Origin of the sequence: Lysinibacillus sp. NPDC048646, from assembly GCF_050272295.1 — a bacterium.
Lineage (GTDB): Bacteria > Bacillota > Bacilli > Bacillales_A > Planococcaceae > Lysinibacillus.
In genome coordinates, this window is record NZ_JBNNLZ010000027.1 from 1 (window position 1) to 57,671 (window position 57,671).

50 protein-coding genes, 10 tRNA genes, 1 pseudogene and 3 riboswitches (1 of these 64 running past the window's edge) are annotated in these 57,671 nt (G+C 37.9%); of the genes and pseudogenes, 42 read left to right on the forward strand and 19 right to left on the reverse strand.

All coding sequences use genetic code 11. From position 1 onward, the window contains the following. Positions 1 to 19 precede the first annotated feature (19 nt). The 11 genes from ACQKII_RS20675 to ACQKII_RS20725 all read left to right on the forward strand — a co-directional run bounded on the left by ACQKII_RS20675 (position 20) and on the right by ACQKII_RS20725 (position 2,364). A tRNA-Trp gene (locus ACQKII_RS20675) sits at positions 20 to 93 on the forward strand. Positions 94 to 105: 12 nt separating this feature from the next. Further along, positions 106 to 181 (forward strand) — tRNA-His (locus ACQKII_RS20680). Between the two features lie 91 nt (positions 182 to 272). Then, a tRNA-Ser gene (locus ACQKII_RS20685) sits at positions 273 to 365 on the forward strand. A gap of 135 nt (positions 366 to 500) precedes the next feature. Beyond that, positions 501 to 575 (forward strand) — tRNA-Met (locus ACQKII_RS20690). Between the two features lie 3 nt (positions 576 to 578). After that, a tRNA-Asp gene (locus ACQKII_RS20695) sits at positions 579 to 654 on the forward strand. A gap of 31 nt (positions 655 to 685) precedes the next feature. After that, positions 686 to 761 (forward strand) — tRNA-Phe (locus ACQKII_RS20700). A 5-nt stretch (positions 762 to 766) separates the two neighbouring features. Then, positions 767 to 840, forward strand: a tRNA-Gly gene (locus ACQKII_RS20705). 7 nt (positions 841 to 847) lie between these two features. Next, a tRNA-Ile gene (locus ACQKII_RS20710) sits at positions 848 to 924 on the forward strand. A 4-nt stretch (positions 925 to 928) separates the two neighbouring features. After that, positions 929 to 1,005, forward strand: a tRNA-Asn gene (locus tag ACQKII_RS20715). A 1-nt stretch (position 1,006) separates the two neighbouring features. After that, positions 1,007 to 1,078, forward strand: a tRNA-Glu gene (locus tag ACQKII_RS20720). Between the two features lie 239 nt (positions 1,079 to 1,317). Continuing rightward, the gene (locus ACQKII_RS20725; RefSeq protein WP_427462357.1) at positions 1,318 to 2,364 is read left to right on the forward strand and encodes a nitric oxide synthase oxygenase; all 1,047 of its coding nucleotides are present in this window, start codon (positions 1,318 to 1,320) and stop codon (positions 2,362 to 2,364) included. Positions 2,365 to 2,404: 40 nt separating this feature from the next. Here ACQKII_RS20725 and ACQKII_RS20730 read toward each other — a convergent pair whose 3' ends face one another. Then, positions 2,405 to 3,610 (reverse strand): CynX/NimT family MFS transporter, encoded by a 1,206-nt coding sequence (locus ACQKII_RS20730; RefSeq protein WP_427462358.1) that lies wholly within the window; start codon positions 3,608 to 3,610, stop codon positions 2,405 to 2,407. A 179-nt stretch (positions 3,611 to 3,789) separates the two neighbouring features. Further along, a riboswitch (Lysine riboswitch) is annotated at positions 3,790 to 3,966 on the forward strand. A gap of 203 nt (positions 3,967 to 4,169) precedes the next feature. Between ACQKII_RS20730 and ACQKII_RS20735 the strand changes: the two genes are divergently transcribed. Continuing rightward, positions 4,170 to 5,633, forward strand: a complete 1,464-nt coding sequence (locus tag ACQKII_RS20735) for an amino acid permease (protein WP_427462359.1) — start codon at positions 4,170 to 4,172, stop codon at positions 5,631 to 5,633. A gap of 380 nt (positions 5,634 to 6,013) precedes the next feature. On the opposite strand, the gene ACQKII_RS20740 is transcribed toward ACQKII_RS20735, so the two are convergent. After that, positions 6,014 to 7,279, reverse strand: coding sequence for an Nramp family divalent metal transporter (locus ACQKII_RS20740; RefSeq protein WP_427462360.1), 1,266 nt, complete (start codon positions 7,277 to 7,279; stop codon positions 6,014 to 6,016). A 93-nt stretch (positions 7,280 to 7,372) separates the two neighbouring features. Here ACQKII_RS20740 and ACQKII_RS20745 point away from each other — a divergent pair, with 93 nt between their 5' ends. From ACQKII_RS20745 to ACQKII_RS20785, 9 genes are all read left to right on the forward strand, one after another. After that, complete coding sequence (locus tag ACQKII_RS20745) at positions 7,373 to 7,498, forward strand: hypothetical protein (protein WP_427462361.1); 126 nt, start codon at positions 7,373 to 7,375, stop codon at positions 7,496 to 7,498. Positions 7,499 to 7,609: 111 nt separating this feature from the next. Next, positions 7,610 to 8,305, forward strand: coding sequence for a response regulator transcription factor (locus ACQKII_RS20750; protein WP_427462362.1), 696 nt, complete (start codon positions 7,610 to 7,612; stop codon positions 8,303 to 8,305). Further along, a complete protein-coding gene (locus ACQKII_RS20755; RefSeq protein ID WP_427462363.1) occupies positions 8,295 to 9,590 on the forward strand; it encodes an ATP-binding protein in 1,296 nt (431 codons plus the stop codon). Before ACQKII_RS20750 ends, ACQKII_RS20755 begins: the two co-directional genes overlap by 11 nt. After that, complete coding sequence (locus ACQKII_RS20760; RefSeq protein ID WP_427462364.1) at positions 9,587 to 10,261, forward strand: PepSY domain-containing protein; 675 nt, start codon at positions 9,587 to 9,589, stop codon at positions 10,259 to 10,261. Before ACQKII_RS20755 ends, ACQKII_RS20760 begins: the two co-directional genes overlap by 4 nt. Positions 10,262 to 10,365: 104 nt before the next feature. Then, positions 10,366 to 10,896, forward strand: coding sequence for a PepSY domain-containing protein (locus tag ACQKII_RS20765; RefSeq protein ID WP_427462365.1), 531 nt, complete (start codon positions 10,366 to 10,368; stop codon positions 10,894 to 10,896). Between the two features lie 190 nt (positions 10,897 to 11,086). After that, positions 11,087 to 11,238, forward strand: a riboswitch (cyclic di-AMP (ydaO/yuaA leader). Positions 11,239 to 11,411: 173 nt separating this feature from the next. Further along, positions 11,412 to 13,235 (forward strand): APC family permease, encoded by a 1,824-nt coding sequence (locus tag ACQKII_RS20770; protein ID WP_427462366.1) that lies wholly within the window; start codon positions 11,412 to 11,414, stop codon positions 13,233 to 13,235. A gap of 172 nt (positions 13,236 to 13,407) precedes the next feature. Next, positions 13,408 to 13,509: riboswitch (purine riboswitch) on the forward strand. Between the two features lie 141 nt (positions 13,510 to 13,650). Then, positions 13,651 to 14,232, forward strand: a complete 582-nt coding sequence (locus ACQKII_RS20775) for a xanthine phosphoribosyltransferase (RefSeq protein WP_427462367.1) — start codon at positions 13,651 to 13,653, stop codon at positions 14,230 to 14,232. Further along, positions 14,232 to 15,524, forward strand: a complete 1,293-nt coding sequence (locus tag ACQKII_RS20780) for a nucleobase:cation symporter-2 family protein (RefSeq protein WP_427462368.1) — start codon at positions 14,232 to 14,234, stop codon at positions 15,522 to 15,524. The genes ACQKII_RS20775 and ACQKII_RS20780 overlap by 1 nt, the downstream gene beginning before the upstream one ends. A 654-nt stretch (positions 15,525 to 16,178) precedes the next feature. Then, complete coding sequence (locus tag ACQKII_RS20785; protein ID WP_427462369.1) at positions 16,179 to 16,700, forward strand: DUF2179 domain-containing protein; 522 nt, start codon at positions 16,179 to 16,181, stop codon at positions 16,698 to 16,700. A gap of 626 nt (positions 16,701 to 17,326) precedes the next feature. On the opposite strand, the gene ACQKII_RS20790 is transcribed toward ACQKII_RS20785, so the two are convergent. Then, the gene (locus ACQKII_RS20790) at positions 17,327 to 18,637 is read right to left on the reverse strand and encodes a DUF2252 domain-containing protein (protein WP_427462370.1); all 1,311 of its coding nucleotides are present in this window, start codon (positions 18,635 to 18,637) and stop codon (positions 17,327 to 17,329) included. A 161-nt stretch (positions 18,638 to 18,798) separates the two neighbouring features. Between ACQKII_RS20790 and ACQKII_RS20795 the strand changes: the two genes are divergently transcribed. Continuing rightward, positions 18,799 to 19,374, forward strand: coding sequence for a YitT family protein (locus tag ACQKII_RS20795; RefSeq protein ID WP_427462371.1), 576 nt, complete (start codon positions 18,799 to 18,801; stop codon positions 19,372 to 19,374). A 62-nt stretch (positions 19,375 to 19,436) separates the two neighbouring features. Here ACQKII_RS20795 and ACQKII_RS20800 read toward each other — a convergent pair whose 3' ends face one another. Together ACQKII_RS20800 and ACQKII_RS20805 are read right to left on the reverse strand one after the other, a co-directional pair. Continuing rightward, positions 19,437 to 20,327, reverse strand: a complete 891-nt coding sequence (locus ACQKII_RS20800) for a DMT family transporter (RefSeq protein ID WP_427462372.1) — start codon at positions 20,325 to 20,327, stop codon at positions 19,437 to 19,439. A 107-nt stretch (positions 20,328 to 20,434) separates the two neighbouring features. Then, positions 20,435 to 21,592: a PucR family transcriptional regulator ligand-binding domain-containing protein gene (locus tag ACQKII_RS20805; protein ID WP_427462373.1), complete on the reverse strand. Its 1,158-nt coding sequence runs from the start codon at positions 21,590 to 21,592 to the stop codon at positions 20,435 to 20,437. A 293-nt stretch (positions 21,593 to 21,885) separates the two neighbouring features. Here ACQKII_RS20805 and ACQKII_RS20810 point away from each other — a divergent pair, with 293 nt between their 5' ends. Both ACQKII_RS20810 and ACQKII_RS20815 read left to right on the forward strand, forming a co-directional pair. Further along, positions 21,886 to 22,785 (forward strand): EAL domain-containing protein, encoded by a 900-nt coding sequence (locus ACQKII_RS20810; RefSeq protein ID WP_427462374.1) that lies wholly within the window; start codon positions 21,886 to 21,888, stop codon positions 22,783 to 22,785. Then, the gene (locus ACQKII_RS20815) at positions 22,745 to 23,695 is read left to right on the forward strand and encodes a GGDEF domain-containing protein (RefSeq protein WP_427462375.1); all 951 of its coding nucleotides are present in this window, start codon (positions 22,745 to 22,747) and stop codon (positions 23,693 to 23,695) included. The genes ACQKII_RS20810 and ACQKII_RS20815 overlap by 41 nt, the downstream gene beginning before the upstream one ends. A 68-nt stretch (positions 23,696 to 23,763) precedes the next feature. Here the strand turns inward: ACQKII_RS20815 and ACQKII_RS20820 are convergent, their stop codons facing one another. From ACQKII_RS20820 to ACQKII_RS20830, 3 genes are read right to left on the reverse strand one after another with little or no spacing between them, the layout of a single operon-like run. Beyond that, positions 23,764 to 23,937: an SDR family oxidoreductase gene (locus tag ACQKII_RS20820; RefSeq protein WP_427462376.1), complete on the reverse strand. Its 174-nt coding sequence runs from the start codon at positions 23,935 to 23,937 to the stop codon at positions 23,764 to 23,766. Then, complete coding sequence (locus ACQKII_RS20825; RefSeq protein ID WP_427462406.1) at positions 23,934 to 24,422, reverse strand: SDR family NAD(P)-dependent oxidoreductase; 489 nt, start codon at positions 24,420 to 24,422, stop codon at positions 23,934 to 23,936. Before ACQKII_RS20825 ends, ACQKII_RS20820 begins: the two co-directional genes overlap by 4 nt. Beyond that, complete coding sequence (locus ACQKII_RS20830) at positions 24,395 to 24,523, reverse strand: hypothetical protein (RefSeq protein WP_427462377.1); 129 nt, start codon at positions 24,521 to 24,523, stop codon at positions 24,395 to 24,397. The genes ACQKII_RS20825 and ACQKII_RS20830 overlap by 28 nt, the downstream gene beginning before the upstream one ends. Positions 24,524 to 24,726: 203 nt before the next feature. Between ACQKII_RS20830 and ACQKII_RS20835 the strand changes: the two genes are divergently transcribed. From ACQKII_RS20835 to ACQKII_RS20875, 9 genes are all read left to right on the forward strand, one after another. Further along, positions 24,727 to 26,121 (forward strand): L-cystine transporter, encoded by a 1,395-nt coding sequence (locus ACQKII_RS20835; protein WP_427462378.1) that lies wholly within the window; start codon positions 24,727 to 24,729, stop codon positions 26,119 to 26,121. 134 nt (positions 26,122 to 26,255) lie between these two features. Further along, positions 26,256 to 26,792: an RNA polymerase sigma factor gene (locus ACQKII_RS20840; RefSeq protein ID WP_427462379.1), complete on the forward strand. Its 537-nt coding sequence runs from the start codon at positions 26,256 to 26,258 to the stop codon at positions 26,790 to 26,792. Then, a complete protein-coding gene (locus ACQKII_RS20845) occupies positions 26,782 to 27,522 on the forward strand; it encodes a hypothetical protein (protein ID WP_427462380.1) in 741 nt (246 codons plus the stop codon). The genes ACQKII_RS20840 and ACQKII_RS20845 overlap by 11 nt, the downstream gene beginning before the upstream one ends. Positions 27,523 to 27,746: 224 nt before the next feature. Beyond that, on the forward strand, positions 27,747 to 28,766 hold the full coding sequence (locus tag ACQKII_RS20850; RefSeq protein WP_427462381.1) for a serine hydrolase domain-containing protein: 1,020 nt from the start codon (positions 27,747 to 27,749) through the stop codon (positions 28,764 to 28,766). 16 nt (positions 28,767 to 28,782) lie between these two features. Beyond that, on the forward strand, positions 28,783 to 30,072 hold the full coding sequence (locus tag ACQKII_RS20855) for an ABC transporter substrate-binding protein (protein ID WP_427462382.1): 1,290 nt from the start codon (positions 28,783 to 28,785) through the stop codon (positions 30,070 to 30,072). A 216-nt stretch (positions 30,073 to 30,288) separates the two neighbouring features. Further along, positions 30,289 to 31,137 carry a carbohydrate ABC transporter permease gene (locus tag ACQKII_RS20860; protein ID WP_427462407.1) on the forward strand — a complete coding sequence of 283 codons (849 nt, stop codon included), beginning with the start codon at positions 30,289 to 30,291 and terminating at the stop codon, positions 31,135 to 31,137. Between the two features lie 11 nt (positions 31,138 to 31,148). Continuing rightward, positions 31,149 to 31,976 (forward strand): carbohydrate ABC transporter permease, encoded by an 828-nt coding sequence (locus ACQKII_RS20865; RefSeq protein ID WP_427462383.1) that lies wholly within the window; start codon positions 31,149 to 31,151, stop codon positions 31,974 to 31,976. Positions 31,977 to 32,109: 133 nt separating this feature from the next. Further along, positions 32,110 to 33,018, forward strand: coding sequence for an N-acetylmuramic acid 6-phosphate etherase (gene murQ / locus ACQKII_RS20870; protein ID WP_427462384.1), 909 nt, complete (start codon positions 32,110 to 32,112; stop codon positions 33,016 to 33,018). A gap of 144 nt (positions 33,019 to 33,162) precedes the next feature. Further along, positions 33,163 to 34,035 carry a MurR/RpiR family transcriptional regulator gene (locus ACQKII_RS20875; protein ID WP_427462385.1) on the forward strand — a complete coding sequence of 291 codons (873 nt, stop codon included), beginning with the start codon at positions 33,163 to 33,165 and terminating at the stop codon, positions 34,033 to 34,035. A 24-nt stretch (positions 34,036 to 34,059) separates the two neighbouring features. On the opposite strand, the gene ACQKII_RS20880 is transcribed toward ACQKII_RS20875, so the two are convergent. Then, a complete protein-coding gene (locus tag ACQKII_RS20880) occupies positions 34,060 to 35,145 on the reverse strand; it encodes an ABC transporter ATP-binding protein (protein ID WP_427462386.1) in 1,086 nt (361 codons plus the stop codon). 108 nt (positions 35,146 to 35,253) lie between these two features. Next, the gene (locus ACQKII_RS20885) at positions 35,254 to 36,114 is read right to left on the reverse strand and encodes a PucR family transcriptional regulator (RefSeq protein ID WP_427462387.1); all 861 of its coding nucleotides are present in this window, start codon (positions 36,112 to 36,114) and stop codon (positions 35,254 to 35,256) included. A gap of 435 nt (positions 36,115 to 36,549) precedes the next feature. Here ACQKII_RS20885 and ACQKII_RS20890 point away from each other — a divergent pair, with 435 nt between their 5' ends. Continuing rightward, positions 36,550 to 38,259: a methyl-accepting chemotaxis protein gene (locus ACQKII_RS20890; RefSeq protein ID WP_427462388.1), complete on the forward strand. Its 1,710-nt coding sequence runs from the start codon at positions 36,550 to 36,552 to the stop codon at positions 38,257 to 38,259. A 155-nt stretch (positions 38,260 to 38,414) separates the two neighbouring features. On the opposite strand, the gene ACQKII_RS20895 is transcribed toward ACQKII_RS20890, so the two are convergent. Beyond that, positions 38,415 to 38,729: a hypothetical protein gene (locus ACQKII_RS20895; RefSeq protein ID WP_427462389.1), complete on the reverse strand. Its 315-nt coding sequence runs from the start codon at positions 38,727 to 38,729 to the stop codon at positions 38,415 to 38,417. 85 nt (positions 38,730 to 38,814) lie between these two features. Then, entirely contained in the window at positions 38,815 to 39,369 is a 555-nt protein-coding gene (locus ACQKII_RS20900; RefSeq protein WP_427462390.1) for a DUF1273 domain-containing protein, read from the reverse strand. A 154-nt stretch (positions 39,370 to 39,523) separates the two neighbouring features. On the opposite strand from ACQKII_RS20900, the pseudogene ACQKII_RS20905 reads away from it, so the two are divergent. Beyond that, positions 39,524 to 39,687: pseudogene (locus ACQKII_RS20905) on the forward strand (amino acid ABC transporter permease); the annotation flags it as partial. 182 nt (positions 39,688 to 39,869) lie between these two features. Here ACQKII_RS20905 and ACQKII_RS20910 read toward each other — a convergent pair. Next, on the reverse strand, positions 39,870 to 41,036 hold the full coding sequence (locus ACQKII_RS20910) for a DUF418 domain-containing protein (RefSeq protein ID WP_427462391.1): 1,167 nt from the start codon (positions 41,034 to 41,036) through the stop codon (positions 39,870 to 39,872). A gap of 104 nt (positions 41,037 to 41,140) precedes the next feature. On the opposite strand from ACQKII_RS20910, the gene ACQKII_RS20915 reads away from it, so the two are divergent. Beyond that, on the forward strand, positions 41,141 to 41,842 hold the full coding sequence (locus ACQKII_RS20915; RefSeq protein WP_427462392.1) for a response regulator transcription factor: 702 nt from the start codon (positions 41,141 to 41,143) through the stop codon (positions 41,840 to 41,842). Next, positions 41,842 to 43,488, forward strand: coding sequence for a sensor histidine kinase (locus tag ACQKII_RS20920; protein ID WP_427462393.1), 1,647 nt, complete (start codon positions 41,842 to 41,844; stop codon positions 43,486 to 43,488). Before ACQKII_RS20915 ends, ACQKII_RS20920 begins: the two co-directional genes overlap by 1 nt. 284 nt (positions 43,489 to 43,772) lie before the next feature. On the opposite strand, the gene ACQKII_RS20925 is transcribed toward ACQKII_RS20920, so the two are convergent. After that, a complete protein-coding gene (locus ACQKII_RS20925; protein ID WP_427462394.1) occupies positions 43,773 to 44,681 on the reverse strand; it encodes a TetR/AcrR family transcriptional regulator in 909 nt (302 codons plus the stop codon). Between the two features lie 158 nt (positions 44,682 to 44,839). Here ACQKII_RS20925 and ACQKII_RS20930 point away from each other — a divergent pair, with 158 nt between their 5' ends. Further along, entirely contained in the window at positions 44,840 to 46,354 is a 1,515-nt protein-coding gene (locus tag ACQKII_RS20930; RefSeq protein WP_427462395.1) for an MDR family MFS transporter, read from the forward strand. Positions 46,355 to 46,942: 588 nt separating this feature from the next. Here ACQKII_RS20930 and ACQKII_RS20935 read toward each other — a convergent pair. Then, positions 46,943 to 49,129, reverse strand: coding sequence for an MMPL family transporter (locus tag ACQKII_RS20935; RefSeq protein WP_427462396.1), 2,187 nt, complete (start codon positions 49,127 to 49,129; stop codon positions 46,943 to 46,945). 122 nt (positions 49,130 to 49,251) lie between these two features. Here ACQKII_RS20935 and ACQKII_RS20940 point away from each other — a divergent pair, with 122 nt between their 5' ends. From ACQKII_RS20940 to ACQKII_RS20950, 3 genes are all read left to right on the forward strand, one after another. Next, entirely contained in the window at positions 49,252 to 49,878 is a 627-nt protein-coding gene (locus ACQKII_RS20940; protein WP_427462397.1) for a TetR/AcrR family transcriptional regulator, read from the forward strand. Between the two features lie 450 nt (positions 49,879 to 50,328). After that, a complete protein-coding gene (locus ACQKII_RS20945) occupies positions 50,329 to 50,757 on the forward strand; it encodes a DUF1641 domain-containing protein (RefSeq protein WP_427462398.1) in 429 nt (142 codons plus the stop codon). Between the two features lie 45 nt (positions 50,758 to 50,802). Next, on the forward strand, positions 50,803 to 51,987 hold the full coding sequence (locus tag ACQKII_RS20950; RefSeq protein ID WP_427462399.1) for an NAD(P)/FAD-dependent oxidoreductase: 1,185 nt from the start codon (positions 50,803 to 50,805) through the stop codon (positions 51,985 to 51,987). Between the two features lie 418 nt (positions 51,988 to 52,405). Here the strand turns inward: ACQKII_RS20950 and ACQKII_RS20955 are convergent, their stop codons facing one another. After that, positions 52,406 to 53,026: a hypothetical protein gene (locus ACQKII_RS20955; RefSeq protein ID WP_427462400.1), complete on the reverse strand. Its 621-nt coding sequence runs from the start codon at positions 53,024 to 53,026 to the stop codon at positions 52,406 to 52,408. A gap of 80 nt (positions 53,027 to 53,106) precedes the next feature. Between ACQKII_RS20955 and ACQKII_RS20960 the strand changes: the two genes are divergently transcribed. Then, positions 53,107 to 54,075, forward strand: a complete 969-nt coding sequence (locus tag ACQKII_RS20960) for a quinone oxidoreductase family protein (protein WP_427462401.1) — start codon at positions 53,107 to 53,109, stop codon at positions 54,073 to 54,075. A gap of 125 nt (positions 54,076 to 54,200) precedes the next feature. Here ACQKII_RS20960 and ACQKII_RS20965 read toward each other — a convergent pair whose 3' ends face one another. The 3 genes from ACQKII_RS20965 to ACQKII_RS20975 all read right to left on the reverse strand — a co-directional run. Then, complete coding sequence (locus tag ACQKII_RS20965; RefSeq protein ID WP_427462402.1) at positions 54,201 to 55,475, reverse strand: hypothetical protein; 1,275 nt, start codon at positions 55,473 to 55,475, stop codon at positions 54,201 to 54,203. Positions 55,476 to 55,580: 105 nt separating this feature from the next. Further along, positions 55,581 to 56,390: an EcsC family protein gene (locus tag ACQKII_RS20970; RefSeq protein ID WP_427462403.1), complete on the reverse strand. Its 810-nt coding sequence runs from the start codon at positions 56,388 to 56,390 to the stop codon at positions 55,581 to 55,583. Positions 56,391 to 56,553: 163 nt separating this feature from the next. Beyond that, a protein-coding gene (locus ACQKII_RS20975; RefSeq protein ID WP_427462404.1) for a PLP-dependent aminotransferase family protein crosses the window boundary here: on the reverse strand, positions 56,554 to 57,671 show its 3' portion. The gene runs 244 nt beyond the window's last position; the window shows 1,118 of its 1,362 coding nt (coding positions 245-1,362); its start codon lies beyond the right edge, outside the window; the stop codon is at positions 56,554 to 56,556.

Genomic DNA, 57,671 nt, shown 5'->3' on the forward strand with positions numbered 1-57,671 from the left:
CCACCAGTTTTTTATATATAGGGGCATAGTTTAACGGTAGAATAGAGGTCTCCAAAACCTTTGATGTGGGTTCGATTCCTACTGCCCCTGCCAATCCATATTATGGCGGTTGTGGCGAAGTGGTTAACGCACCTGATTGTGGTTCAGGCATTCGTGGGTTCGATTCCCATCAGTCGCCCCATTTTCGAATAATGCCAAGTAATGAGGCAATAAATTTTGATTCATTATGCAAGGATCAAGTTCTATAAAGTACGCCATTTCTATATTATTACGGAGGTATACCCAAGTCTGGCTGAAGGGATCGGTCTTGAAAACCGACAGGCGGGTAACACCGCGCGGGGGTTCGAATCCCTCTACCTCCTCCAGTTTATGTTTTATAAATGGTGTTCTAAATGTGTGATGGAGCAAGTGCAATACGATGGTTACGGTTAACGTCGACGCAAGTAAAGCGTGGAAGATGCCGATTTACTTGATGTATATGTAAATTATTTTAATATTGTCGCGGGGTGGAGCAGTGGTAGCTCGTCGGGCTCATAACCCGAAGGTCGTTGGTTCAAATCCGGCCCCCGCAACCAAATGGTCCCGTGGTGTAGCGGTTAACATGCCTGCCTGTCACGCAGGAGATCGCCGGTTCGATCCCGGTCGGGACCGCCATTTTAATTCTTTTAAAGAAATCTTTATTTATGGGTCAGTAGCTCAGTTGGTAGAGCATTAGATTGAAGCTCTAAGTGTCGGCGGTTCGATTCCGTCCTGACCCACCATAAATGCGGGTGTAGTTTAATGGTAAAACCTCAGCCTTCCAAGCTGATGTCGTGAGTTCGATTCTCATCACCCGCTCCAAAATTGGGGGCCTATAGCTCAGCTGGTTAGAGCGCACGCCTGATAAGCGTGAGGTCGATGGTTCGAGTCCATTTAGGCCCACCATTATTCCGAAGTAGCTCAGTTGGTAGTAGCACCTGACTGTTAATCAGGTTGTCGCAGGTTCGAGTCCTGCCTTCGGAGCCAAGGCCTGTTGGTCAAGCGGTTAAGACACCGCCCTTTCACGGCGGTAACACGGGTTCGAATCCCGTACGGGTCATCTAGCATGTAGCACGCTGTTGCTACATGCTTTTTTTTGAGCACTACCATGGATGACAGAAGTGTGAACAGTTTTATTCCCATTGTATTTTTGCTGTAAGGTATGGATGCAAGAGTAGAGTCAGAGTTTAAATTTGAACAAAGTATTTCATATATACAATATGTATGTTTTCTAGTAGATTTTTTCGTGGTGAATCTAGTTCCATTGCTCTAATATGAGGGTAGATGGAGGAAATCGACATGAAATTACAAGAGGTACAGCGGTTTTTAGCACTTTATCAATCAGAACAAAATGAGCCTGAAACATGGCTGGTAAATAGATTACAACAGGTAGAATCTGAGGGAGAATATAACCCGACAACAGAAGAACTAATCTTTGGAGCACGGGTAGCCTGGCGCAATAGTAATAAATGCATCGGTCGCTTATTTTGGCAATCGCTACATGTAGTTGATGCACGAGACATCTTAGATGAACAGTCAATTTTTGAAACATTACTTGCACATATTCAGTATGCAACAAATGATGGGAAAATCCGGCCGACGATTACGGTGTTTGCATCACAACGTGTGCGTATATGGAATCATCAGCTTATTCGTTATGCAGGTTATGAAACCGAGGAAGGGATCATTGGTGATTCACATTCCATTGCTTTTACAAAAATATGTAAATCACTAGGCTGGCAAGGTGAGGGAACGGCGTTTGACGTACTGCCTCTTATTGTGCAGGTGGATAATCGTGCACCACAGGTATTTACAATCCCACATGAATATATATTAGAGGTGTCAATTCGTCACCCAGAAAATTCTAAGGTCGAGGGGCTTGACTTAAAATGGTATGCTGTACCAATTATATCGAGCATGCGCTTCCAAATGGCGGGAATCGATTTTCAAGCGGCACCATTTAATGGTTGGTATATGGGCACAGAAATAGGTGCACGCAATTTAGCTGATCAAGACCGCTATAATATGCTACCAGCGATAGCAGAAATTTTTGGTCTTGATATGACAAAGCAGGTATCACTATGGAAAGATCGTGCTTTAGTTGAGTTGAATATTGCAGTGCTTCATTCCTTTAAAGAAAACGGTGTAAGCATTGTGGATCATCATACGGCAGCACAACAGTTTAAGTTGTTTGAAGAAGCAGAAGAGAAGGCAGGAAGAGATCTAACAGGTAACTGGGCGTGGCTAATTCCGCCCCTATCGCCTGCTGCAACACATATTTTTCACAAGCCTTATGTCAATGTTTACAATACGCCAAACTATTTTTATCAGAAGCCCCCTTATTAAATAGAAGAGGCAGCTCATCATAAGCAATGAGCTGCCCTATTTAATTTACATATTCATCCCTAGAGGCTCTCATAGAACAGAAGAAGAGTAGCGTTGCCACCACGACGAAGAGCCAGCCAGCGATGTTCCAGTCTCCAAATAAATCATGCAGATAACCAAATAAGATTGGTCCAACTGCTGCTAGTAAATAGCCAATAGATTGTGCAAAGCCTGATAAATCAGCTGCTTCGTAGGCCGTGCGTGTACGCAGAGTGAAGAACATCATCGCTAACGCGAATGAAGCTCCTCCGGCTAAGCCAAGAAGCACCATCCAAAGGACTGCAAGACTTGTCCATTCTATAACTAAACCAATAAAGCCGATTAAATAAAACGCTGTAAAAATTATGACCAGTGGGCGTTGGGATTTCATTTTGCTTGCAATAATAGGTACAACTAGCGCCATAGGTATCTGTGAAAACTGCATTGTTGAAAACATCCAACCAGCACGGTCGGCAGCGAGTCCTTGGGCAATATAAATTTCAGGTATCCATGCCGCCGTTGTATAAAATATGAGTGATTGTAACCCCATTGCCCCCGTTACAGCCCAAGTTACAGGTGATTTCCATAAAGGTATACGCGTTTTCGTAGATGCGACAGCAGGTTCAGGTTTATTTGATTTTAATTGTGGTATCCAAACCAAAATTGTAAAGGCAACTAGAATAAGAGCTACTGCGAGAGCTCCTTGCCAACCAAGAGAAGAATTGGCTACTGGATAACTAACACCAGCACCTACGCCTGCTGAAAGATTCATAGACACTGTGTAGAATGCCATTAGGAAACCAACGTGGTAAGGAAATTTCAGTTTCAGTAAACCTGGTATAAGCACATTACCAAAAGAAATCGCTACCCCAATTAGTATCGTTCCGAGAACGAGTAATGCAGTTGTACCAAGGGATCGAGTTACAATGCCAAATGCTAGTAAGATTGTTGATAAAAACAATGTCAATTCTAAACCTAATTTGCGTGCAACCACTGGGGCAAACGGTGATATAATCGCAAATGCTAATAATGGAATTGTTGTCAAAAAGCCGGCGAGTACATTGGAAATGCCAAGACCTTGACGAATGAAGGAAATAATTGGACCAACGACAGTTAATGGCATCCGTAATGTAGAAGCTATAAAAATAACACCGATGACAAGTAACAGAGTTTTTCCCTTCCAGCTAATTTTTTTGCTAGGATAAGTAGAATGTTCATTAGTTGCCAAAATAAGTCCTCCTTGATTTAAAACATTAATAATTCGAACAACTATACCACTTTACCGCACTATTAAAAATAGTAGAAAATTCACAAAATAATGAACATTATTATTGTTATTGAAATGTCAAAGGTCATATGATAGACTAAATAACATCATAAATTTAATAATTACATGCCTCATGTTTGTATTGAGGTAGAGGTCGCGGTGTTTATAAGTACGCTAACGGAAATGACAAGCATTAAAGATGTTAGCTGAAAGGAAATACCGCCGAAGTGTGAGGGGACTTGAAAACCTCATGCTGGGGCTGTTTCCGAAAGGAACAGAACTGTCACGTTGGAATGACGTGTTGCGCTATCATTTGAAAGAACTGGGGATTTACTTAGCCATCACAACGTTCATGTGATGGCGTTTTTTATTTCTATTTGGTATAAAATAGAATCTCCGCGGATTGATAGGACGCTTTTTACTGTGCCTGATTCGCAAGTGTTATGATGTGCGAAAACAATGGGTACAATTACGTCGAGGTGAATTTGGGTGCCTCTTATAAAAGGAAGGAAGCTTTAACGTGAGTGAAATAAAAGTGAATCAGCTTGGACATAAACCACCAAAGCTGAAAAAAGAATTAAAAAGTCGTCATATAACAATGATTTCGTTAGGCGGTACAATTGGTACTGGGCTATTTTTAGCTAGTGGTGGTGCCATTGCACAGGCAGGCCCTGGTGGAGCATTGCTTGCTTACGCCTTAATCGGCATTATGGTTTATTTTTTAATGACAAGCTTAGGGGAAATGGCTGCCTATATGCCATCCTCGGGGTCGTTTAGTACGTATGCAAGTAAGTTTGTAGATCCAGCTCTTGGTTTTGCACTTGGTTGGAATTACTGGTATAACTGGGCAATTACGATTGCAGCAGAAATTGCAGCTGTTTCATTAATTATGAAATACTGGTTCCCAGATAGCTCGTCAGCACTTTGGACGGTATTGTTTATTGCCATCGTACTATCATTTAATCTTTTATCAGTAAAAAGCTACGGTGAAAGTGAATATTGGTTTGCCATGATAAAGGTGGCAACGGTTATTATCTTCATTATTGTCAGTATTCTGATGATATTTGGTATTTTGGGTGGGCAAGCACCCGTAGGCTTCACAAATTTCTTTATTAGTGATGGTCCATTCCATGGTGGCTTCCTTGCTACATTTGGTATCTTCTTAGCAGCAGGATTCTCGTTCCAAGGGACTGAGCTACTCGGAATTACAGCGGGAGAAACAGACGATCCAGGAAAAAATATTCCTAAGGCCGTGAAATCTGTTTTCTGGCGTATTATTTTGTTCTACATTTTAGCGATTGCCGCAATCGGTATGCTTATTCCATTTACCGATGCACGTTTACTATCTGAAGATATTGCGGTTTCTCCATTTACACTCGTATTTGATCGATTAGGTATTGCCTTTGCAGCTTCACTGATGAATGCCATTATTTTAACAGCAATGCTTTCAGCGGGGAACTCAGGTCTATATGCATCATCTCGTATGCTATGGCAATTAGCAGTTGATGGGCATGCACCAAAAGTCTTCATGAAGTTAAGTCGTCGCGGGATTCCAATTTATGCTTTAATGGCGACATTAGCAGTAGGCAGTCTAGCATTTCTGGCGTCATTTTTTGGTGATGGGGTTGTCTATATATGGTTACTAAATGCCTCAGGTATGTCAGGCTTCATAGCATGGCTGGGTATCGCCTTTAGCCATTACCGTTTCCGTAGAGCTTTCGAGGCTCAAGGCTTAGATTTTAAATTACTACCCTATAAAGCGAAGCTATATCCATTTGGTCCGATTTTTGCGTTTACGGTTTGTATGATTGTTGTAGTTGGTCAAAACTACACAGCCTTTACAGGTGAAACGATTGACTGGTACGGCATGCTTGTATCCTACATTGGCATACCACTGTTTTTGGCATTATGGATTGGCTTTAAAGTGAAAAATAAAACAAAAATGATTCCACTTAAGGACTGTGATTTAACAGTGGAAAAATAAGAGATAGACAATGGAGCTATCCTGTAAGTCATTGTAATATGACTAACGGGTAGCTTTTTTTGTATGAAATAAAAAAATGCCTAATTTCTTATATATGGTAAGGTATTATAGATATGGAAGGTTATATTGACATTTCGAATAGATTTTATGAGTGGTAACGATTTGTGAAAAGTTTCTCTTAAGAAGAGGTGCACGTTATGCAAAAACATATATTAGCCATTCGTGAAATGGTGGAGAATTTTTTATTGATGGAGGGATTTGTCTAAGGGTGCCTGGCACACAAACAATTCGCGAACAATTCTGAATATTGAACGTTTCGGATACAAGATAATGCCAGGAACTTTAACAATTTTAAATTGTTAGAGCACCGGGCATTTTTTTTAAGCAAATATAGTCTCCCATAGTAAATATATATTTAACGCAACAACTATTACTACAACAATCCAACCTAGTCCTGTTGTTACACGATGATTGACAAGGCTGCCCATAATGTCCCGTTTACTTGTAAACATGACAAGGGGAACAAGAGCAAAAGCAATACCGAATGACAGAATGACTTGACTTAGAACAAGTGCGTAGGTTGCATTGACACCAGAGGCAATAATGGCGATTGGAGGAATCATAGTTATTGCACGGCGTAAGTACAATGGAATTTTTCTTCGAATAAAGCCCTGCATGACAACATCCCCTGCCAATGTCCCGACAGAAGAGCTTGCAAGCCCTGCAATGAGAAGTCCTAGACCGAAGGAGACTGCTGCCATCGGACCAAGTGCATCACGTAACCCATTATAGGCTATATCTAAATCCTCAACTACTAACCCTTGTGTATGGAACACAGCTGCTGCAATGATTAGCATACTCATATTAATCGCACCTGCAATTATCATTGCTATGACAATATCGATAAACTCGAAACGGAAAATACGGCGTTTTTCCGCTTCATTTCGTCCAACAATGCGGCTTTGCGTTAAGGAAGAATGTAAATATATCGCGTGTGGCATAACTGTTGCTCCTAGAATACCTGTTGCAAGTAATAGTGAGTCGACACCTTCAAATTGTGGTGTGAAAATCCCTATTGCTACATCGCTCCAATGCGGCTGTGCTAAAAATGTTTGGAACGCGAATGCTAATACGACGATTAACACCATGCCAGAAATGCCTGCTTCGAACGCTCTAAAACCCCTACGTTGCAATTCTAAAATAGCGAATGAGCCGACTGCTGTAATAAGGGCGGCAGGTAGCATCGGGATGTTAAACAATAAGTAAAGCCCGAGTGCTGCGCCAATAAATTCTGCAAGATCAGTTGCGATTATGACTAATTCAGCTTGTATCCATAAAAAGATTGATGTTTTTTTAGAAAAGTGTTCACGTGAGACTTCCGGTAAATTCTTTCCTGTCGCTATGCCTAACTTTGCGGATAAAGATTGAATAAGTACAGCCATTAAATTCGAGAATGCTATTACCCACAGTAGTAAATAGCCGTACTGGGAGCCAGCCGTAATATTTGTTGCAAAGTTGCCAGGATCTATATAGGCAACAGCTGCGATGAAAGCTGGCCCAAGGAAAGGCAGGATTCGTCTCCAGCCTTTAATGTCGCCAGCTAAAACCGCTTCAGCTGTCGGCCTTATACAGCGTTTATAAACCATAATGTTCCCTCATTTCAAAAAGTATCGCAAAAGAAATAAAGTTTCCTTAAGGAAAAATAAGATACTATTATTTTATTACTAGAAGTGAAAAATGTGAAGTTTTTTGCTCATTTTTCAAAAAAATCTTTAGACTGTAGAAAAATTTTATTTAATTTAGAAGAACTCCCTTCAAAGGCAGATGGTAAAGTCGTTGATGAGAGTTTCTATGCTTTGCTTTAAGGCATTTAAAGGACGACATGATCTGACGTAAATTTTCTCATCATTTTCTAATTAGACTTTGACACCCTCTGTGGTTTACGATGAAAAGAAAACGGTGAGGAATGACATCACATGACGAATCGAATTTTAATAATAGAAGATGAAGAAAGTATTGCTCGAGTATTACAATTAGAGCTTCAATTTGAAGGCTACCAGGCAGAGATGGCACATACGGGAGCGGACGGCCTACTGAAATATCGTGAACAACAATGGGACTTGATTCTTCTTGATGTTATGTTGCCTGAGATGAGTGGAATCGATGTGTTAAAGCGAATTCGTGCGACAGAATTACAAACACCAGTCATACTGCTTACAGCCAAAAGTGATGTCGAGGATAAAGTGAAGGGGCTCGATCTAGGCGCAAATGATTATATAACCAAACCATTTGACATCGAGGAATTACTTGCACGCATTCGTACAGCACTAAGATTTTCACAAAAATTCAATAGCCAAGAAGTATCACATATATATGGGCATTTATCCATCGATGAACAAACAAGAGAGGTTGTCTATTACGATAAAAATGTACAATTAACACCACGTGAGTATGACCTACTTTTATATTTACTGAAACATCCAAAACAAGTACTAACACGCGAACAAATTTTAGAGGCAGTTTGGGGCTACGATTATTATGGCGACACGAATGTTGTAGATGTCTATATTCGATATGTGCGTCAAAAACTTGAAGTCGCTGCTGAAACACCAATTATCCATACAGTTCGCGGTGTGGGCTATGTGCTGAGGGAGCACAAGTATGAGACTTAAAACAAAAATTCATCTACTAACAACGTTATTGATGTTGGTTATTTTAGTGGCGACGAATAGTGGCATTTACTTTCTTTATGAAAAGTTTGCTTATAATACAGAAGAAAAACAACTTCAGCAACGTGCAGATGAGCTTAGTATGACGCTCAGTCAACTAGATCAACAAACAAATTTGCAACAGGTTTTGCGAGCCTATATGCCAACTGATGGAGCGGTCTATATTTACGACGGAGAGCATTTGAAGATGAAGGTACAAACAAAACTTAATATGCCAGACGTTCCTTACATTACGTTTGATATGCCTGTCATTTGGACTGATGGTACGGTGGTACAGGTGGAGCTCATGCAATCAATGGAAGACGTGGAAAAAATGATGGGCCTACTTAAAATTATATTAGTCGTCGTAACACTGGTAGCGTCGATACCCATTTTATTGGCAAGTCTTGCACTTGGCCGTCTGATTTTACATCCGCTGGAACATTTAAGTCAAACAATGCAGAAAAGCGCTGCGACCGGGAAATATGAAAAAATTGAAATCCACGATAAGCATGGCGATGAGCTCACTGAAATTAGTCATACGTTTAACGGCATGATGGAAAAGCTCGAACAGCACTATCAAAAACAGCAGCAATTCGTCTCAAATGCTTCACATGAGCTGAAAACACCTATTACGGTGATTGAAAGCTATGCAAAATTACTATTACGCAGAGGTGTTGATAACAAAGAAGTGGCGCAAGAATCTTTACAAGTAATTGCAAATGAATCAGCACGTATGCATGAGATGGTGCTGAAATTATTAGATTTAGCAAAAAATAAGGAGCATCTCGATGTGCAGTGGGGACAATTAGAGCTTAATTCGTTACTTAAAAAGGTCGCGTCTCAAATGCAACAAGCATATCAGCGCCCATTTATTGTTGATGCAGAGATTCCAAAATATATTTATAGTGATGAAAAAATGTTTAAGCAACTGCTATTCATTTTGCTCGACAATGCACGCAAATATAGTGAAGGCGAAGTGAAGTTACGTGCAACAGAAACCGCTAGCCATGTCCTTGTTTCAATTCAAGACTTTGGTGCAGGTATTCCTGATGAACATATTCCACATTTGTTTGATCGATTTTACCGAGTAGGGGAGGATCGCAATCGAAAAACAGGCGGAACAGGTTTAGGGCTAGCAATTGCGCAGGAGCTTGCACAACAGCTAAACATGACAATTGAGGTCGAAAGTGTAGTTGGAGAAGGTTCTTGCTTTACACTACGTGTACCGAAGGAGGCACCACGATGAAAAAATGGATTAGTCCTATTTTTGCGATAATCATTTTGAGCAGCTTCGCACTATGGTTTTTACAAAATCGTTTCTTTCATGAAGAAGCGCTAAGTGAAACAGGAGCAGTACTGCGTATCGAAGAACTCTATAATGGACATGTTGAGCACATAAAAAAAAGAGGCGAGAATTACGAAATAGTATTTTCGCGTGGTGAAGCCACCTATGCTGTTGAGCTGAATCAACAAACGCAACAGGTAAGTAATTTAATCATGAAGAAATCTACCAGTAAACTGCTAACAGAAGAGCAAATTCGGCAGAGAGCGTTAGCTTATACCCCTGGTGTGATAGAAAGTGTGAGGTTAACGGATTCTACCTATATGGTGCAGGTTGAAAAAGAGGAGATGAAGAAGGAACTGGCCCTTGATGCTTATACTGGAGAGGTGTTATCAGAGACAGATGTACAGCCAGTGACAGAGCCTGAAGAAGGAACCAGTGTAATTGCAAAGCAGCAGGCGATTCAAATTGCTTTACAACAACTAAATGGTGAAGTGGATTCAGTTGATTTTGAGGAAACAGAGGATGGTGGCTATTACTTAGTAGAAATCGAAACAGATAAGGACGAGGCTGTTTTTCAAATACATGCCATTTCCGGTAAAGTCATGTCCGTTACATGGGACAAAGATAATTAAGGATTGAAAAGGTGGTAAAATTTTTTCTCATGAAATTCTAATGTTGCTCTTATTATCCTATCATCTTGGCTTGTTAAGCTAAGGATAGATAAAACAAAGGAGAGATGGACGTGAAGAAAATGATTGTAATTCCAGCTTTAGTAGCAACACTCGGCTTAGGTACTGTTATTGGCGCGAATACTTTGTTAACAGGTAATGCACAAGAGAAAAAGGTTTTAACGATGCAGGAAATCGAAAAAAAAGCATTGGCTGTAGTGGATGGTTCGGTGACAGATATTGAGTTTGATCAGAATCGTTACCGTTCTATATATGAGGTTGAGGTGTACACTGAGACAGAAGAATATGATTTGAAATTCGATGCCTATACAGGTAAACTTTTAAATCAAAAGAAAGAACTTCGAGACGATGACGAAGATGATTTGATAGAAAATAACACATCTACTACTACTACCAAAATCACAAAAGCCCAAGCTATGGAAAAAGCCTTAACAAAGGCAAAGGGCACCGTAACAAAAGTTAAGCTAGATGATGGCGTTTATGAAATTGAAATCATCGACGGACAGTTCGAATACGAAATTGACATCAATGCTTCTACAGGTGAAATTGTAAAGTTTGAACAAGATATTGAAGACTAATGTGGAAAGCTATCTTAAAAGTAGGAACTTACTTTTAAGATAGCTTTTTTCTTTGAAGGGAAGACGAAATAAAAACTAGTAAGAATCGTACCATTACAACATGTTCTCAAGAAAATTTTCACTACCTATACTTTTCTCCTTTACTTTTTTTATTTACAAGCGTAATATGACATCATTATAAAAGTTTCAAATTTCTAAATCGCTGAAGCAAATAGACGCGGGGGACCCATTCTTGATGGATTGTCTAGGCAATCCTTGGGGTGAATCTCTTTATTACTGAAGAGTAGGGCTACTCATGGCCCGAATCCGACAGCTAACCTCGTAAGCGTTAAGAGCAGAAAAATTGAAGCTTGCAGACGAAAAAACGTCTACAAGTCGTATTTAGTGATGACTTGTAGACGTTTTTTATCTTCTTTCAGCTATCATGTACTGGTAGTGAAGCGACAAGTACCCGTCTAGGCGAATATTGATTTAGAAACGAGAAACACACTCTATGAAACTAGAAGGTGTTTAGTATGGGATCCTCATTCAAACGTTATGTTATCGGAAAGCCTCTAAAATCCGATGCACTCGGGGAACAAAAGCTTAGTAAAACAAAGGCCCTTGCCATTTTATCATCTGATGCATTGTCATCAGTAGCATATGGGCCAGAACAAATTTTGATAGTGCTCATGACGGTGAGTACGGTTGCCTTTTGGTATTCTTTACCGATAGCAGCCGGAGTGGTAGTGTTGCTCCTAGCACTCATCTTATCGTATCGTCAGATTATTTTTGCTTATCCACACGGTGGTGGGGCCTATGTAGTTTCTCGTGAAAATTTAGGTGTCAATGCAGGTCTAGTGGCGGGTGGTTCACTACTCGTCGATTATATATTAACAGTTGCAGTTAGCGTATCTGCGGGAACAGATGCCATTACTTCGGCATTTCCGAGCCTGCATGCATATAACGTAGTAATTGCTGTGTTCTTTGTTATTTGTTTAACGCTTTTAAATTTACGTGGTGTTACAGAGTCTGCATCAATCTTAGCTTACCCTGTCTATCTATTTGTTGCAGTAATGCTTCTGTTAATTGGAGTAGGGATTTATAATGTGGCAACAGGGCAAGTACCTGCTGACTTTCATCCCAAAATCGGTACCCCAGTTGCGGGAATTAGCTTGTTTTTACTATTAAAGGCATTTGCCTCAGGAAGTTCTGCTTTGACAGGTGTAGAAGCAATTTCTAATGCCATACCGAACTTTAAAAATCCTGCTCCGACAAATGCAGCAAAAACTTTACTGGCAATGGGTGGCATTTTAGCGGTGCTATTTATTGGCATCGTAAGTCTAGCTTATTTCTATGGAGTGGCACCAAATGCAGAGGAAACAGTCGTGTCACAAATTGCCGAGGCGAGTGTTGGGCGCAATCTATTTTATTATATTGTACAAGGAACGACAGCGATGATATTAGTGCTTGCAGCCAATACAGGTTATTCAGCTTTTCCGTTACTTGCAGTAAATTTATCGAAGGACGGTTTTATCCCAAGAATATTCCAAATTCGTGGGGATCGACTCGGTTATTCAAATGGGATTTTGATGTTAGGTGTAGCAGCCATTGTACTAATTATTTTGTTTGATGGGACAACAGAGCATTTAATTCCACTCTATGCAGTGGGCGTTTTTATCCCGTTTACCTTAGCGCAGACAGGGATGATGCGAAAATGGTGGCGCGAAAAGCCAAGTGGCTGGCTTGCGAAATTTACGGTGAATACGATTGGGGCAGCGATTTCTTTTATTGTAGCGATGATGTTTTTCGTAACAAAATTAGCCCAAGTATGGCCTGTATTTATATTCTTACCGATCATTATTTGGCTGTTTCATCGCATTAAGCTACATTATGATGCAGTGGGGGAACAGCTTAGATTAGATCATGTAGAATTACCGAATGTAGAGGGCAATGTCTTCATTGTACCGGTTGCTGGTATTACGAAAGTGGTGGAAAATTCATTACATTATGCGCAGTCTCTGAAGGTTGAAAAGATTATTGCTTTCTATGTGGCATTCGATCAAGCAGACGCAAAAGCATTTGAAGAAAAATGGAAAGCTTGGCAACCAGATGTGCGGCTTGTAACGTACTATTCACAGTATCGTAGTATTACGCAACCGTTGAAAAAATTTATCGACAAAGTTGAACATCAGTATGCAAAAACTGGCTACCAAGTAACGGTCGTCATTCCGCAATTTTTACCGAAAAAGGGCTGGCATCATATGTTACACAATCAATCGAGTCTATTAATTCGCACCTCGCTGTTATTTCACAGAAATGTTGTCATTATGACAGTACCTTTCCATTTATCGAAATAATGACTAGCATGGTCGAAAATAGTCTGATATAATCAGAACATTGATGTGAAACACGAACGTTCACTATCAAAAATAGCTGGAATACCAGTTAATTCCGAAAATTTAAAATAATCCTATTATTAATATTCATATTGAATTCAGAAAAATGAATGTTTATAATAAGGACATTCTTACAGCTTAATACTATTTCACTCATATAATAGCGAGAATAGGGCTCGCGAGTTTCTACCGATTTACCGTAAATGAATCGACTATGGGTAGCAATATTTTAGGAAACCTCATATAAGATGTGAGCCGTTTTTCTAATTGTTTCGACGTTTTCGCGCTGAACGCTTTGCTCCACTCATAGATGAATGGAACCAAAGTATTCAGCGTTTTTTCTATTATTTATTATAAGAAAGAAGGATTTAAGGAAATGAAGTTATTACATGACAAAATCATGCAAGAAGGTAAAGTTTTATCTTCATCTGTATTAAAAGTAGATTCGTTTTTAAATCATCAAATCGACCCACAACTTATGAAGGAAATTGGACATGAGTTTGCGAATCGCTTCTCGGAGCAAATTATTACGAAAGTGCTAACGATCGAATCCTCGGGTATTGCACCATCTGTAATGCTGGGACTTGAAATTGGAGCGCCAGTTGTATTTGCTCGTAAACGTAAATCTTTAACATTATCAGATAATCTTTTTTCTTCCAAAGTACACTCTTTCACAAAAAATGAAACAAACGATATTTCCGTATCACGTAGTTTCTTAAACGCAGACGATAATGTCTTAATCGTTGACGACTTCCTAGCAAACGGGGAAGCGGTAAAAGGATTACTAGATATCGCAGCTCAGGCAGGTGCAAACGTTGTCGGAGTAGGTATTGTTATTGAAAAGGGCTTCCAAGATGGTGGGAAATTATTACGTGAACAAGGTATTCGCGTGGAATCTTTAGCAATTGTCAATTCTTTAGAAGATGGCAAAGTAACATTTGCGGAGGCTCGCGCGTAATGAATAACTTTAAAGCAACGACACTTGCTATTCAACACTTACTTGCGATGTATGCTGGTGCCATTTTAGTACCACTTATTATTGGTGGGGCACTTGGCTTTGATGCTAAGCAAATGACGTATTTAGTGGCGATTGACATTATGATGTGTGGTATCGCAACACTTTTACAAGTATATTCTGGTAAGTTTATCGGTATTGGTTTACCAGTAGTACTGGGTTGTACGTTCACAGCGGTTAGTCCAATTATTGCAATCGGTACAAATCCTGAGCAAGGGATTACAGATATTTATGGTTCGATTATAGCATCTGGTTTAATCGTGGTGGTGATTGCAGGCTTCTTTGGTAAGCTAGTAAAATTCTTCCCACCAGTGGTAACAGGTTCTGTTGTATCGATTATTGGTATCTCATTATTGCCAGTTGCATTGAACAATATGGCGGGTGGACAAGGCGCACCAGATTTTGCATCTGGTTCGAATGTTGCTTTAGCGTTTATTACATTAGCTATTATTTTAGTTGTTTATCGTTTCTCTACAGGCTTCGTTCGTGCGATTTCGATTTTAATCGGATTAGTGGCAGGTACAGTCTTGGGTATGATCATGGGTAAAGTCGATTTTACGCCAGTTTCAGATGCTGGTGTCCTCCATATGGTACAACCATTCTATTTTGGTATGCCAACATTCGATGCGACTGCAATCCTTACAATGACACTTGTAGCAATGGTTTCGTTAGTAGAATCTTCAGGTGTTTATTTTGCACTTAGCGATATTTGCAATAAAAAACTAGATTCTAAAGATTTAGCACGCGGTTATCGTTCAGAAGGTCTTGCTTCTGTAATTGGTGGTATTTTCAATGCCTTCCCGTATACAACGTTCTCACAAAACGTAGGGCTTACGCGTATGTCTGGCGTTAAAGATCGCAAAGTCATCTATATCACAGGTGCGTTACTTGTATTACTTGGCTTCTTACCAAAAATCGCAGCGTTAACAACAATCATTCCAACACCAGTACTTGGTGCGGCAATGCTTGCGATGTTCGGTATGGTGATTACACAAGGTATGGGTATGTTAGTACCTGTTATGAATGAGTCAGCGGAAAACGCGATGATTGCAGCGATAGCAGTTGGTCTTGGTGTTGGTGTATCTGTCGTTCCAGGTATCTTTGATTCACTGCCACCAGGCGTGGCCATTTTAACTTCAAATGGTATCGTCTGCGGTTCTGTCACAGCGATTGTCCTGAACATTTTATTTAATATGATTGGTCCAAAACATAAAAATGACCCGATGCAGGGCTAGTTATAGTAGTAAAAAATGCCACTTCCTTTTATCTTTTTGATATAAGGAGGTGGCATTTTTATAATCTGCAATGTTTATTATTCTGTAACATTACTGGCATCACTTATTGAAAGTGTTTTAGTTTCTGGGGCCCATGCACAAATGATGTGTTATCAAGTGCTATGAAAATGGCTTACCATCTTTATATTAACGACTTGATTGCTAAATTAGATCAGTTAGAAGAAACACTGGAATGGAAAGTGAATGATTTTTAAACAATAATTAAAATATCACGTACATGTTTACAGGATGCTCTTTCAATGACTTTTGGGCAAAAATTCAAGTATACCTGACGTTTATTAAAAGCAAAGGAGGGCATTGTTAAACTTACAACAAGATTGCTTAAGTATAGTAATTGGTACTACTGCTGTTGGCGGAGGCATATAAAACTAATTCTACAATTAAAGAAATAGTTATCAGAAAAGGTTTATTAAGCAAAGAATACGCATATAATCTATTAAACCCTAAGCCAATATAGAAATATGAGTAGACCTGATAATGTTTTCAAAAGTAAATATATGTTTTAAGGCGCATTCGCTATTGAATGTGATCTTTTCATTTAGATTTTTATGTATATAAAATATGTAATTTCAAAAAAATCGAAAGGTTTTAAAAATGCAGAATATATTGCTGATTTTATTACTACAATTAATCTATGTGCCTTTTTTAACATTACGAACAATATTCTTAGTTAAAAATGTGACTTTACTTGCAGCGATGTTTGGAATGCTAGAAATGTTAATCTATGTGTTTGGTCTTTCGCTTGTATTTAATGGAGATCAAAGTATTTTAGCAATGATTGTTTATGCAGTTGGTTTTGGTTTGGGCATTTTTGTTGGAGCAAAAATTGAACGCAAACTTGCAATTGGCTATGTGTTTACGACAATCAATACACAAAATAAAAACGAAGAACTAGTTAGTTTGTTACGAAATGAAGGTTTTGCAGTAACGATTTATGTTGGAGAGGGCAGAGACAGTAATCGTTATAAATACGAAATTTTGACGAAGCGAAATCGTGAGGCAGAGCTGTTTCAATTAGTAGAACAACTTGAACCGAATGCATTTATTATTTCATACGAGCCAAAATCATTTAAAGGCGGTTTTCTGCTCAACAGAATTAGAGCAAAAATTAAATAAGTTTATCTATTTGGTCGGGCTATAAGTAATAATTTATGATAACCATCATTAAGTCGTGTGGTTAGAGTTGAAAATTTTCAAGTGATCATGTAGATCTTTTTCCTTGAAGATAGTGCAGTTTATCGAAGCGTTGCCCCTGTTATTAACGACATGATTTAAAGCCAATAAATAAACTAAAAGCTTATACTTTTATGTTATATGTTACGTGATAACGAATTTTCTTTGCTAGTTTATCTAATCTAAATAATATCATGCTAGTTGAACTAGCTTAGACTGAAGACAAAAGGTTTTAGAAATGCCTAGCATTTTAAAACTTTTTGCTTTTTTCTGTGGTTTTTTGTTCAAAATGCGTATTACCTGAGACTTGAAAATTTCCAACGCATACAATACTGTTCCTTCTCGGCTTGTAAAAAATTGACTAAGCGTATAAAGGGAAGATGTTCTGCATCTTTTATACAATCTTCTCAAGTGTTGTATTATACCGCAACACTCCTTGATTCGGAAAGCTACGAGAATCCTTCGGAAGAACGGGACAACTAGACCCCACAGGAAGCGTAGTGAAGGGGAGGCTAGCTGTTTCGTCCGCGTATGATTAATTTTTATTGGAATGAGCTATTTATTTTCGTTCACTCAGAAACTATTGCTAGATGTTTAAACTTCTGTTCTACCCATGTTTTAAACAACTCATAGTCTGCATAAACAATTTCTTTGTAGCGCATTGCTTGTAAAATAGTACTTTCAATAAAGACATTGCGCTCCTTACCGATAGCATTTAAAATTTCATTCTCACTATGGTAGGTAAAAACATCGGAATAATCGATATCGGCACGTGCATGAATTTTTGCAGCTATTTGCCCCATAGTGGCTGTTGTCACAAAATAATCGTCCAAGTTTTTGTAGTTTTTAGGTTTGACCTTTTTCTTATAAGGCGAGCGCTCACGAATATAGTATTCTTGGCCTTCCATCGTCACATGAGCTAGATGGGGATCTTCTAAATGATGCATCGCCTTTTGGGTACCAACAACACGTGCACCTTGATGCTCATAGTTTGCCCAGAAAGCCTCATTATATGGAAGGAAGTAAGCTGGAATAGCAGTACGCACTTCCTTCATTTCGAGTACTAAATCTTCCACTCCTAGAGCATCTGTTTCGCCATCTACTAAAATATAATAGCGTTTTAAACCAATGGATGCAGTGCCTGAGCCATGTTTAATGGCAATATCTTTAATCGCATAATTGGACAACACGTTAGAAATCGCAGCATATTCATCTTCAGATACAGGTTGCACCTCTTCATTCCATAAGAAAACACGCTGCCCGTCATCATTAACATGTGTTATATCTTGTAAAAAATGACAGCGTTGACGGTTCTCAAGCTTCTTCAAGACTTTTTTGATTGGTCCCTTTGTGTTGTCCTTTGTAAATGTTAGCGTTAGTGGATCATCTTGTTTACGTTGGAATCGTTTTAATTGATCCATATAGCCTTGTAAAAAATGATGAATGGCCATTTTCTGAGCCGCAATATGTAAACCTTGTTCCTCGAGGTATAGTGCAATACTAACGCTCATACGGATAACATCGTATAAATAAGAGCCAACATAGCCCTCATCAAAATCATTGACATCAAAAACGATAGCACCTGTTTCATTTTGGAAAGCCCCAAAGTTGTCCATATGCATATCGCCTTGAATCCAAGTAGGTCTTCTATCAGCAGTGTGGAAAATTGACGGTACTTTCGTGACATCAAAATAAAATAAATAGGCACTTCCTCGGAAAAAACGGAATGGACTGTCTAACATTTTACGATATTTCTCCAAACGCTGAGCCTCATTTAACGCCATTCGTTGGACATCGAATTCTTCAAATATTGTTGCTAGTTGTTCTTTTCGTAAAAATATCCGCGTGTGCTTTACCTGTTCAAGTAGGGCATGCTCCATTAAAATTCCCCTTTTCGTAATATTGATATTTTACAGTGTTATACGTGCAGTGAAAGAAGAAAGTTTCGTTGGATGCAAAGTAATTTTTGTTTGGAGTAAAGTCTGTTCAATTCCATTCTTTCATAATATAGTACATGCTCAGTGCTCGGAGGGAGGTTGGTATGCTTTTTCTAAAGAAAGGCTTAGTCATTATTATCGGTAGTATTTCTTTATCGTTAGGTATCAATTTATTCTTAACGCCCTATGAAATCTTAGATGGAGGAGTTGTGGGTTTAGCTTTAATTTTGCACTATTTATATAAACTAAAAATTGGTTTGATGATTATCATTTTAAGTATTCCAATTTTTATTATTGCTTGGTTTAAATATAGGGCTTACTTCTATAATAGTGTGCATGGATTAATCGGTTCTTCTTTTATCATTGATTTGTTAAAGCCAGTTCGCGGCATGGTTGAAATCGATGCTGTCTATAGTGCGATTTTGGGAGGTATACTTGTTGGCTTTGGTATTGGCTTGATGCTTCGATTTCAGACAAGCACTGGTGGCACGGATCTTATAGCTCAGTTTCTATGCGATAAAACAGGCATCAATGTTGGGGTACTCATCTTTTTTATTGATTCAATCGTTATTGTATTTGGAGGGTTCCTTTTGTCCTCTAGTACATTATTGCTTTCTATAATTACAGTATTAGTAGTTGGGATTACCACGAGTATTGTTACTAGCGGTAATCATCATTAGAGACAAAGAAAATAGCTCCACCAACTGGAACTATTTATATATTTTGACTTTGCGAAAAATATCTATATGGATTTCCGAGAGCTATTTATCATCCGTTTTTTGGGATAGGCCGGTTTGATCTCTGCGATTAGAATAGCCAGTAAAATTAGCACTGCACCCATAATCATACGGCCTGTTAACACTTCATGTAAAAATAATACCGATAATACCATACCGAAAAAGGATTCGGTCGAAAGAATAATGGCTGCTTTTGTAGCTGAGGTATATTGATTTGCCACATTTTGAAACAGGTAAGCTATGGTAGTTGAGAAAATGGCTAAATAGACAATTGAATAAATGGCTTCTTTTTCAAGTGTAGCTGGGATTTCGCCTTTACTGAGTACCACCATGATTCCTATGAACGAAGCTGTTACGAATTGAATAATGGTGAGTGCGATCGCATCTTCTTTTTGAACGAAAAGATTCGTACAGAAAATATCAAAAGCGAAGGCAACTGCACATGCTAATGATAAGATGTCGCCGATATTCATCGTCATAGACCCTTGCAAAGATAAACAACCGATTCCTACAATAGCCATAATCGAACCTATTATTTCATAGCCATCAATACGACGTTTATAAACGGCAAAGGCAATGATTGGTACAACGATGACATTAACAGCGGTTAAAAATGCATTTTTAGATGGTGTTGTATATTGTAAACCAACAGTTTGAAGGGCAAAAGCAATATATAATATGGTGCCTAATAGCATACCTTTCCATATAACTGATTTTCTAGCCTTTTTTAACCTGAATCCAAATAAAACTGTGAGAATAATTGAAGCTAATAAGAACCTTCCTGCCATCACTTGATAGGCTGTTAAATATTCTAAGGCAATGGCAGTTACCACAAATCCACTACCCCAAACAATTGCAGTAACAAGTAGCATACCATCAGCTATGTATTGTTTCATCTTTCTTCCTCCTGACTTAAATAAGGATAGCATGTGAAGGAAGAAATTAATTTGACTGTAATTCTAAATATTCAGGCGTTTTTTTGTACTTATTCCAAAGCTTAAGTTTATTCTTCAACTTTGCTATGTAGTAAGTACAATTTAACGGCTGTCGATAAGCGTTCATAAAATACATAATCATTTTCTAAAGGAGCTATTAATTGTCGTATTTTTGTCATGCGATAGCGTATGGTATTAGGATGACAGAAGTGTGCTACGGCTACCTCCTTTATGTTGCCTTTTTTTATCACAAAGGTAACTGCTGTGTTCATTAAATCAGGGTCAACCTTGTTCTCGAGTAAGGGACCTAAGTAATTATTTACATAATTCATAGCAAATTGTACATCCTTACGATGCAATTCAATGAGCAGACAATCAGATGCGAGATTTTTGTAATGACAAGTAGAGGTCATTTCAATTTCTGCCATAATACGAGAAAAGTAGGCTTCCCGAACAGCAAGGTGAAGCTCCGCTTGTGTTAAGTGAACATCACTATAACCAATGAAGAGATTGTCTGTTGAAATAGCATACATTGTTAGCCATTCGTTCAGTAGTTTTTCAAATTGAAGCTGCTGAGATTGGCTGGTCATTAGGATAAAAATGCTTTTTTTATAAGTACAGATAATGCCCGATTTTAAGAGAGGCTCTAAGTTAAAAAAGGTTTGCATCCATTGTGTATTTACAATTTGCTTCATTTGGATATTTGCTACGAACACATACTTTTCAAAAGCTTTATTCATTTGTTGTAGAAAGGTTTTTATTTGCTCGTCCGATACTTCTTCTTCAATCAGACGTCTCATGATTGTTTCTAAAAAGAATGTATAGTCTTGTGTTTTCGCATAAGCCATTGTTTCTAAAATGATTTTTTCAAAAAATTCATCTCCACCGAAGCGTAATATTGGGAAATCATGTTCATCTGCCAAAGCAAGAATTTCTTCTGGCAAATCCTTATAAATGACAGGTTTATAAGCTAAAGCACTAGCTTCTAGTTGGATTAGATTTTTTACAGCATTCATTAAATAGGCTGGTTGTTGTTTAGCGAATAAGAGGCTGCTTAGGATAACGCTATTTGGTGTGAAAATAGTTTCCCTCACAGTTTGAATATCAGGCGAAAACTCAAAATCTAGAATTTCAACATTTTGGACAGGTTTATGTAAACCATTGCTACCTGCAACAACTGAAAAATCTTTGGTAATAGGGAGTTGCAAAAAGTTTTTTACGTTCATTAGAGAATCTAGCAACCTTTCTGATAATTGTGCTTATAGTACTTATTATAAAAGTACTTGGCGAGAAAATACTATTAGTATCGCTGATAGAATCCTTGAAATCGCCGATAAAATAATAAATGTTAAAAAATCTGCTGACTTCTACGGCAAAAGTAAGCCGTGAAGAATTCTAGCGACAGCCATTTCTTACTTCGTTAGGAGTACTAGCACTTCTTCTTTTTACATGTTATTCACAGTACATTTACAATGAAAGCGTACAATAGCTATTAATAACCAATTTAAGAGGTGCCAGTATGGAGTCTGTTGTGAGACAAAGTGTAAGATCAAGCAATTTATTTTCCTATATAAAATATATCTATGATCAGCATCAAAACAATACTTTATTTATGAAACGATTAAAAGCATTGAAAAAAATCATTCAGGACAAGGATTTACATACGTATTTTCAACCTATTGTTGATTTACAAACGAAGCAAACAATGGGATTTGAGGCGTTAAACCGACCAGAGACCTCAGAGTTATTTAGCAGTGTCGATTCTTTTTATGAATTTGTTGGGCAAACAGACTGTGTTTTTTTATTTGAATGCTTTTGTCGTAACCTATCATTGCAGCGTTTCAAAGAACGATTACATGGAGATTTGTTGAACAAAGATTTTATGCTTTTTCTTAATATTCATCCCAATGTATTACTAGATAAAAAGTATCATAGCGGTGAAACATTACAATTGTTAAAGGAACTAGGCATCAAACCGCAGCAGGTTGTTTTTGAGTTGACAGAGCGTAGCGCAGTCATAGATTTTGTGGAGTTTGAACGTGTATTATCAAATTATCGTTCACAGGGCTATCGTATTGCTGTGGATGATGTAGGTTCTGGCTATAATAGCTTAAAAACGCTTATTTATTTAAAGCCAGAATTCATCAAGCTGGATCGCTCGTTAATTCAATGTATCGATAAAAACAGTGAACAGCAACAGCTCGTCACATTGTTAATGAAGTATGCTGTACAAGCTGAAACAAAAATCATAGCAGAGGGCATTGAACGTCAAGAGGAACTCGATTATTTACATCAAATCGGCATCCATTACGCACAAGGATATGCGTTAGGGAAGCCCGCAAAGGACATACATTTGGGGGAAATAAGGGTGGGTGACTATGAAAATAGGGGAAGTCATAGAGAAAGTTCCTTGTATTGATGAATATGTGAAAAATAAAGAGGTAGATTTACTTTTTACAAGTAATCCGTCATTGCGTAGTGTTGTGGTTGTACAAGAAGGTAGACCAATTGGACATATTACACGCACACATTTCTATCAAAAGATTGGTACACGTTATGGCTATAATTTATTTATGGGTCGACAAAATCAGCTTATTACTAAAGACAATCCACTAATTGTGGACTGTTTCACACCTATTACAGAGGTAAGTACAGAAGCGATGCAACGACGAGCAGAAGATTTATATGATGATGTGATTGTGACGAAAGATAACTGTTTCTTTGGTGTTGTCAGCATTCGAGAACTATTATTGAAGCTGGTAGAAACACAGGTAGCCATTGCAAGTTTTTTAAACCCCCTTAGTAGTTTACCAGGCAATAAATTAATAGATGACAAGTTAGAAGAGACCTTAAGTTTTCAGCAATACAGCCTCATTTATTTTGATTTAGATCATTTTAAATCCTATAATGACACCTATGGTTTTAATAAGGGTGATAAAATTCTACGATATTTGACGGATACACTGAAAAGGAATATAGCTGGCGTAAACGATTTTCTCGGGCATATTGGCGGTGATGATTTTGTTGCCATTCTTCCGCATTATGAGGTCAAGACTATTTGTCAAAGGGTAATTGACGACTTTGATTCGCAAATCTTAGGGTTTTACGAACTTGAAGATATCGTACATTTACAAGTTCCAAATAGATTAGGTAAGTTAGAGCCCTTCACTTGTACTTCACTTTCTATTGCGGTCATTACAAATGAACATCAGCAATTTGACTCCGTTGAACAATTATCAGATGCGGTCACACGCATAAAAAAACAATGTAAGAAAATAGCAGGAAGCTGTTATCTTATCAATGAAAATGAAACCTACCTTGTCCATTAAACGAGGCAGGTTTCTTTTCGTAGACTGAGTATAAAAAAGTTTGTGAATTCTATGAAAATCTTCTTGAGCTAGTAAGCACTCCAGCCCGCATCAGCAGCTATTGCTACACCATCTATTAGGCCAGAATCTTCAGAAGCAAGGAATAGTGCAATATTGGCGATATCTGAAACCTGTCCTGCTTTAGGCATTAAGCTTACGCCACGAACAGACTGCTCCATTCCGAATGGATCTACGTTGGTCATCGCTGCTGCAAAACTGTTTCTACATAACCTGGTGCAATGGCATTACAACGACTATTTTGTGTGCCGTAATGAGAGGCGATATTTTTTGTCATGCCAACAACAGCGTGTTTAGCAGTAGTATAAGCTAGACCACCACGTCCACCTGTTAAATCAGCAATTGATGCCATATTGACAATTGTTCCGCCACCATTTTCGATAAACACTGGCAAGGCTTGGCGAATAGCCCGCATCATCCCTGTTACGTTAATGTCCATGACGCGTTGCCATACCGTATCTTCCACATTTGTAGCTACCTGCATGTTGTCACCAACTCCTGCATTGTTGACTAAAATATCTATACGGTCAAAATGAGCAACTGTCTCAGCAATCATTTTTTGAACATCTTTTTCAATTGCTACATTTCCTGTCACACCAAAAGCTCCATAACTAGATTCGTTAAATTCGGCAACAGTCGTGCTTAGAGCGTTGTCATTAAAGTCTGCAATGACAACTTTCGCACCTTCTTGTGCATTTTACGTGCGATTTCTTTGCCGATACCAGCACCACTACCTGTAATAATCGCTATTTTATCTTGTAATTTCTCCATAATAAATTATTCTCCCAACTTCCCTGAAAAAAGGTTTATTGTTAAACTACATTCATTATCTTCCGTTATAGGGGCATAATCAGAGGGAATGAACCGCTTACATTTAGGGAATTTATCAAACTGAATAAAACATACTTGATTAATAGGTATTGTCGGTATATAATTCGAATACATTATAATAAAACATCTTAGGGGGCTTTCAATTGTCAACTTTACAAGTCATTCTCAACGTAGCCATATTGCTTGTGTTCGTTGGAATTTTATATGTCATGAATAAAAAACACGTAAAATTTTCAAATCGTGTTTTTGCTGGTCTAGGCTTGGGTATCGCACTCGGTCTTGGCTTACAATTATTTTACGGTATTGATTCGGAAGTTTTAGCCGAAACAACACCTTGGTACAACATTATTGGTAGCGGTTACGTTAAATTGCTTCAAATGGTCGCAATGCCGTTAATATTCATTTCAATATTAATTGCCTTTACAAAAATGACTATCGGCAAAAATTTTGGGAAAATGGCAGCACTTATTTTAGCCATTTTAATTGGTACAACAGCTGTCTCAGCTGGGGTTGGTATTCTTTCAGCAACAATTTTTGATCTTGATGCAACACAAATAATGCACGGTGATGCTGAAACAGAACGTGGTGCATATCTCGAAGAAAAAACAAGTGGTATGACGGCACCAAATTTACCTACCCAAATTATCGAATTGTTCCCAGCGAACCCATTCCTTGATTTAACTGGTGCTCGTTCAACATCAACAATTGCTGTTGTTATATTCGCAGCATTCTTAGGTTTCGCCTATTTACGTGTAGCACGTAAAGATGAAGCAACAGGCGCTACCATTAAAAAAGGACTAGATGCAATCTATGCACTAATAATGGGTGTCGTAACAATTGTCTTACGCTTAACACCATATGGTATTTTAGCGATCATGGCCCGTACAGTTGCAACATCGGATTTCGGTGCAATCTATAATCTTGGTAAATTTGTAATTGCTTCTTATGTAGCTTTAATCATTATGTTACTTGTCCATTTACTAATCATTTCGTTAAGTGGCTTAAATCCATTTACGTATTTAAAAAAATCAGCAGAAACATTATTATTCGCCTTTACTTCTCGTTCCAGTGCGGGTGCGTTACCGATGAATATTAAAACGCAAACAGGTCGACTTGGTGTACCAGAAGGGATTGCCAACTTCTCAGGTTCATTTGGCTTATCGATTGGTCAAAACGGCTGTGCGGGTGTTTATCCAGCTATGCTTGCGATCATGATTGCGCCAACAGTGGGCATTAATCCGCTAGATCCTGTGTTTATCATTACTGTTATTGCAGTAGTAGCAGTCAGTTCGTTTGGTGTTGCTGGTGTCGGTGGTGGGGCAACATTCGCAGCCATCCTAGTATTATCAGCACTTGATTTACCAATAGCACTTGCAGGTATTTTAATCTCGGTTGAGCCATTAATTGACATGGGTCGTACAGCACTTAATGTAAGTGGTTCGATGACAGCAGGTGTTGCAACAGCACGTGTGACAAAAGAGTTAGATACAGAAGTTTATAACAGTAAAGCAGTTAGCGCACAGGTAGCTGATCTTTAAGACTGAAGAGTTACTTCTCCATTTTTTCTGGAGAGTAGCTCTTTTTATTTGTACATAATTACAATAAAATGGAAATTGAACCTTTTCTACTTTCGATGCATAGTGTCTATGAATACAAAAAGGGGGGATTCATAATGGAGAATATTTCTCGCGAGAGAGCAGAGGAACTGTTTCATCAGTTTTCAGATTATATTTTTAAAACCGCCTATATGCTTACACGTTCACAAGCCCTAGCGGATGATATTACGCAAGAGTCATTTATTAGGATATATAGGCATTATCAAACCTTTGATGAAAGCAAGCCGATAAAGCCTTGGGTTTATAAAATTGTTGTTAATACATTTAGGGAACTAAAGAGAAAGCAAAAATGGCTTATTTTTAGTGATCTGTTACCAGAGAACGAGAAAAATGACAGTCGATCGTTTGAACAAGTATTAATAAAAAAAGAAACCGAGAAATTGCTATGGGATGCTATTAACAAATTACCTAGAAAATATAAAGAAGTTGTAATTTTATTTTACTTCAATGACTTTAGCTTGAAGGAAATGTCAGAAATTTTGTCAATTCCACTAGGAACCTGTAAATCACGATTGCATTATGCTATTAAAAAGTTGAACCATGCATGTAAAGAAGATTTATTGATGATGGGAGGCCATATTTATGAAGCATGATGGGAAGGTTGTTCAACAGTTATTAAAGTCACAAGTGCAAGAGAAAAAAACCACAGTTGAATTTAATGACATTTGGGCAGTTTATAAGCACAACAATAAAAGGTCAAAAAAATTTACGATTCCTAAAGTAGGATTGCTTGCTTGTCTATTATTGTTAATAGCAACACCTGTTGGTGCAAACTTCTTCATGAAGTGGAATAATATTGAATTGGTAAAAGAGGATGCACCAATTCAGCCGGTAAATGAAGAAAATGCTATTCCTTGGCTGAAATATGAGTTTTACTCCGATTATCTTCAAACTTATGAACAGGCAACTCTAAAGGAATCAGAAAAAATAGCGCCCTTTAAAATTCTAAGACCTGTAAATTTTGCGATGCCTCTTGAGCAAACTACTGGTGTTCTTAGCAGTACAGGAGCTTTTGGGGCATATTGGGATATTTTTCATGATGGCGACAAATGGGCTTATGCAAGACAAGAGTTAGATGAGAGAAGCAAGCAGATGTTAAATGAACAGGAGATGAAAGTTCAATTCATGCTCCCACAAAGTGCTGAAGTATTATCCTTATCAAATCAAGAAGTAATAGCGATATTAGATGATTTAGGTGAAGATGGGAAAAGGATTACGATGTTAGTTGAAACAAATAGTGAACATATCATAACCTTTGAAATTAGAGGTAATATTGGCGCGCCAGAATTAACTAAGCTGGCAAAGTCATATCTTGAAAAATAGTAAAAAAATTAGAAAGAAATGATTGTTAAACAAATAAGAGTCACCTTTTAACTCGACATAAATCGATGTAGAAGGCTGACTCTTTTAATTTGCATGTAGGAGATAAAATTGACAATATGCATAAATTTATAAAAAAATATTTTAAAAATTGTGTTGTTCTTTATCATTTTATTTTATATTATTAATTTACAGAAAATTAAGAATTATGTATATGGGGTGCTAATATGGTTCGTGCATACATGAATAGTTTAGTTTTGGAGGGAAAGATCCCTGGTGGTGTCCTAATCATACAACAACAAAACAAACGCATTATGACGCAAAGCTTTGGAGCCTATAGTGCTGCAGATTTAAGTACACAAAAAGTAACCACCAATACATTATTTGATTTGGCATCATTGACGAAAATCGTGGCGACATTGCCCGCGACTTTGTTATTGCTTAGTAGGCGTGAAATAAAGCTCACAGATACAGTACAGACTTTTTTGCCAGAGTTTAAATTTCCTACAGTAAATATCCAGCATCTTTTACAGCATAGCTCGGGACTGGTAGCTGATTTAGTTCCACCAGTAAGAAGACATCATCAACGGGATGTGATGAAGGAAGTATTATCTTCAGAAGTAATCGCTCAACCGGGCAAGCAAGTCCTATATAGTGATTTGGGTATGATTTTATTAGGCAAAATAATCGAAAGGGTTTCAGGGAAATCTCTTGATTATTTCGTAGATAGAGAAATTGCTAAGCCGTGGGGAATGCATCATACACAGTATAAGCTGTTAAAAGAGCAACGAATGCAAGCAGCTTCAACAGAAATGGTTGACAGTAAATTTGTACAGGGCATTGTACATGATGAAAAGGCGCTGCTACTTCAAGGAGTATCTGGCAGTGCAGGTTTATTTTCATGTGCAGAAGATTTAGCAGCTTTTGCACAGTATTGGTTAGGCATTTCTCAGCAGTCGGTCATACCATTGGATTGGATGACTTTAGCCTATACAAAAATAATGGATAACAGAGGGCTTTGCTTTGAAGTTTGGAATGGCAATGATTCATCATCTTGTTTTGGTAGGAGGTGGACTAGGGGTTCTTTTGGACATACAGGATTTACGGGCACAAGTATTTGGATGGATCCGGTGAAAAAGGCTTTCGTCATTTTATTAACAAACGCTGTTCATTATGGTAGAGACAGAGGCTTTATGGAGATTAGAGAAAAAATTCATACGATGATATTTGAAGAACTAATTACATGAAGGGTGGATGATGGTTATGAAAAACAGATGGTTGTTTATGATGTTTTTGTTAATAGTAGCGGCTTTAGTAGGCTGTTCTTCAACTGAAGAACCAGCAAAAGAGACAGTACCTGTTACAAATACGGATGACAATACAAATGAAGAGGTTTCATTAACGATTGGTAGTTGGCGGACAGAGGACGTTGCCAAATACGAAAAAGTCATTGCCTTATTCAATGAGAAACATCCTGAAATAAAAGTTTCTTTTAATCCAACAAAAAATACAGAATACAACACAGTGCTTAACACAGCATTACAGGCGGGAGAAGGGCCAGATATTTTTCACTTACGTCCGTACGCAGCGGGTCTAAAGTTAGCTGAAGCGGGCTTCGTAGAAAAGATTAACGATTTACAAGGCTTAGGCACATACCCAGAAGCAGCATTAATTGCTTCAAAAGATGCGGAAGGCAACCAATATGGCGTCCCGATTAATGTAAGTTCCACACAGTTCTTCTACAACAAAAAGATTTTCGCAGATAATGGCCTTGAAATACCGAAAACCTGGGATGACTTTATTAAATTGAATGATACATTACTAGAAAAAGGTATTACACCGATTGCGATGGGAACGAAGGAAAGCTGGCTATTATCACTGTTACACGGTATTGTCGGACCAGCTATTTATGAAGGAAATGATTTCTACAAGGCTGTACTTGCAGGTGAAAAGGATTTTACGGATCCAGCATTCATAGAATCTATTCAAGTGATGAATGACTTGAAAAAGTACTTCCCTGCAAATTCAGAGGGATTAGGGATGGATGATATTCGCACACTCTTTGCGCTGGAGGAAGCAGCAATGTTTCCTTTAGGAAGCTGGGAGATTCCAGTCGTGTTAGAAATGAATCCAGATTTAGATTTCGGCTACTTCCCGATTCCATCCAAAACGGGTAATAAAACAGTGACAACTTGGGTGGATGGTTCTTTTGCGATTAATGCAAAGTCCAAAAATAAGGAAGCAGCTAAAGTATTTTTAGCGTTTTTAACTACAAAGGAATTTGGTGAGTTATTCGTCAAGGAATTCTCAATGATCAGTGCAATTCCTGGCATTTCATCTGACAACACATTATTAAATGATTTAAGTAAATCAACGGAGAATGAAGCAACACCATACATGTGGGTAACCAACTTTACTGGTGGGGATCCGACAACCAAGACTGTACTTGAAACGGAATTACAAGGAATGTATTTAGGTCAAGTGAAGCAAGAAGAGGTTGCGGCAAAAGTGCAGGACAATGCAAAAACTTGGTTCGTACCATTCCAAAAATAGAAAAGGCAATAACAATAGAGACATTTAATACAGTTTTTGATTTTTTATGATGACCCCACTAGCACTTCTGCAGAAGTGGGTGGGGTCTTACCGTCTAAGACGACAGGGGGGTGTTTAATATTGAAAACAGTGACAGTTGCGCCTTCAAAAAAGAAAAAATCTTGGGCAAAGTGGACGATACATTTGTTTCCAATCCCAGCATTAGTGATATACGGCATGTTTGTGTTATATCCGATTTTAGCGGCTCTGTCCTATAGTTTTTTCGAGTGGAAAGGTATGTCGAGAGGAGATTTTGTAGGCTTTCAAAATTTCGTGACATTATTTACGACAGAGCCTTATGGGTCTATGTTTTGGAACGCTTTCAAACATAATGTGTTGTATTTTGTCGTACAAATGGTCGTTATGAATGGTCTCGCTCTTTTGTTAGCTTTTATTATTTATCAAAAAATAAAAGGTGCGGAGTTTTTTAAAGTGGCCTTTTTTTTACCGCGATTATTATCAGTCATAGTTGTAGGATTTTTATGGAAGCTTATTTTAAATCCGAATTTTGGTACATTGAATATCATTTTAGAGAAAATTGGCTTGGAGAGCTTACAACGTGCATGGTTAGGTGATCCCAATACGGCTTTGATAGCCATCATTTTAGTAAACTGTTGGTTTGGACTCGGCTTTGGGGTACTTATTTTCTTAGCTGGATTTCAGAGTATTCCTGGTGAGTTAATAGAGGCAGCGAGGTTAGATGGGGCAAAGGGCTTCACGTTAATGCGTACCATATATCTGCCGTTAATGGTACCTTCCATTACGATTATGGGCGTGTTAACCTTCATTCAATCATTTGAAGCCTTTGAGCTTGTCTATGCTATGCAGGGGTCAATGGGAGAACCCTATTATTCAACAGATACACTGGCAGTATTCTTTTACCGTTTAGCATTTGGTAGTTCAACCGCATCAGGTACGACAGCGATTGGCTTAGGCTCGGCATTAGCCACGGTATTATTTTTATTCATTTTGATTTGTACGACGGTATTTTTACGATTTACCAATAAAAAAGACGTGCAGATGTAGGGGGTGAATCGATGAAGCAGGGCACAATTTGGAGTCGGTCATTTTATTATATTGTGGTATTTGTCATAGCGACAATTAGTTTATATCCCATTATATTAATGATGTTATCATCTTTTAAGACAAGTGTTGAAATTTACAAAAATCCTTTAGGGTTACCGACTAGCTTTAGCTTAGATACCTACCGTACGTTGATGTCTAAAATTCCATTTACAACGTATTTTATGAATAGCGTCTTTGTGAGCATCGTATCGGTGGTATTGATTGTCGTAATTTGTTCATTGGCATCCTTCTATATTGCACGTTTTAAATTCTCGTGGAATAATGCATTGTTTTTTATCTTCTTATTAGGAATGATGATTCCCATTAAGCTTGGGATTGTGCCTTTATTTATTTTAATGCGTGATTTAGGGCTTATTAATTCATTGTGGGCGCTCGTTTTTATGAATATCGCGACAGGCATTCCATTAACCATGCTCATTTTAACGGGATTTTTCAGGACAATGCCGTATGAGCTAGAAGAGGCTGCACGTATTGATGGTGCTGGTAATCTGCGCGTGCTCTGGCATGTAGTGCTACCGTTAATGAGACCAGCGCTTGGAACAGTAGTGATCATTAATTTTATTGCTGCTTGGAATGATTTTTTCTTCCCTCTTATTTTCATTACTGATAAGTTAAAGCGCACGATTCCAGTTGGGATGATGTCTTTATTTGGAGAACATTCTGCGGATTGGGGTTCGTTATTTGCAGGATTAACACTTGCGTCGTTGCCTATGATTGTGTTGTTCTTCATTGCATCCAAACAGTTTATGGAAGGGTTAACAGCAGGAGCAGTTAAGTGAGGAACAACGTAAGCTAAGTGAAATAGAGAAAAGAATAAGGGTATGTTCAAACTTTAAATCGACATCCCTTCCATAACAGAAGAAGCTAGTGTAAATCAGATAATGAATTTGAGGCAGGAGGGATCTGACTTCGATGGATCGATTGACAAAGTTGACAACAGAAGGCTATCATCCAAAAACGACTAACCTAGATTTAATGTCTATCACGGAAATCGTACAGCTCATGAACGAAGATGATGTAAAGATTCCACAAGCCATTGCTAAAGTGTTACCTGACATTGAGCGGACGATTGAAGTAGTTATCAAAGCGATAAAAAATGGGGGGCGATTATTTTACGTAGGAGCAGGGACGAGTGGTCGTATAGGTTTATTAGACGCAGTCGAGTGTCCACCGACGTTCAGTACATCATCAGAGCTCGTACAGGCGGTGTTAGCAGGTGGCTTAGACGCAGTCGTAGTCGCTGTCGAAGGTGCAGAGGATAATGAAGCTTTAGGACAAGAAGCTCTAGAAAATCGTTTCTTGCAAACGCAGGATATTGTTATAGGTATTGCCGCAAGTGGAAGAACCCCATTTGTAAAAGGTGCACTTGTTTATGCACAGCAAATGGGTGCTACAACGGTAAGCTTAACGAGTAATCCACAATCAATGATTAGTGAATATGCAGATATAGCGATAGAGGTCATGACAGGTCCAGAAATTTTAACGGGATCTACAAGACTGAAGGCGGCAACTGCCCATAAACAAATTCTTAATATGATTACAACTACAACAATGATCAAACTGGGAAAAGTATATAAAAATTTAATGGTGGATGTTCATGCAAGTAATTTTAAATTACGTGAACGTGCGAAAAAGATTGTTTGTGATGCAACGAATGTTTCCTATAAAGAGGCTGAAAGCGTATTGGTGCAAACTGATTATAAAGTGAAACCAGCCATTATCATGCTTTTGATGGCAACAACGTATGAAGAAGCGGAACAATTATTGGCACAATCAGAAGGACATGTACGGGCGGCAATGGAGTTAAAGAAGAGACCGTGATAAAGGAAGCAGAGCTAAATTAATTCACTGTATATCTGGACATTTATTAGATGGAGCTACCTCAAATAGTTTTCGAGTTAGCTCCATTAACCACAAACTATTTGCTTGTGGGGAAGTACATATTGAAAAACGGAGTTGATTGTAATGGAGAAAATCAATGCAGGGTTAATCATGCTTGCGGAAATGGAGGAAAGGCTTCCGCCATCCGAACGAAAGGTGGCTACCTATATTTTAGAGCATCCGACGAAAGCCATTAAAATGACTGCTGTTGAGTTGGGGGAAGCAAGCAATACAAGCGGTGCAGCGGTGATTCGTCTCTGTAAATCGTTAAATGTCAGTGGTATACAAGAGCTAAAGTTACGAATTGCAGGAGATTTACAGCGCGAAAAGGTAGATGATCGTGATATCGAGCCGAATGAACCGTTACAATCTATCGTAGAAAAGGTGACGACCCAAAGTAGCCAAATTTTACGAGAAACGGCAGACTTAATAGACGAAAAAGAGTTATTGAGAGCGGTGACTTCACTATCACAGGCTAAGCGGATTTTCTTTTTCGGCGTTGGTGCATCAGGTATTGCAGCAATGGATGCAGACCAGAAATTTTTGCGTATTAATCAAAACAGTATGGCACTGACGGACTTGCATTTAGGAGCTACAGCAGTTGTAAATGCAGAGGAAGGGGATGTGGTAGTTGGCATATCGTTTTCTGGTGAAACCCATGAAGTGGCGAAAATTTTAGAAATTGCTAGTGAAACACCAGCGACGACCATTAGTCTGACGCGTTATGGTAACTCGCTAGTGTCTAGCCTAGCAGATATTTGTTTGCATACATCACCAAATGTAGAAGCAACTTTTAGAAGTGGTGCTACATCATCACGACTGGCACAACTACATGTTATTGATATTTTATTTATGTGCGTGGCCACTAGCTCCTATGAACAAACAATCAATTATCTAGACACGACACGCTCTGTGATTCAAAATCTTCATAAGAAGGTAGCAAAAAGAAAAAAATGAGGTTGTGATCACAACCTCAGATGATTAACAAATCCGTACTTCTGTTTGAGGGTCAAAAAAATGAATTTTGTTTTCCTTTATCACTAAAGTTACCGAGTCATTCGGATGACATTGTGCGTCGGCATTTACACGGGCAATGAAAGATTGACCTGCTAATGAAGCGTAGAGAAATACCTCGGCACCTAGTAATTCTGCTACATCCACCGTGGTGTCAAAAGTATAAGCAGAGGTTGTGGATGTAAGTTGTAAATCCTCTGGCCGTATTCCGAGCACGATATCTTTACCTAGATAGCCTTGTTCTTTTAGTATTAGTAAATAACTTTCAGGAATAGGTAAGTTGAAATCACCTATCTTTACCTCATTTTCAGTGAGCTGTCCATGGAATAGATTCATAGAGGGTGATCCAATAAAACCGGCTACAAACATATTATTCGGATAATCGTATACTTCCTTCGGTGCGCCAATCTGTTGAATGAGCCCATCTTTCATCACAACGAGACGTGTGGCCATAGTCATTGCTTCTGTTTGGTCATGCGTTACATAAATTGTTGTTGTTTGAATACGTTGGTGTAGTTTTTGGATTTCTGCACGCATTTGCACACGTAATTTCGCATCTAAATTGGAAAGTGGTTCATCCATTAAAAAGACTTTAGCATCACGGACAATGGCGCGTCCTAGTGCGACACGCTGTCTTTGACCGCCTGATAATGCCTTGGGTTTGCGTTTTAAGTAATCTTCTAAGCCTAAAATTTTTGCGGCTTCTAACACGCGTCGGTCGATTTCCTTTTTATCGACTTTTCGAAGCTTTAAGCTAAATGCCATATTATCGTAAACCGACATATGAGGGTATAAGGCGTAGCTTTGAAAAACCATGGCAATCCCCCGATCCTTTGACTCCACATCGTTCATGAGGACATCATCAATATAAAATTCACCTTTCGAAATATCTTCTAAGCCCGCAATCATACGAAGTGTTGTAGTTTTCCCGCATCCAGAGGGACCGACAAAGACAATGAATTCTTTATCGTGTATATGCAAATTGAAATCTGTTACAGCTTGCACATTTTTATCGTAAATTTTATAGATATGCGCCAAGCGTAATTCCGTCATAGGTTACATCCTTTCTTTTAGTAGTGATACTTATAGTGTAAAAAAATAATACGTTTGCGGATAGAACAATTATGCACTGTTTTTTTACGATTAAATGTGCAATGTGACTTACATCAATTCAAAAAACGAAATGGCAAGAAACACTTCAAGTTTATGCTCAAATTGTCGCACATCCTTATGTGTTAGCTGTTGAAATTTATCTATTCGGTTTTGTAAGGTATTACGATGCATAAATAATTTTTTAGCCGCAAGTGAAATATTCCCTTCGCATTGAATGACTTGCTTGACGGTTTGTAATAATTCCTGGTGTTCAGCGGCCTCTTTTAAAATCGAAGCAATGAAAATAGCTTTTTCCTGTGCGTCTAGTAGCAGCGTTAAATAAGGAATCAGTAATTCTTGTTGTGTAAGTACATGCTTTGGCGTATAGGTCCAGATTGCTGGTTGTAATGATAAAAGCCAGTTAAATCGTACTTTCGTTTCAGTGATATCTGCTATTACATCTGACACAAAAATTTTTAAATTCACTTCTAAATCTTCGCTTAAGAGATCGATATAGTAAGAGAAGTTTAGCAGTTCTTCGTTTGTAATTTGTTCGATGACTATATATGAATGCTCATTTAACGACATTAGAAATATTTCTTTACCTAGCAACGCCTCAAACGTTGTACGTAGGAGGTTAGGGTCAGTAAATTTCTTTTCAAAGTGTAAAAACAATAAGCGGTGGTCCCGGATAGGGGCGGGTATGCTATCCGTTTGATTGGTTAAATAGTTAAGCCAAGCTGTGTCCTGCATGCTAGAAATCATGAGTGGACCTGAAAAAATTCGCAATAACTCAAGTTCATCTTGCGTAATCGCATGCTTTGGTATCTCAAAAAGCTGATTGTCAAAATTAAATAAGTAACCTTCACTGTGTAAGCCATAGAAAGGCTTTAATAAGGGGAAACGCTTTTGTAGCTTCAATGGGTCCATGTAAACACATCCTCTTCATATGATTGGTTATGTAAGGATTATATATTAGGATTTTGAAAATATGGAAAAATAAGAACATTAAATTAATTTGTTGATAATTAGTTCAAAAATAATGAAAAATGTCGAAATATAGACTATTAACAGGCGAAATAACCTTGTTAACAAAGTGGTAAAAAGGGACTATAAGGAAATCAGTTATCAAATCTACAAAATTAACATTACTTTGTAAGTGTGTTTATCGGTATAGGTGTATACGAAGAGAAGATCAAATATAATTAAGACAAAGGATTAAAACAACGAAAGTCAGTTATTCTCCATGTTGTCATGAAGTAAATAAACTTACAAAAGTATACACGCACCTTTGATAATGTCATTTCATAGTCTTTCATTAGAATGTGCACCAAATAACTGAATTCGAAAAGGGGAGTATTGACCATGCTACGCAATCTATCCATATTTAAAAAGTTAGTCCTATTAATGTGTATTTCCATTTTAACAGTTGGTATTATCCAAGTGAATGGATATATCACAATGAAGTCTATGGAGAAAAATTCTGATAATATTTTTAAAAATCGGTTAGAACCAAGTATCGTTTTGTCGGACTATAGACTTAATAACCGGATTATTGTTTCAAATATGTATCGTTCTTTTATGTTTATAGACAAAGCTACTATTACACAAATTAATGATGAAGTGATGAATGCTTTTAAAGATAATGAAGAGAATCTTCAAATACTAAAAGCAGCTAATTTGCAACCGGAAGAGGATGCTTTAATAAGTGAACTGGTTGAGCTATACCCAAGTTTTAAAGCAAGCATGGAGCAAGTTTTTCAACTAAGTCTTGCCAATAAAAATGAGGAAGCAGTAAACCTTTTTAATTCAAATGCCAAGCCTGTGTTAGACCAAATTAATTTAAAAGGTGTAGCGTTGACAGATTTGAATAAAAAAAATGCAAGTGCTTTGAATATGGAAAGTAAAGCCGATGCAAGCAGAGGAATCACAACCTCGTTAATCATTTCAATTGTATTAACAATTTTGTTTGTTGTCATCGGATTTATAGGTGTTCGAAAATATCTAATTTCTCCAATTGAAAAATTAAAATCTGCCGTTCAACGAGCAGAAGCTGGGGAATTGAATTTTAATGTAGCCTATGATTCAAAGGATGAGCTAGGGGTCTTAACGTCTTCCTTTAGCCATATGATTGCTCAATTAAGAGATCTAATTGGTCAGGTGAAAGAAACTTCTGATCAGATGGCGGCATTCTCGGCTGAGCTTTCAGCAAGTGCAGAACAAACGAGTGAGGCAAGTGAGCACATTGCATCTATTACCTTAGAAGTGGCAAGTGGATCGGACGATCAAGCGAGAACAATTATAGAAACCTCAGATGTTGTGAATCATATGGTACAAGATGTCCAAACAATAGCTAGAAACTCTACTAACGTTTCAGAAACTGCTACACATGCAGAACAACTTTCAGTGGATGGAAATAATATTATTAAAACTGCTGTTCAACAAATGAACTCGATTCAAACCTCTATTGGTAGTCTAGGTGATGTAATTAGCGGTTTAGGTCAGCGATCGGGTGAGATTGGACAAATCGTTGAGGTCATTACAGGTATTGCAGCGCAAACCAATCTACTGGCGTTAAATGCAGCGATTGAAGCAGCAAGAGCAGGAGAACATGGAAAAGGTTTTGCGGTTGTTTCGGAAGAAGTGCGAAAATTGGCAGAAGAATCATCTGCATCGGCACAGAGAATCTCTGAGCTAATTACAGGAATTCAAGCGGAAACGAATAAAGCTGTAGACTCCATGCAGTTCACAACGAAAGAAGTAGAAACAGGTATTAACAATGTAAACATTGCAGGTGAATCCTTTGAAAAAATTCAACATGCCATTAACGAGGTATCTGTTCAAATACAAGAAGTGTCTTCTTCCGTTCAACAGATGGTTGCAGGAGCTAATCAAATGTCCAAATCCATGGAACAAATTGATGGAATTGCTCAAAGCTCCGCAGCAGGGACACAAACGATTTCATCGGCAACAGAAGAACAGTTAGCCTCTATGCAGGAAATTACAGCATCTACAGCGGCACTTTCTAAAATGGCGGAAAGTCTACAAGAAAGAACAAATATGTTCAAAGTATAAAGATTAACAGATAGAAAAAACAGAAGCACATGTTCAAGGCTTTGAATTCGTCAATGACATGTGTTTTCAGTTGCTAAGGCCTTGGGTTATGATTGGAGTTACATTTTAAAAAGCGACGTAGACATGATGGAATATCATCGAGTCTACGTCGCTTTTTAGATGATTTTCACATAAAAATCTTTGCCATTCATGAGCTCTGTAATTTCAACGTCGTATGTTGTTTTATAGTAATCAAAAATATTGCGTGCCAGACCGGAGTGTCCATTTAAATATGTTCCTTGCTTAATCTCTTTTCGAGGATTATGGAAATCAAAATACAAGCGTGAATCGTGGCACATTGTAGCTAAAATGGCTTTGAACTCTTGTTCTTCAATATGAATCCCCCGCGTATACTGGCACTCTCGACGGTACGTATCATGTGAGACATTCACAGGTGAGGGCTCAAGAATCATTTCAATTTTTCTATTCAAATGTCAACAGCTCCTTTCAAGTTTAATGACGTCAAACACTATTTATTCCAGTATATAATTGTCAGAAAATTATATCAATATTTATTTACCAGTCCTGCTGTTGTATTTCTTCTGCGATTACTTGTAAGTCATACGCATTAATCATTAAAAGGGTGTACTCGTTAGTTTTCATATATTTTTCTGCTAGTCTCTTCATATATTTCGGCGAGCCTTCGTTTTCTTCATCATAGACAAGAAGTAGTCCATCTGTGTTTTGAATAATAAATTTATCCTTTTCAATAAATTGCCATGGCGCCTCATACGGCTTTTTAGTAACACTCGTTACAAAGTCTGCTTGACTTACTATTGACAAATATTTTTCTTTTTTAATATCCTGCCAATTTTTCTCCTGTTCTAAAAATGGTGTGATCACGGCAAGTTTTAATTCGGGGAATTCTTTCTTTAACGTGAGGACAACCTCTGCGCTCCACGTTTCTACACCCTGTTGGCCACTAATAATGATCCATTCCAATCCCCCATCGATTAGTAGGCGTAAACGGTTTTCCAATGCTTTTTTTATAATGGGGATACCGGGATGTTTATCATTGAAAATACCGAGTTCGTGTGGTTTATAGCCTGTGATTAAAATTCGTTGTATCAATGAAATGCCTCCTAATTGTGCATTGTTTACAATAATTATATAACAGGAGATTGAAGTGAAGAAAGATATAATGCCTGCAATTTGGGGATTGTAACAGTTTATTCGCTACAAGAAAAAAGGGGAGTCAGCTATACATCAGTAGGGGGTTAGATAAATATTAAAAGATACATCATTGGCTGTTGTTATTGCATTCCCAGAATTACTGCATAATGCGCAAGTTATTAACGCACAAAATAAACTATATTATTCGTAGTAATCTATTTTGTGGTGAACTATCTATTATCTTTAGTTGCACGTCGATTAAAATTAAACATGTAGAAAAAGGTATTCAACAAGTTTACTATACTTTGTTGAATACCTTTTATTGAGTGTAAAAGCACTGGCTAAGCTACTATTTTCATAAAATCTCTTACTATTAGAATGCGCATATAGTACATATGACCCCTACAGCTGCGCAAATTCCTAGAAACCACCATGTATCTGTGAAATCCTCTTTAGACTCACGATTCATTTAAAGTACTTCCTTTCTGTTTCGTTTGCCCACTCCATGACCAATTCGTCCAAATTCTCAGTACGGTTTCAAACGGGCCACGTTTAAATTTCTTTAAATAAGTAATACTAAAAATGCATTGCAAGCTATAGAGTACAACCCCAAAAATGATGCCACCAAACACGCCTAATTTACTGTATAAACCGAGCCCATATCCGTAAAATACTGTTGTACAAATAATTGTTTGCATTAAATAATTGGTCATTGATAGCTTGCCAACACTTTCAAAAGCGGGTGAAAGAAGCTGTGCAGGTCGAGTCTTGAAGAATAATGCGACTAAGCACACATAGCCTACTGCTAATAGTTGTGAACCACCCATTAGGTACATGCTGGAAAAATTGCTTTCTATAAAGCTTAATGCTTTACAAGTGAGGCCGAGTGGAACCAGAATTGCCCCGAAAATATACCACTTCTGTTCTTTTTGCATATTTTCAAACGCACGCATTTTAGCAAGTCCCATGCCAAATAAAAATAATGGTGCATAAAATAAAGGTGCGAAAATGAAAATGATGAATACAACAATAGGATTGTCTAATCCGGGAGGCATAACATTTGCACGGAAATCATATATGTCTAGGTAGCTTCCGTTTGCATAAGTTGCATCTGCCTTTTCGATATAGCTAGTTAGTTCAATCTGCTCTTTTTTTGCTATCTCCGTAGGACCGAATGTTAAGGCTGTAGTTAGTAAAAATAATACGCCACACCATATAAATAATGTTTTTGGCTTTCGATTAATGAACGGAATTAGAAATAATGTCATACAGCCATATGACAATAAAATATCGCCTTCCCATAAAAAGGTTGAATGGAGCCAACCGATAGCAATTAAACCAATTGAACGACGTAGAATTGACCATCGACTTTTATTTTTTTTCTTACGGACTGATTCAATAAATTTAATAAGAGAAAAGCCGAATAAAATGGTGAATATCGGCATAAATGAGCCTTCAATGAAGATTTTCACAAAATATAATGCACCACTATCCAATGTGGATAAACTTTTTAACTCATCTTTGCCATACATGCCAAACTGGAAAATTAGCAGATTAGCCATCAAAATACCGAACAAACTTAATCCACGCATACTGTCGATGAAGGTAACTCGATTTGTTGTCATTTGCGTTTTATCTCCTTAATTGGTTAACTTATACATAGAGTAGTATAAAAATCTTATAGAGATATAATGACTACCTTAAAGTAATCTTAAAAGTTGGTGATAGTATGAAAAATGCAACAATTTTAGTACTAGAAGATGAACGTGCTATAGCTGAAATGATAGACATCATTTTACGTAAAGAAGGAATCAATAACATTACACTTTGTAGTACTGTTCAAGATGCTATAAGGAAAATAGAAAGAGAAAAATTTGATTTTTATCTGTTAGATATCATGTTGCCAGATGGCAATGGTTTAGAAGTAGCAAAGTATGTACGTGAAAAAAGTGATGCACCCATCTTCTTTTTAACCGCAAAGAGTAGTGATGCGGATAAGTTGCGCGGCTTTATGAATGGAGCAGACGACTATATAATAAAACCATTTAATCCGCTAGAGCTCGTAGCGAGGGTTAAAGTACAACTCACACGTTACATGAAGAAGCAGGTGGATGTGCAGGAGGGGCGTATATATACTTGTGATCGTTTTGTGTTTAATATGGATGCGGCAGAGCTTGAAGTGGATGGTAAGAAGGACATTATTAGTGGAAGGTTATTTCATTTGCTGAAATACCTATGTGAAAATACAGGGCAAGTATTGTCAAAGGAACAAATATATGAACGTGTATGGGGAGATTATATATTCGATGATAACACGGTGATGGTTCATATGCGTAAGCTCCGTGAAAAAGTTGAAAAAGATCCAGGTAAACCGACTTGCATCGTAACTGTCAGAGGAATTGGCTATAAACTCGTTGGTGATGTTCATTGATGAAACCGTCAGGGAGATTAACACTGCGTTTTGTATCTTATTTCACAGTATTTTATTTACTAATTATTCTGGGCTTCATTGTCAGTTTGTTATTTTTTGCGTTCTTTATCAATGCGCGTGTCGGTGATAACATTCATACAATGAGTTCATACGAAATTGAAGATAACGCAGTTATGACAGAGGGAAAATCGATGCGTATTGCGAATTATTTAGTGAAACGCGCAGAGGAAAATTTAGGGCAGTTATATTTGTTTAATCAATCGATGGACATTTTAGATTACACGGGTGAAACATGCGAACTTTGTGGAATGACAGATAGTGAGGTTTTGTTACTTGAACGTCCAGGTATGCATACCTGGAAACTACCGAAATATTATTTATTATTTTTACCTACGTCACTAGTTCAGCCTCTTTTTGATGAGGCCAATAGTGTTTGGCAGAAGAATGAGGAGATACCTTCCGAGTTGTTCCAGCGTTTAAATGACAATAAGGCAGCAGTAGAGATTTATAATGAACGATGGCAACGAGTTAAAGTTATTGGTGAAAGCTATAAATTACTGTATAAGCCGGAATTAATAGAAGAGAATTATGATATTTTCGAGCAGGAAGAATTAATACAAAGTGCAACACTAGAAGATGGAACAACACTGGTCGTGCGTATGCCAAACCCATCGTATAAGCCGTTTGAAGAGCCGTTTAATAAAGCGATGCTTCTTTTTATTGCGATTTTCTTCGGTGGACACATTATCTTACTAATAGGCGTCATTTTCTTATCAATAGGGATTTCACGCCAATTTGTCCGACCACTTGTATACGTTATTTCACGCATCGAACATCTCGCGCAATTTGATTACCAGAAATTGAGCGATAAAAAAGTTCATCACCAGAAGACAGGGAAGTTAAAACGGAAATTTAAATTATTCCAACCTGTCGATGAGTCGCTTAATCACTTATCGGACCGACTTGCCTCAAATGAAAGACAAATTAAGCAATCAGAGCAATTACGTGAAGAATGGATTACAGGACTATCCCATGATTTAAAGACCCCTCTCAGCTCTATTTACGGTTATTCTGCCATGCTAGCTTCTGGCGAATATGAGTGGACGAATGATGAAATGCGTGCCTTCGCTAAAACAATGCAAGAAAAGGCTACCTATATGGATGCGCTCATTCAAGATTTAACCTATACGTATCAATTAAAAAATAAAGCAATAAAACTGGAAAAAGTATCGTTAACATTAAATTCATGGTTACTACAGTTTGCAGACAATCAGGTGTGTGTAAATGTTTTTGGAGATGTCTTACTGGATGCAGATGAACTTCTATTAAAGCGTGTATTGGATAATTTAATTACGAATGCTAAGAAGTATACACCGAATGACACCAAAGTAAGGGTGGAGGCGCAAAACACATCCGAAGGCGTCATGCTGACAATTGCTGACCAAGGTCCAGGGATTCCGCAAAAGGAACTCGATAACTTGTTCGAGCGCTACTATCGAGGGACAAATACGACCGATGATACGACAGGTACTGGTCTAGGGTTAGCGATTACAAAGCAACTGATTGATTTGCATAACGGGACAATCCGTGTGAATTCAGATGCAAGAGGTACAGTTTTTGTTGTGAAATTTTTACATGAACAGTAATGCATATGTTTTTGAAGCTATATAAAAGAGCAATTTTACTGAAAAAAATTAAGTAAGATCGTTGATTTCCACAGTGGGCAGATAGTTTCCGCGGGCAGGCTTAATCGCTTCCTTCACTATGCTCAGTCCGGGGTCACGACGTCCCGGTGAATTATCCCATCGTTTGAACAAAAAATAAAAAAGTCAAAAGGCATCGAGATAGAACTTCTTGATGCCTTTTGTCGATGATTTGAGGGTCATTTTTGTTTTTTTGCAATATCACTTAACAGAAAAAATAAGTCATTTTATTTTTTGTTACAGTGTTCAGAAGGGTGTTCGATTTTCACGTAACGCCATAAATTATTGGCGATGTCACGTGCCTCTGCTGCGTGTTCGGTTCCAACAAATGATTTTCTGAAAGGAGTAAGTAGTGATTCGATAATTAAGAGCTTAGGTTTCTCTTGCTGTAATTCTTCCATTAAAAATGTAGCAAATTCCAATCCTTCAACAGTTTCGTCCTTCGATAATCCTGTCGTAAAGCCTTGTATCTGTTCGAGGACCATTTCTTTACTGACTGAACGATAATTCACGACATTTTGTATGGCATTAATCATCTCAACACTTATAATAATTTCTTTCGATTCCAGCATTGCGGGTATGATTACACTGATATTGCGTAATGCTACGCGTACTATTGCTTCACGGTTTATATATTTATAATCAGAAATCAAGACTGCACGTAAAGAGAGGTTAATCATACCCAATGTTTGCACAGCACATTCATAGCTCATCGGACTAATTTCTTCTCCAAAAACTTGTACAAGTCTATTGGCAAGCCATTCTAACTCTTGTAAATGATAGTTCAAAATAATTTTCTTTAGTTCTTTATCTCGAGAATGAAAAATTGATTCGAAAATTTGTATAAGATTGTGCTCGCGGTTGACATACATAAGTACAGCCACTTGCTGTGTTAAGACTTCCAAGTCAGTTGGATCTTTTCCGTAAAGAAGCTCATGTCGACGATTGCTTGCTTCCTCACGCCCGTCGTCTAGAATGGCGATTAAGCATTCATTTTTTGAGGCGAAGTGATTATAAAATGTGCCCTTAGAAATTTTAGCGGCACCGATTATATCGTTAATGGATGTATCCACGAAACCCTTTTCTATAAAAAGTTCACGAGCAGAAGTAAGTGTTTGTCTTTTTCTTTTGTTCATAACCTCACCTTTTTTAAATTATTATACTCTCATTCTATAACGAAAAAGCTTATATATCAACGTTTTAAAAATTTTAAATCTAAATTGTTGAAAAAAGTAGACTGCGAGTATAAAATAAGTTTTATCTTAAAATAACAAGAAAGAATTGAGGGATATAAATGAATAGTGACTTAACAATGAAAAAGCCCCCTTATGGCATGATTGCTATTTTATTTGTGGGTGCTTTTGTTGCTTTTCTGAACAACACATTGTTAAATGTTGCGTTGCCAACCATTATGAAAGATTTTGGTATTACGTACGCAAAAGTACAATGGCTAGCAACAGGTTATATGCTTGTAAGTGGTATCTTAGTACCAGCTTCGGCATTTTTCGTAACACGCTTTAAAAATAGACATCTATTTATTACGGCGATGACAATATTTACAATTGGTACAATTATGGCAGGTTTTGCACCAAACTTTGACGTGCTCTTAGCAGGTCGTATGGTGCAAGCAGCGGGGGCTTCAAGTATGTCACCCCTTTTAATGAATGTCATGCTGACTAGCTTTCCAAAAGAAAAACGCGGAGCAGCAATGGGGATTTTTGGTTTAGTTATGATTGCGGCACCTGCAATTGGTCCAACATTATCAGGCTGGATTGTGGAACATCACGATTGGCGCATGCTATTCCAAATGATTATTCCATTTGCAATTATTAGTTTATTATTCGGTGCTTGGAAATTAGAAAACGTGATGGAGACACGTGAAGTTCATTTAGATTTCCCTTCCGTAATATTATCGACGGTTGCATTTGGTGGTATTCTTTATGGTTTCAGTACAGCAGGGGATAAAGGATGGTCTAGTCCTTGGGTGTACGGTACAATTTCCATTGGATTTGTTTCTTTAATTATTTTCATCTTTAAACAATTACGTATGGAGCAGCCTTTACTTGAACTACGTATTTACAAATACCCGATGTTTGCACTTGGCTCGGCTATCTCTGTTATCGTTTCTATGGCGATGTTCTCTGGGATGATTTTAACACCGGCTTATGTACAATCCATTCGTGGAATTGAACCATTTGAAGCGGGATTAATGATGCTTCCAGGGGCACTTGTAATGGGTATTATGTCGCCAATTACCGGGAAACTTTTTGATAAATTCGGACCGCGTGTTTTAGCGATTATTGGTTTAACAATTACAACACTCGCAACATTTGGTTTAACAGAATTGGCATTGGATTCTAGCTATACATTTATTGTATCCATGTACTCAATTCGTATGTTCGGTATTTCAATGGTAATGATGCCTATTATGACAAATGGTTTAAATCAATTACCACAAATTATGAATCCACATGGTACGGCTATCAATAATACCTTACAACAAGTAGCAGGAGCGATTGGTAGTGCAGTGTTGGTTACAATTATGAATAACCGCACAAAAGCAACGGCTGCCGACTTAATAGCAGAAGCACAAGCAAAGGCAGCTCAGTCTGGTGTTGTACCAACAGCTGAGCAAATGCAACAGATGCAAGATCAAATTATGCAAACAGCCTTATTAGATGGGATTACACATTCATTCTTAATCGCGGCTATTGTAACAATTCTTGCAATTGTACTAGCGTTCTTCTTAAAACGCGTAAAAGTTGAAAGTGCGGCTGCTACAATGGATCTGAAAAAACCAACAAATTAATAATTTAACTTTAAATCTATAAGCAAAAATAACACGTTCTTAGGACGGGGGCAGACAGTCAACAAACTCAAAAAATGGAGTTTGTTGACTGTCTGTTTTCTTTTGAAAATAGAAGTGTCTATATGAACCCGTTGCTTTCTGCTACGGCGGACGCTTTTTGTGGTCATGGCTTCAGTCTCCTCGACGCTTCTGCGAGGTCTTCAGCTCATGCTATTCCCGCAGGAAGCTTTGCTCTGTAGCGAAAGGCAAATGCCGTCAGCTACACTCGCCGCCTGCGCTCCAATCAACGAGTGTATCCTATTCAACGACAATGAAAGAAGGTAGAAGACAGTATAAATCCAATAAACTACTTTTATCATATGGATAAGTGAGTGATTTTGGGGGATAAATCGTTCATAGTTATCGATAATTTAGAGAAGTTGGTCGATAAATTGATAAATGTAGGTGAAAAGACGTTTTTAAAAAAATATAACCCGTTTTTTCTGTGTGCAACAGAGCATTCACAAAAAACGGGTTACAATGTATTGGTAAAATGATATCTTTTATTGGCATTTAACGAACTAATGACAATTTAATTGGTGTGAAGACTTAGGCATCCTTTTTAAATAACGATCCTGGCCAAAATGCATATTTTCCAAGAACAGTTGTAATGGCTGGGACAAGCAGTGGGCGTACGATAAATGTATCCAATAGAACACCAATCGCAGTTACAACGCCAAATTGAACAAGCACCTGAATCGGTAGTGTTGCGAGTACAGCGAATGTACCTGCTAAAATAAGACCAGCGGATGTAATAACACTACCTGTATGAACTACGCCTTCCTCTACCGCCGTTAAATGATCTGTATTTTTACGTTTCTTCCAAATTTCTGAAATCATGAAGATATTATAATCTTCACCGAGGGCCACTAAAAATACAAATGCATACAGTGGGATGGCCCCTGATATCGCCTCTGCTCCCATAACATGATGTAAAATAAGCCAACCAGCACCGAGTGCACCGAAATAAGAAATAATCACTGTAGCTAGTAAATATATGGTAGCCGTGACAGAACGTAAATAGATAAATAATAAAATGGCGATTAACGCAATCATGGTCGGCATTATGACTGATTCATCACGTTCAGTAATTTGCTGTGTGTCATATTGACTTGCCGTTTCTCCGCCAATCCATACTTGTTTATCAGCATTCTTGATACCTGCATTTTTAAGTATATTTACGACTTCAGTCTTAAGCTCTGGTATATGCGCCAATGATTCTTTTGCATAAGGGTTTGCATTAAACGTAAGTTCATATAATTGAATGGAATCGTTTTTCTCCCCAATATGGACATCTCCCACAGTATCTATATAAGGGAGAGCAGTGAGCGACTGTTGGATGTTAATAGCTGTTTCACCCGTATCAATTACAAGTTGAACGGGAGCTAGTGCACCCGGTGAAAAATTTTCTTCTATTAAAGTAAAACCTTCTCGAGACGGCATATTCTCTGGGAAAGAAGATAATAAGTCAAAAGTATATTGAATGCGTGGCACAAATGCTGCTAAACCGCCAAGTAAAAGGACAGTTACCACAATAACAACCCAAGGTTTATGCGTGACGAAATGTCCGATTTTACGGCTTGTTTTATGAGAAGACTTATGTTGTTTTTTGCCCTGCTTACGTGCCATTTCCTCTGTACGTGGTGTAAACGGGAAGAAGGCTACACGTCCAATAATAACGAGGATAGCTGGAAGTACGACTAAGGCCGCAATACCCATTATTAAAACGCCAAAACTAAATGGCACTGCAAAGCGTTGGAATGCACCATAGTGGGCGAGACTAAGCGTGGCTAATCCGATGACGACTGTTAAGGCACTCATCATGATGGCACCACCAGATTCCTTTACAGCAAGCTTCATTGCCGCAGCCTTATCCTCAACGTCAAACAGTATTTCACGGTATTTTGAAATTAAAAATAAACAATAGTCTGTTCCTGCACCAAATAGCAAGACGGTCATTATAGACACAGCCTGTGAATCCTTATCAATCCAGCCTTGCTCCGCAAAGAAACCAAGTGTTGGACTAATGACACCATAGGCAAGACCTACTACGATTAATGGAATTATAGCCAGTAAAGGTGAACGATAAATTAATATTAGTAACACTAATACAAGCATTACCGTTGCTATGAGTAATTTCACATCAGCTTGCGAGAATAAGCTGACAGCATCTGTCGCAATACCAACTGGACCAGAATAACGTACATGCAGTTCATCACTAGCTAAATCTTTATCTAGTTGGACGTTATACGTATCCATTGTTGTTGTTAAAGAGTTTAAACTTTCTTGGAGTAAATCAGTCGCCACGCCTTTTTCAAAGAAAATCGGTGTGACAATTGTAGAGCCATTTTCAGATGTAGCTGCCAAAAAAGCCTGGGGCGGCATTTCGTTATAAGGTGGAATAAGAGATTGGTGAGCTAAAGGTTTTGCCTGAAGTTCCCCATATACCTTTTGAATAGCAACGAAATCGTCAGTAGTTAGGCCACTTTCTCGATGCCAGACGAGTAATAAAGGTGTCCCTGCATCATTTGGAAATTCCTCTGCAATGATAGATGCAGCCTGCTCAGACATCTCTGTATCTGGTAAATTTTTACCCGATTCACTTTCAATACTATTTATTTGTGGCCAAGCGAAAGATAGGGCAACAACAAGTAAAACCCAAATGGTAATTGCTAGCAATCGACCTTTTTTACTTGCAACCATTGCGCCCCATTGCTCAAGTGGGTGTTTTTGCATGACAAGACCTCCATTCTAATTATGTAGTATTAATTATATATACTAGAAGGTTAATTAATCAATTAATAATGACTGGTATGTTATACTATGTCTAATAATAATACGTTATAAGGGGGGCGAACTTGTTGAAACAATCACCGCGTGTTCTAGGAAGACCTCGCCATGATGACAAGGCTAAACCAACTAAAGAACTTGTGCTTGAGACGGCAACAAGACTTTTTATAAAAGATGGCTATAAAAATGTGTCAATGGATGATGTAGCGAAAACATGTAATGTTACAAAAGCAACAATTTATTACTATTACCCGACTAAAGGGGAGTTATATACCTCTGCATTAATCGAAATGATGAAAAGAATTCGGCTACATATTATACAGATATTAGAACAGCCTACATCATTTAAAGAGAGATTAGAGCAACTTGTCGAGATACATTTATCTGCAACAATAGATATTGATATGAAAAATTTTATGCGCGAAGCATCCATTAATTTATCAGATTCACAATTAAAAGAAGTACATGCCTCTGAAAATGAAATGTACAGGACAATTGAGCAGGCGATGCAAACGGAAATGGAGAAGGGAACGATTCGAACAGGAAATGCTCAATTTTTCGCACATACGTTTATGGCGCTCATGTCAGTTGGTTATTTTAAAGACGGAGAAGGTAAGCGATTATTTCTAACAGAAACCGAAGCTGCAAAAGAGATTGTTGATTTTTTCTGGCTGTCTGTTCAAAAGTCATCATAAGTTTTGCTAGTTAAATGTCTTTTTGGAAAAAGTAGAAACATTACTACTGCTTGTAAAATATTTATTACCGCATCAGCTAAAAAAGAGATTAAGGAATTGTATTTTTTAACAAAATGGACAAAGACATAACTTTATTTACAACAAATAGTTGACAAAATCAATGAATTTTGAAAAGTTTGTCGAAATTGTGATTTAGCTCATTGAAATAATGTACAAACAGCTTTATAATGGAGTTTGTAATGTCACCAAGATAAGGATGGAATTGTGATGTGCTTTTTGCATAATGAAGTTAACATTGTAATAACTAATCATAAGAATTGCTATCCAGCCCCTGTGACTGGTGATTGTGTAAGATATCCGCTGTAACGACTGTTAAGAGATTGCTTAATGGTCTTTTTTACATGGAAGTAATATAAAAATAGTAATAGTGATGGCAAAGGAGAGTTCAAAATGTCAGAAACGAATAACCAAGCACAATCTGAACAATTATCTGTGAGTCAAGAACAACTAGATGTACTAGACCAACTATTAAAGCCTGAGGTACAAGAATCCCTAACAACTTTAGTTGAGCAATTACCAAAGTTAACTGAAATGATGACGTTATTAACAAAATCATATGAGTTTGCGCAAGCAGTTGCAACTGATGAAGTACTAAAAAATGATACTGTCGGTGCTGTTACAGAAATGGCTGGTCCAGTTGTCGATACAGCTAAAAACCTTGCAGCTACTGCAATTGAAGCAAAAGACCGTGCTGCTGAAAGCCAGGAAGTTATCGGTTTATTTGGTCTTATGAAAATGCTAAAAGACCCTCAAGTTCAAGGTGTTTTCCGTTTTGTAAATGCTTTTTTACAAGTAAACGGCGAACGTCAATCTAAATAAGACTCGAGATACATTTAATTCGTAAGGACGGAGGATTAATTAATAATGTCAAAAGAAATCGTCATCTTAGGTGCTGGTTACGCTGGTGTTTTAACTGCATTAACAGCACGTAAGTATTTATCAGCTGATGAAGCTAAAATCACAGTAGTTAACCAATTTCCAACACATCAAATCATTACAGAGCTTCACCGTTTAGCTGGGGGTACTATTGCAGAAGGTGCTGTAGCATTACCGTTAAAAAAAATCTTCAAAGGTTTAGATATTAATCTAGAAATTGCAAAAGTAACAAAATTTAACGTAGACACTAAAAAAGTAGACTTAGACACTGGTTACACATTACCTTATGATACTTTAGTAGTATCACTAGGTAGTCAAACAGGTTTCTTCGGTATTCCAGGATTAGAAGAAAACTCGATGGTTCTTAAATCAGTAAACGATGCAAACAAAATTAACAAACATATCGAAGACCGCATTAAAGCTTACACACAGTCTAAAGACGAAGCGGATGCAACAATCGTTATCGGTGGTGGCGGTTTAACAGGCGTCGAGCTTGTTGGTGAAATCGTGGACAACTTCCCTAAAATTGCAGCAAAACACGGCGTTAACTTTGCTGACCTTAAAATCAAACTTGTTGAGGCTGGTCCGAAAATCTTACCAGTCCTTCCAGACGTGCTGATCGAGCGCGCTACTGAAAGCTTAACAAAACGTGGTGTTGAATTCATTACAGGTACACCAGTTACTGGTGTTGACGGGAATGTAATCTCACTTAAAGATCGCGAGCCACTCGTTGCAAACACACTTGTATGGACTGGAGGAGTAGCTCCACTTCCACTAGTAGGTGAGTCAGGTCTTGCTGCTGACCGTGGTAAAGCAACTATCAACGATTTCTTACAATCTACATCACATGCTGATGTATTCGTAATCGGTGACGCATCTGTTGCATTACCAGCTGACGGTGGACGTCCGCTTTATGCACCGACTGCACAAGTTGCATGGCAAATGGGCGAATGTGCTGGTTACAACTTATTCGCACAATACAAAAACCAAGAGTTACAACCATTCTCAGCAGTTAACTCTGGTACACTTGCAAGCTTAGGCCGCAAAGATGCTGTAGCAACTGTAGGTGCTAACAATACACAACTTAAAGGTCTTCCTGCTACACTTATGAAAGAAGCGTCTAACATTCGCTATCTTACACACATCAAAGCTTTATTCGGCTTAGCATACTAAGATTTAGAATTGAAAAACGCTCTCCCCAATATGGGGCGAGCGTTTCAGACTGTAGACAAACTCAAAAAATTGAGTTTGAACTGCCCCTAAATTGTTAGACACCAAATCTAACGATTTAGGGGTGTTTTTATGGCTAACTTCACTGTCGAAGAGAAAATATTTATGGCTCGTCTTTACCTTGAGGGGAAACATAGTTATTTGGAACTTCAAGATTTATAGAGGATAAGCAAGAGCATGCACCCCAGCTACGCAGGCGTTAAAGAAGGCAAGACCTGCAAGATAAGTAAGGTGCCCACTGCAAGTGGATAGATGAGAACGAATACACGAGGTGGGCGATTAACTGACCGCAAACGTCCGATTGGTTCAACGTACAATCAGTGGGGGGAAGTAACCCCCCATTAATTGAAGTTTCACTTTATCATTTTTGAATAAATGATTGTAATTCCGTTAGTAGTGACTGACAAATTTTAATGGATGTTACCGTGTCATTTGCTATTTCAAGAGAATGGTTGGCGTTTTCTACAATTGCAAGATGATGGGAATTCAGTTGGTCCAATTTTTCTTGTGAGAAATGTGGATCAGCAGTACCGATTGCCAAAAAGGCATGTTTGTCCTGCAAATTTTGTAGGCTATGTTCGAATGACAGAAGTGGTGTAAATAGTACATAGCGAGAAGAAAAAGATGTAATCTGTTGCATATAAAAATCAATAATTGGTAGAGTCCCTAGCGATTTCCCTATGTACACAGATTTTTGATATGGTTTGCTGTTTAACATGTGAGTCACAATAGGATTTGTGGCACTATATACCATTTCTGAAATAGCTTTTGGCTCTTGTTCAAATTGTTGCTGTTCAAAAGAATAACAGATTTGCACTACATCGTAGCCGAGTTCAAGCATTAATGCCGTGGAATAATATAGAAGAGGTTTATCATATGTGTAACTGGTGCCAGAAAACATGAAGCAAATTTTATCATTATTTAATTCAAAAAAGTTGTAAGTTAGGCCATTATATTTTTCTTTTCTAGGCTTTCTATTCATTCGAATTTCCCCCATATATTAAAATGTAAATGTATCCCTTTTTATTTTATAATTTAACTATAACAGGGAGGAGTGGAATTATGAAGGCTGTGACGATTAATGAATTTGGACCAGCGTCCGTTTTAACATATGTTGAATGTCCAAAACCTACTATTTCGGCAGGGGAAGTGTTAATTCGTACAACGTATACGAGTGTTAATTTTGCGGATATCAAAAATCGAACAGGGAATAAAGCCAAGGCAAATTTCCCAATGATTCTTGGCCTAGATGTTGCTGGTGTAATAGAAGAAACTTTTGATAGTAGTAGTTTGTTTAAAAAGGGAGACCGGGTTATTGCATTTCCAAGAAACGGCTCGTATGCAGAATATGTGGTAGCAAATGAGCAGTTAGTCTTTAAAATCCCACAGGATGTCTCTCTTGAAAAGGTAGCGGCCGTACCGACTGTTTCGTTTTTATCCTATATTTTAACCCATCAAATTGTCAATATAAGCTCGGAAGATACAGTTTTAATACATGCTGCATCTGGTGGTGTTGGGACAATGCTCGTGCAAATGACGAAAAAATTGGGCGCAAAAAAAATAATAGGTACAGTTAGCGATATGAAGAAAGCATCAATTGCTTATGAGCTTGGTGCTCATCATGTGCTGACGTATGATAATTTTAGTGCCCGAGTCAATGATTATACAGAGGGTCATGGAGTTAACATTGTTTTTGATTCGATTGCTGGCAATATTACAGAAGAAAGTTTTAACTGCTTAGCACTGTATGGTACGCTTGTGCAGTTTGGAAACAGTAGCGGCAAAGTGGGGTATATAAAAACTGCCGATTTACACAGTAGCTGTCGCAATGTGAGGGGCTTTAGTTTAGGGACGACGCGCGCATTGAAGCCGAGAATGCTGCAAGACGTTGCACAGGATATTTTCTCATTATTAAAAGATGGAAATTTCCAAGTACCTATTGCTAAGGTTTTTGCATTGGAGGACATGCAGAAAGCCCATGAGTTTATGGAAAGCCGCCAACAACAAGGGAAAATTTTAATCAAAGTATAAAATGAGTAAAGAATTGTACGCTAAAAAATAGTCCGTTTAATAAAAGAATGTTTCGTAATGAATCTTTAAGAGGGGATAAGATGACCACGGTTAGTGCCGGAGTCATCCTATCTGTCTATATAACATTACTTCCCATCAGTTACTGTTGGAATATCTCGTTGTAGCATACCGGCAAATCCAGCCATAGCTCTATGTGCTGCAGCCTCTCCTACACGAGAATAGGCAATAATGACTGATGAGCCATCAGTTGCTTCAGTTTCTAAAAACACCGTTTCCCCAGCAGTTCGAACAGCCTTGTCCAGTGCTACTAAAAAAGCGGAGTCACCGTTCCAAGAAAGTGTGTAAAGATAGCCCGTCGAACTATCAACATGACCAGCAAGTAACTGATCTATCTCAGTTCTAGTATAACCTAGTTCAACAACGGCAAGAATCGTATCTTCAGTTAATTTTTCACCAGTAAAATCTGCTGGTTCACTGATTTCATAAGCTTTCATGTTAGCTTGAGAATGAAAAACACTGCTATAAAAATTATTTATTTTTTTTGAGTCACAGATTAAGCGAGAATTAGGAATAATGCCAAGGTTGCCTGTATATACAATACCGTGGGCTAGCCAAGCTAACCCCATTCCTACATATGCATTATAGCCTGACGAAGGGAAGAATTTACGTCCAGAATTGATTGAAAGTAAACCGCCAATAGCAAGTGAAGCTTGCGTTCCAGAAGAATCGAAAGTTGCCCACTTATCCATCACATAAGTCCCGTATTTATATAATGTTTGATATTTAGGGTGCTGAGAAGCAGAACTATGAGTTGCTAACAAATCTAGATATAAGCCTAGACCTCCTACGTGTAGAATAGGCCCATTCATAGCAAAATTAGCGATTTTTTGATTTCGCCAAGTACTGACAGTATCCTCTAAAGCGTTATAGCTTGGGTTTGAAGAACTATCCATCCAAGAGGAAATTTGAGTTGCTAAAGAATCTGTGGCTAAGGCTATTCGATTTCTATTTACTGTATCCAAATCATGATAAATACCTGTACGAGTTATGACTAAACCTGCTAAGACAATGCCACCGGAGGGAGAACCACCTAAGTTAGCATTGCTAAGAAGTAGTGATTGACCAGCGCTGTTCTTCAAATCTTCCATCGCAGTTAAAGTAGCAAGAATCGCCGTTTTAACACTTTCTTTACTAGTGGACGAAGCTGTTAATTTATCATATAAACTTGCTAAGAACTGTAGCTGGTTACCCAACCTTTGAAAGCGTAAATTTGCATCTTGACCATTGGAACCAGAACGTATCGCAGAAACTTGAGAGTATCTTGAATTATAAGAACTGCCTTCGGGAAATTGTTCATTAAAAAATCGGGTAGCTTCAGATAAGGTAGACTTTGTTGCCATAATATCACTCCTCGATCGTATTTTAATAATTGATAGATCACGCTATTACACTTTTTCCTTGTTCAGCTATCTACTTTTCATGTTCAGTTGACGAAGCAAATTGTTTTAAAGATTTTCAAGTTCGTTTAATTTTTCATAGATTCGTCTTTTTCTATAAAGCATAGTGCCAGCCTCAGCAACATCTTGAATCATTCCTTTATTAGCAAAGGCACCAAATATTATACCAGCAATTGGAATCATTTGGAATAACTTTTTCCAACCCATTTGATCACGATACGTAAAAAATACTTCCTGCCAACCTTGCAGCTGCGAAATCATATTTTCAGATGCATTACTATCTTTATGCATAGAAGAAAGTTCTTCTAAGATAGCTTCCTTTCCAACAATATCGGCAGAAGAAAATTGTAGACATTTGACAATGAAAATACGCTCCATTTTATCGTTCGGATCATAGCCATGAATAAGTGCAATCTCTTGCAGTGTTTTTAACGACATGCCTAAGATCATAGGAATATCAATAGCCATCGTAAAGATGCCACCAATGCCAGTAGAGGCACCTTGTACTGTTGCAAGCTTGACCCGGTCGTTTTGAAGCTTGTCACTCAGGATAATCATATCTTCTAAAGGCATTTTACTAACATCCGAAATGGTAAAAATATCTTTATAGGAAGAGGCATTGCGTATTTTTTGAAGCATTGAGTGCTCGTTAATTAAATACTTTCCACCGGATTGAATATAGTTTCCTAATTCATCAACCAATACAGCTATTTTATTTTGAATGAAAGCCGGTGTCATTTTATCTAATATTTTAAATGGTATACGCCCTAGCTTCTCCCAAAACCATAAACCTTTTTGATCTTTCTCCCATGCTTGAATGGTTTGTAACTGTATTTCTAATTCTTCTTTCTTCTCCAATTCGCTGATTCCCCTTATCTGTGCATTTATCCTACATTTCCCATTGTTTAAAGTTCACTTTAAATAGAATACGATAAAAAATTTAAAAGGTTTCGTTTTCTATACATGTGTTTATGGGATTTATAGACGATTATGCAATAATACTAACAATAAAGAGCAGGAATTATTGCCAAGCTTCGGCGAGTAAGGCAATGCCTTCTTCAATTTGCTGGATGTTTAAACCACCATAGCCAATAATAATCATGTCATTTTCACAAGCGTACAAAAAAGAGGTAGAACAAGGATATACGTTAATTCCAGCTAACTGAGCACGTTGAAGTCCTTCATATTCGGAGAGCCTTTTTGGCAATTTTAAAATAATATGTAGGCCAGATTTTTCACCGATTACTTGGAACTCCTCGGAGAAATAGGTGCTTATGGCAGTTAATAATGCCTGTTGTTTTTTTCGATAAATGGTGCGCATTTTCGCAAGATGCTTTTCAAATAATCCTTGTTCGATGAAATCAGCTAATATGAGCTGATCTACTTTAGAAACAGTAGACTTTTGCTCTAGGTTGAAAAGAGTGAATGCTTCGACAAGAGACTTCGGCAAAATCATATAACTAATGCGCAATGATGGAATAAGGATTTTGGAAAATGTGCCAAAATAAATAACTCGCTGTAACTGATCCATTTTTGCAAGAGAAGGAATCGGAAGGCCTTTATAACGAAATTCCGAATCATAATCATCTTCAATGATAAATGCCTCATTTGATGTCGCCCACTGTAAGAGATCTGCGCGTCTTTCAACCGACATTACCATACCAAGTGGGAACTGATGGGCCGGCGTTGTGTATAACATGTGGACTGTTTCATTCGGTACGGTGATACCTGAGTTATCAACAGGAATCGCATGAATCGGTAAACCACATTGATGCAAAGTGGAACGTACTCTCTTAAAACCAGGTTCCTCTAAGCCAACATGTATTTGTTGACCAAAAAAATGACAAAGTGCCTGTAGCTGGGTTTGTGTACCACTACAGACAAACACTTGCGATGCTTCACAAATAACACCTCTTGAACGTCCTACATACTGGGCAATTTCCGCCCGTAATGTTGCTTCACCTTGCCAGGGGCTTGTTGATAAATTGCTTGCATTGAAGTGTTTTTTCATTAACTTATGCCATGCTGTAAATGGAAAAGTATGTTTGTCCACGTGTCCGTTGTGAAAATCAAATTTAATAGTATTTATAGTTGTTTTTAGGGGAGCGGGCTTTTCTTTTTTCGGTAGTTGTAGCCACT

What these genes read in the sequence shown, in the direction of transcription:
- ACQKII_RS20910 (WP_427462391.1), bottom strand. Translation starts at nt 41,036, where the DNA reads ATGACAACAAATCGAGTTACCTTCATCGACAGTATGCGTGGATTAAGT.
- ACQKII_RS20815 (WP_427462375.1), top strand. Translation starts at nt 22,745, where the DNA reads ATGAAAATAGGGGAAGTCATAGAGAAAGTTCCTTGTATTGATGAATAT.
- ACQKII_RS20785 (WP_427462369.1), top strand. Translation starts at nt 16,179, where the DNA reads ATGCAGAATATATTGCTGATTTTATTACTACAATTAATCTATGTGCCT.
- ACQKII_RS20955 (WP_427462400.1), bottom strand. Translation starts at nt 53,026, where the DNA reads ATGAATAGAAAGCCTAGAAAAGAAAAATATAATGGCCTAACTTACAAC.
- ACQKII_RS20740 (WP_427462360.1), bottom strand. Translation starts at nt 7,279, where the DNA reads ATGGTTTATAAACGCTGTATAAGGCCGACAGCTGAAGCGGTTTTAGCT.
- ACQKII_RS20965 (WP_427462402.1), bottom strand. Translation starts at nt 55,475, where the DNA reads ATGGCAACAAAGTCTACCTTATCTGAAGCTACCCGATTTTTTAATGAA.
- ACQKII_RS20930 (WP_427462395.1), top strand. Translation starts at nt 44,840, where the DNA reads ATGAATAGTGACTTAACAATGAAAAAGCCCCCTTATGGCATGATTGCT.
- ACQKII_RS20915 (WP_427462392.1), top strand. Translation starts at nt 41,141, where the DNA reads ATGAAAAATGCAACAATTTTAGTACTAGAAGATGAACGTGCTATAGCT.
- ACQKII_RS20845 (WP_427462380.1), top strand. Translation starts at nt 26,782, where the DNA reads ATGAAGCATGATGGGAAGGTTGTTCAACAGTTATTAAAGTCACAAGTG.
- ACQKII_RS20725 (WP_427462357.1), top strand. Translation starts at nt 1,318, where the DNA reads ATGAAATTACAAGAGGTACAGCGGTTTTTAGCACTTTATCAATCAGAA.
- ACQKII_RS20850 (WP_427462381.1), top strand. Translation starts at nt 27,747, where the DNA reads ATGGTTCGTGCATACATGAATAGTTTAGTTTTGGAGGGAAAGATCCCT.
- ACQKII_RS20935 (WP_427462396.1), bottom strand. Translation starts at nt 49,129, where the DNA reads ATGCAAAAACACCCACTTGAGCAATGGGGCGCAATGGTTGCAAGTAAA.
- ACQKII_RS20755 (WP_427462363.1), top strand. Translation starts at nt 8,295, where the DNA reads ATGAGACTTAAAACAAAAATTCATCTACTAACAACGTTATTGATGTTG.
- ACQKII_RS20855 (WP_427462382.1), top strand. Translation starts at nt 28,783, where the DNA reads ATGAAAAACAGATGGTTGTTTATGATGTTTTTGTTAATAGTAGCGGCT.
- ACQKII_RS20760 (WP_427462364.1), top strand. Translation starts at nt 9,587, where the DNA reads ATGAAAAAATGGATTAGTCCTATTTTTGCGATAATCATTTTGAGCAGC.
- ACQKII_RS20865 (WP_427462383.1), top strand. Translation starts at nt 31,149, where the DNA reads ATGAAGCAGGGCACAATTTGGAGTCGGTCATTTTATTATATTGTGGTA.
- ACQKII_RS20765 (WP_427462365.1), top strand. Translation starts at nt 10,366, where the DNA reads ATGGACGTGAAGAAAATGATTGTAATTCCAGCTTTAGTAGCAACACTC.
- ACQKII_RS20780 (WP_427462368.1), top strand. Translation starts at nt 14,232, where the DNA reads ATGAATAACTTTAAAGCAACGACACTTGCTATTCAACACTTACTTGCG.
- ACQKII_RS20880 (WP_427462386.1), bottom strand. Translation starts at nt 35,145, where the DNA reads ATGACGGAATTACGCTTGGCGCATATCTATAAAATTTACGATAAAAAT.
- ACQKII_RS20875 (WP_427462385.1), top strand. Translation starts at nt 33,163, where the DNA reads ATGGAGAAAATCAATGCAGGGTTAATCATGCTTGCGGAAATGGAGGAA.
- ACQKII_RS20830 (WP_427462377.1), bottom strand. Translation starts at nt 24,523, where the DNA reads ATGGAGAAATTACAAGATAAAATAGCGATTATTACAGGTAGTGGTGCT.
- ACQKII_RS20925 (WP_427462394.1), bottom strand. Translation starts at nt 44,681, where the DNA reads ATGAACAAAAGAAAAAGACAAACACTTACTTCTGCTCGTGAACTTTTT.
- ACQKII_RS20805 (WP_427462373.1), bottom strand. Translation starts at nt 21,592, where the DNA reads ATGAACGTAAAAAACTTTTTGCAACTCCCTATTACCAAAGATTTTTCA.
- ACQKII_RS20885 (WP_427462387.1), bottom strand. Translation starts at nt 36,114, where the DNA reads ATGGACCCATTGAAGCTACAAAAGCGTTTCCCCTTATTAAAGCCTTTC.
- ACQKII_RS20840 (WP_427462379.1), top strand. Translation starts at nt 26,256, where the DNA reads ATGGAGAATATTTCTCGCGAGAGAGCAGAGGAACTGTTTCATCAGTTT.
- ACQKII_RS20800 (WP_427462372.1), bottom strand. Translation starts at nt 20,327, where the DNA reads ATGAAACAATACATAGCTGATGGTATGCTACTTGTTACTGCAATTGTT.
- ACQKII_RS20920 (WP_427462393.1), top strand. Translation starts at nt 41,842, where the DNA reads ATGAAACCGTCAGGGAGATTAACACTGCGTTTTGTATCTTATTTCACA.
- ACQKII_RS20950 (WP_427462399.1), top strand. Translation starts at nt 50,803, where the DNA reads ATGTCAAAAGAAATCGTCATCTTAGGTGCTGGTTACGCTGGTGTTTTA.
- ACQKII_RS20945 (WP_427462398.1), top strand. Translation starts at nt 50,329, where the DNA reads ATGTCAGAAACGAATAACCAAGCACAATCTGAACAATTATCTGTGAGT.
- ACQKII_RS20770 (WP_427462366.1), top strand. Translation starts at nt 11,412, where the DNA reads ATGGGATCCTCATTCAAACGTTATGTTATCGGAAAGCCTCTAAAATCC.
- ACQKII_RS20960 (WP_427462401.1), top strand. Translation starts at nt 53,107, where the DNA reads ATGAAGGCTGTGACGATTAATGAATTTGGACCAGCGTCCGTTTTAACA.
- ACQKII_RS20750 (WP_427462362.1), top strand. Translation starts at nt 7,610, where the DNA reads ATGACGAATCGAATTTTAATAATAGAAGATGAAGAAAGTATTGCTCGA.
- ACQKII_RS20860 (WP_427462407.1), top strand. Translation starts at nt 30,289, where the DNA reads ATGTTTGTGTTATATCCGATTTTAGCGGCTCTGTCCTATAGTTTTTTC.
- ACQKII_RS20890 (WP_427462388.1), top strand. Translation starts at nt 36,550, where the DNA reads ATGCTACGCAATCTATCCATATTTAAAAAGTTAGTCCTATTAATGTGT.
- ACQKII_RS20790 (WP_427462370.1), bottom strand. Translation starts at nt 18,637, where the DNA reads ATGGAGCATGCCCTACTTGAACAGGTAAAGCACACGCGGATATTTTTA.
- ACQKII_RS20775 (WP_427462367.1), top strand. Translation starts at nt 13,651, where the DNA reads ATGAAGTTATTACATGACAAAATCATGCAAGAAGGTAAAGTTTTATCT.
- murQ (WP_427462384.1), top strand. Translation starts at nt 32,110, where the DNA reads ATGGATCGATTGACAAAGTTGACAACAGAAGGCTATCATCCAAAAACG.
- ACQKII_RS20795 (WP_427462371.1), top strand. Translation starts at nt 18,799, where the DNA reads ATGCTTTTTCTAAAGAAAGGCTTAGTCATTATTATCGGTAGTATTTCT.
- ACQKII_RS20820 (WP_427462376.1), bottom strand. Translation starts at nt 23,937, where the DNA reads ATGACCAACGTAGATCCATTCGGAATGGAGCAGTCTGTTCGTGGCGTA.
- ACQKII_RS20810 (WP_427462374.1), top strand. Translation starts at nt 21,886, where the DNA reads ATGGAGTCTGTTGTGAGACAAAGTGTAAGATCAAGCAATTTATTTTCC.